The organism is Photobacterium chitinilyticum, assembly GCF_004104355.1.
In the GTDB taxonomy this organism is placed as follows: domain Bacteria; phylum Pseudomonadota; class Gammaproteobacteria; order Enterobacterales; family Vibrionaceae; genus Photobacterium; species Photobacterium chitinilyticum.
Window position 1 is genome coordinate 1 of sequence record NZ_RJLM01000017.1, and the last position, 57,166, is coordinate 57,166.

Below are 57,166 nucleotides of genomic sequence, written 5' to 3' on the forward strand. Positions count from 1 at the left end.
CTTTCACGAGTGCCCACACAGATTGCATGGTCAAATTGTTAAAGAACAAACTGACAAATCGTTGCTGGCTTAGCGCCGCGCTCCGTGTCAGTGAGGTCGCATTATAGAGAGTTCGATCACATTGGCAAGGGGCTTTTTGAAATAAATCTGTTATTTACGTTCAAGCGCGCAATTATCGAACAACCACGCATTTTTTGATGCAAATCACATCATAGCTTCGCTATTCTCATCTGTATGAATCATAAAAGGTCATTGTCATGTCATCTTCACTACGATCCTATAAGGGTATTTACCCTACACTCGCAAATGATGTGTACGTTGACAACTCAGCAGTATTAGTCGGCGATATTCAATTAGGGAATGATGCCAGCATCTGGCCTCTGGTTGCAGCGCGTGGTGATGTAAACCAAATTCACATAGGTGCCCGCACCAATGTGCAAGATGGATCGGTATTACACGTCACTCGAAAAACAGTCGACAACCCCAGTGGTTACCCGTTGGTTATAGGTGATGATGTGACGATTGGCCACAAGGCCATGTTGCATGGCTGCCAAGTCGGAAATCGTGTTTTGGTGGGTATGGGGGCTATCTTATTAGATAACGCTATTATAGAGGATGATGTCATCATTGGCGCAGGAAGTCTCGTTCCACCAGGTAAGCGCTTGAAGAGTGGTTATCTATATGTAGGCAGCCCTGTAAAGCAAGCCCGTCCGCTAACCGATAAGGAGCGGGCTTTCTTACCGGCTTCCGCAGATAATTATGTTCGGTTGAAAAACGAATACCTGGCTGATCAGTAATTAGTATTAGCCGATTTCAATATCACCGTCGCTATTGAATTCTTCTTCCTCGATCATCACTTCTGCTAACTCTTCCAAATCGAAACGGTTGGCAGCAAAGGTGGCAAGAATATCGGATTCTTCATTCAAGGGCTGCTCTATCGTCTTTTGGAGCCAAGACAAACTTACCCAGCATGTGATCAACGCACCGGCCTGTTGGGCTGGAAAGTTAACGGCTTGCTTCTGACTATCCCACAATTGAATATCAGCAAATAGAATATCTTGGTTCATGTTTATTCCTGCAATAGACGTCGTAATTCATTTTTAACCTGTTTTGCACCAGGACGGATACCTCGCCACAACATAAAGCTCTCAGCCGCCTGACCAACCAACATCCCTAATCCATCTAATGTCTTACCGGCACCCAAATCACGCGCCCACTGGTTGAAGGCTGTCAGTTCAGAGCCATAAACCATGTCATAGCAAGTGACTGCTGAGTTGATAAGCTTCTCTGAAATATTGGGGAGTTGGCCACTAAGTCCAGCAGATGTTGAGTTGATAATCACATCAAATTCAGGCTGTTCGAGTTCAGATAATCCCACCGCTTGAATATTGCCATAAGCAGAAAACAGATCAGCCAGCTTCTCGGCTTTCTCTAATGTCCGATTGGTAATAACCAGCTTGTCTGGTTGTTGTGCCAACAACGGTAAGATAACCCCTCGTGCTGCACCGCCTGCACCAATAAGCAAAATACGTCGACCAGACAACTCAACTTGGTTCTGCAACAAGTCCTGGACTAACCCTTCTCCATCGGTGTTATCACCCAGAATAATACCGTCATCAAGCTTCTTTAGCGTATTCACGGCACCGGCTAACTTTGCCCGCTCAGTCAGTTGCGAAGCATACTGATAGGCATCTTCTTTGAAAGGTGCTGTGATATTGCACCCGCGACCATTTGCTGCAAAAAAATTCTCTGCAGCCACCTTGAAGCCATCAACAGGAGCCAGTTCCGCTGTATAAGTCATGGCCTGAGCGGTTTGTCGGGCAAACAAAGTATGAATCAAAGGGGATTTACTCTGGGCAATCGGATTGCCGAAAACAACGTACTTGTCCATGTGGCTATGCGTTCCAAATAAAACAGGGGCGATCAATCGACCCTATCATTGCTATACGGCAAGCTCAAACGTTTCGTACCCGCGTTACCACTCACGCGGCTTGAGGTAGTTCTCACACAGTTCAGCTTCCGGCGTTCCCGACTCTGGTTCATAACAATACTCCCAGCGGGCCAACGGTGGCATCGACATCAAGATAGACTCTGTCCGGCCGCCACTTTGCAGGCCAAAGAGGGTACCGCGGTCATAAACCAAATTGAATTCAACATAGCGTCCGCGACGGTAGAGCTGGAATTCACGTTCACGCTCACCAAATGGAGTAGGGTGACGCTTCTCAACAATCGGCAGATAGGCCTCAATATAGCCATTGCCGACAGCTTTCATGTAGGCAAAGCTCTTCTCAAAGCCCCACTCGTTGAGATCATCAAAGAACAAACCGCCCACACCACGGGTTTCATTGCGGTGAGGCAAAAAGAAGTACTTATCGCACCACTCTTTGTGTTGCTGGTACACATCCTCACCATAGGGAGCACACAGCACCTTCGCGATATCGTGCCAATGCTGGCAATCTTCTTCGAACGGATAAAATGGAGTCAGGTCAAAGCCGCCACCAAACCACCAGGCCGGGGCTTCCCCTTCCTTTTCAGCAATAAAAAAACGAACATTGGCATGCGAGGTTGGTACATAAGGGTTGTTCGGGTGGATCACAAGTGAAACTCCCATCGCCTCAAAGCTACGTCCCGCCAGTTCGGGTCTTTGTACCGTGGCCGAAGCTGGCATTTTAGTACCGAAGACATGAGAGAAGTTGACCCCTGCTTGTTCAAAGACCCGCCCCTGACGCAGTACCCGGCTACGGCCACCGCCACCTTGCTCTCGCTCCCATTGATCCTGCTCGAATGTTGCCATACCGTCTTGCTGCTCTACAGCCTGACAAATACGGTCCTGGAGATCTAACAGAAACGCCTTTACCGCTTGCTTGCTGACATTTTGCATATTGTTATTATCCTTGGCGGAACACTTTCCCTGTTCGGGCGTCACGGATTTCAGAAGGGTTGTCGCGACCTCCTGTCTCTCCTTGTAAAATAGCAGGTAAATACTGACCTAACTGAGCTTTGACTTCTTCTGCGGTGCGCCCCGGCTCCTGGCCTGTCAGGTTGGCACTGGTTGAGGTCAGTGGTTTGCCGAACTGACGGCATAGCTGTTGCACTAACGGGTGATCAGTTACCCGTACCGCAATAGTTGTAAACTGGCCGGTTAAAAAGCTCGGTACCCCTGCCTTTATTGGCATCACCCAAGTCACAGGCCCCGGCCAGCTGGATTGAATACGCTTAATTTGTTCTACCGTCAGCTGGCTGTCATCAATATAAGGCGTCAGTTGCTCGTAATCGGCAGCAATCAGGATAAGTCCTTTTTCAACCGGGCGCTGTTTCAACGCCAAGAGTTTCTGCACCGCTTGTTTATTATCAGGGTCGCACCCTACGCCAAAAACGGCCTCGGTCGGGTAAGCGACAACTTCACCTTTCTGCAGTGCTGCAACGACTTGCGCTAAATTATCCACATAATCCTCATTTTTGATCCCAGCTGACGCCAGATTTAACCATCTGTTTACCTATATTACCGACTCCAACCTCGCAACTCCATGCTCGTAACAGAATGAGGCAAAATCACCGACGCAAACGTTTTCCTTCTCAAAAAATCACCGTATAATGCACGCAAAAGAATTCACGCCATCGTATTATGCAACCCAAAGGAGATCGGGATGAAAGTTGGGATTATCATGGGCTCAAAGTCAGATTGGCCAACCATGCAGCATGCAGCTGAGATGCTAGACCGCTTCAACGTGCCTTATGAAACCAAAGTAGTTTCTGCTCACCGTACTCCACACTTGCTTGCCGAATATGCTGAAAGTGCCCACGAACGTGGCATTAAAGTCATCATTGCCGGAGCTGGCGGTGCAGCACACCTTCCCGGCATGACAGCAGCCTTTACAAGTATTCCGGTATTAGGAGTACCTGTTCAGTCCCGCGCACTCAAAGGCATGGATTCACTGCTTTCTATTGTACAAATGCCTAAAGGGATTGCGGTGGGTACCCTGGCGATTGGTGACGCAGGCGCAGCCAATGCCGGCCTGCTGGCAGCTCAGATCATAGGCACCCAGGACACCACAGTTATGGCAGCCGTCGATGCATTTCGCAAGGAGCAGACCGACACAGTGCTGAATAACCCGAACCCAGCAGAGGATGCATAATGAAAGTATTGGTGCTTGGAGCCGGCCAGCTGGCACGAATGATGGCACTGGCCGGGGCTCCGTTAAATATTGAAGTATTCGCCTATGATGTTAGTAGCGGTCATGTGGTTCATCCACTAACTCAGCAACTGATGATGAAAGGACTGAATACAGCAATCACCTATGCCAATGTAATCACTGCTGAATTTGAGCACATCCCTCACGATATTCTCGATGCCTGTGCAGCCAGCGGAAAGTTTCGGCCAACCACGGAAGCAATTAAGGCGGGTGGCGATCGTCGGCTAGAAAAACGCCTGCTGGATAATGCTGATGTTGCCAATGCAAAGTACCAAATCATCAATACCCGTGATGATCTGGATCGTGCAATTGATGCCGTCGGCATCCCCATGGTATTAAAAAGTGCCCTGGGTGGCTACGACGGCAAAGGACAGTGGCGGCTGAAATCCCATGAAGATACTGATCAAATCTGGCAGGAAATAGACAGCTTCCTCGCGGCAACGCCTGATCAGGCGATTGTGGCCGAAGAATTCGTCTCCTTTGACCGCGAAGTTTCCCTCATCGGAGCCCGTGGCGAGGATGGCAGTATGGCTATCTATTCACTGACTGAAAACATCCATATCAATGGGGTGCTTAGTCTGTCGATGGCAGTAGAAGGAAACCGTGAACTGCAAAACCAGGCAGAAGCGATGTTCTTTGCACTGGCAGAATCGCTCGACTATATCGGTGTACTGGCCATCGAATTTTTTGATGTCGGTGGCAGGCTGCTAGTCAATGAAATTGCCCCACGTGTACACAACTCCGGCCACTGGACCCAACAAGGCGCAGAAACCTGCCAGTTTGAGAACCACCTGAGAGCAGTGTGCGGCATGCCGCTAGGCGATACTTCGCTGTTGCGCCCGACCGCGATGGTCAATATTCTCGGCGAAGATACCTTGCCAAATACCATAATGGCTCTTCCGCAATGCCACATTCACTGGTATGGCAAAGAAAAGCGCCCTGGGCGAAAAATGGGCCATATCAATGTGTGCGCGAATTCCACGGCCGATCTGAAAACCACCTTGGACGAGCTAGCCGATCATTTAGATCCGATCGCCTTTCCAGCCGTTCGCCAATGATTAGCGGTTAACAGAAGCCTTAAACCAAAAAAGCCAGCATCTGCTGGCTTTTTTATCATAACGGTAAGGAGCGGTTATTCCTGGTAGGCATTGCACTTTCGGTCAGCACACTGGCGTTTCAAACCGCCGGCTAATTTCTTTTCTATCAACAAACCAAATCCACACTGCTGGCACTGGCCGGCAATCGGCTTATTATTGACGGCAAAACGGCAGCCCGGATACTGATCGCAGGCATAAAATACTTTTCCGTAGCGCGACTTGCGCTCCATAAGATGACCCTTGCCACATGAAGGGCAAGTCAGCTGGGTATCTTCGGCTTTTTTCTCGGGAGATTCGATATGGTGGCATGCCGGATATCCAGCACACCCAATGAACATGCCGTATCGCCCCTGACGAAGCAGTAGTTCGTCACCGCAATCCGGACAGGGCTTGCCTAAGTGCTTCACGACATGCCCGTCGTTGTAATTCAACGACTTGATATAATCACACTCGGGATAACCAGCACACCCCAAAAAAGGCCCGCGCTTACTGTTGCGAATAACCAACTCCGCACCACACTGGGGACAGCATTGCTCCTTATCCAGGGCATGCTCGTGAGCCGAAAACAATTGCTCGTTAATTTTACCAGACATACAACTCTTCAATTCGCCAGCCAAGGGGGATTCAGTTAGTGAATATACCCATCTTCCGCACCGTACAGTAGTTCTTCCATCTGGCTATAGGCACTTTCGTTGCCAGGAGCATTGAACAGCACCATCAGAATAATCCATTTCAGATCATCGAGCACAAATTCTGATGTTTCCAGCTCCATCACCCGGTCAATGACCATTTCGCGGGTATCACCGCTAAGTACATGGACCTGCTCAAGATAGGTGAGAAAACCACGACATGTGGTATCAAGCCGAGTCATTTCTTGCGCGGTATATACACGAATAGAAGTGACAGCACTGTTATTCATGTAAGGGGTATTCTCGGTATCTTGCAATGCAGCCAGTTTTTCTAGCCATGTCAGAGCTTTATAGATATCGTCCTGATGAAAACCTGCGCGCAGCAGCTCATCTGAAAGTTCGTCCTGATCAACCAGCAACTCCACATCGCTGTGGATATAGGTTTCAAACAGGTACATAAGAATATCCATCATAACTAGCCCCTCCTCGTTCTGATATAGCCACCGGGCACTGTAGTGACAACACCTTGCAATTCTAATTCCAGCAATTGCATCATAACTTCATGTACGGGTTGTTTACAGCGTTCAGCAACTACATCTACGGGTGTTGCTTCATTGCCTACGTTAGCCAACACCGAAGAAAATGGCAATTCCTCATTCTCTGGTTGCGGTAACGACGAGTCTAACTGGTTATTTTTCACGCACTCAGTAAGCGCACCCACCTCTTCAAAGATATCGACCGGACTTTCTACCAATTTAGCACCGGATTTGATTAATGCATTACATCCTCGGCTTCCTGAGTAATGAATTGAGCCGGGAAGGGCAAAGACTTCCCGCCCTTGCTCTAATGCATAACGAGCGGTGATCAGGGAGCCACTTTTCTCTGCCGCCTCTATAACTAATACGCCAACAGACAGTCCGCTGATCACTCTGTTGCGCCGCGGAAAATTCTGCGGGCGCGGTTTTTCATCCGGCCAAAACTCCGAGACTAAGGCGCCTTGCTCGACAATTTTACTCGCCAATTCTCGATGACGGGCAGGGTAGACCTGATCCAGTCCCGAACCCAACACCGCAATAGTGGCACCGCCATTTTTCAACGCCCCGTAATGGGCCTGACCATCCACCCCCAGAGCCAGGCCACTGGTAACAACATAATTTGCCGCCACCAACGACGCGGCAAACTCATAGGCAGACTCTCGGCCATCAATACTGGCAGAGCGACTGCCTATCACTGCCACCTGTGGCTCGTGCAACCAATGCGCTTCTCCGCGAACAAACAGCAGGGGAGGGGCCGAGGCAATTTCTTTTAACAACGGCGGATAGCAGGGCGAGTCGAGCGTCAAAATTGTGTGTTGGTCACACTCAGCCCATTGCAGGCAACGCTCAATACGCTGATATTTAGGTTGCAGCAGGCACGATATTTGCCGAGGGTTCAGCCCTATAGCCTGAAGCTGCTCGACAGTCATCCGGCACAACTGCTGAGGGGTAGCATAGTGCAGTAGCTGACTGATACGATTGCCGCCCAAATAGGGGACTGCAGCCAACGTTAGCCAGCTTTCAAGTTCACTCATAATCGAGTAGATTCAGAAAAAGGCTGTCGCGGTGGCAGGGCCAATATATCTAAGCCCAGAGGTTCTGTCGCCCTAGTCACAACTGCCAGGCTGAAATGCTCATACGGGCGGATCACCATGATCTCGCCCAGCGCCATCTGGCTGAGTTGGTACTGTTTTTTGAGATAACCGCTATTTTGGTACTGGTACTCACCTTTATCGCCTTCTACCAAGGCTCCGGATCGATAAATATGAAAGATATTTCCTGCCGAAACATTATCCAGGTGACCACGATCAAGCACAACAATATCTGAAGTCGCAATATAGCTCCGAACATCCAAATGCCCTAAAATTTTAGCCTGAATATTCAGTGGTGGCTCTGACGGCACAAAGCGAAGCGACACTTTTTCACGAGGCAAAGGAGCGGGCAATAGCACATCATTTTGGCGGATCTCCTGGCGGAAAGAACTCAGGCTTACTTGACTGATATCCCCTTCTATTTCTGTCACTTTAACTTTGGCTATCTCTTCCAGCCCCCTCACCGAGATACCTTCACCGCCCTTGGGTAGCTGACGAGAGAATAGCTTCCCCGGCCGATAGACCCACCACCACTCACCAAGCTCCAATCCCGTATCGACCCATACCGTGTCGCCCGGTGATATATAGCCTTTTCCATTGCTATCCCCCAACACCCTCGGCAGGCGATCGAGTTCGGCAGAAGTCAACAATCGATGCTCTACGAGATACGGCAATAATAGCGACTCTTGCAATGTCGTAATGGGAGAGCGTTTAATCCGGATACTGGGCGATACCTTAACCCTTTTTTTTAACTGCAGTTGCGGCTGGCCGTTAAACCAGACCAGATGCAGCTGATCCCCGGGGTAGATTAAATGGGGGTTTTCAATATAAGAATTTGCCTCCCATAATCTAGGCCATAACCAAGGGTTCGATAAAAAGTGGGCAGAAATATCCCACAAGGTATCGCCCTTCCTCACGGTATATACCGACGAAATGCCCTCTTTAACCAAAGGTTTAGAAGGGCTGGCCCAAGCTATCGGAAAAAGCCAGAATAACGCCCAAAATAATACAAGCAACCTCATGTAATGCCCTCCCTGGCACACCCGTTCATCATAGTGATAGGGCTCGCCAAACGAGCCTTGATGAATGTAGGCAATTCTCTGTAGTCGCTCAAACGGACACCCAGAGAAACATTGGAACTTGCAAATTGGCACTGCTCTCGGCTTATGTCTATGCTCGTCAAAATCAACGACGCCATTTTTCGGCGCACTTCACTGTCAGTCGTCCTGCTTTGCACCAGAGATAACGCTATTGTGCTCCGACCAAGTCATTTGGTAGGGCGAAAATTGTACAGAGAGTGCAAACATTCATTGCCAATCAAACAGCGTCAGCATCATCTAATCCCGTCAGGTGCTATTATTTGCGGTTTAAAATGACTAGAATTAGAGCAAATAAGCTACGTTAGTTTTCAGCACTGTCTATTTTTACGAGTACCTATGTCTGTATTGCAAGTATTAACATTCCCTGATGAGCGCCTGCGCACCGTCGCCAAGCCGGTGGAAGCAGTAACACCTGAGATCCAAAAGATTGTCGATGACATGCTGGAAACCATGTATGACGAGGAGGGTATTGGCCTCGCCGCTACTCAGGTTGATATTCATCAGCGTATTGTCGTGATCGACCTTTCAGAAGAGCGCAATCAACCAATGGTACTGATCAATCCCGAAATCACCGAGAAACGCGGTGAAGACGGTATTGAAGAAGGCTGCCTGTCTGTTCCTGGTGCACGAGCACTGGTTCCACGCGCAGCAGAAGTATCCGTCACCGCCCTTGACCGCAACGGCAAAGAACTATCCTTCGATGCTGATGATTTACTCGCTATCTGCGTCCAGCACGAATTGGATCATCTGGCTGGCAAACTGTTTGTTGACTACCTGTCGCCGCTGAAGCGCCAGCGTATTAAGCAGAAGCTGGAAAAAATTAAGCGAATTAACGAAAAAAACTAATCATAGAGGCTACCTTGAGCAAACCATTACGTATTGTATTTGCTGGTACCCCAGACTTCGCCGCCCGTCACCTGGCGGCGTTGTTGTCTTCACAGCATGATGTCATTGCCGTATACACCAAACCGGATAGTCCGGCAGGTCGCGGAAAAAAATTAACCGCTAGCCCGGTAAAGAATATAGCCCTTGAGCACGATATTCCGGTTTACCAGCCTGCCTCGCTTCGCAACGAAGAGGCACAGCAGGAACTGGCAGCACTCAATGCCGATATCATGGTCGTAGTGGCGTATGGCCTAATACTTCCGACAGATATTTTGGAAACGCCGAAGCTCGGTTGTATCAATGTACATGGATCTATTTTGCCACGCTGGCGTGGGGCCGCTCCGATCCAACGCTCTATCTGGGCTGGCGACAAGGAAACAGGCGTCACCATCATGCAGATGGACGAAGGCCTGGATACCGGCGATATGCTGAAAATTGCCACTTTGCCAATCGAGGCAACCGACACCAGTGCCACCATGTATGAAAAACTGGCTGGACTGGGCCCAGACGCCCTCGTTGAGTGCCTCGCCGATATCGCGGCAGACACTGCGGAGCCTGAAAAACAAAACGACGAACTGGCCAACTATGCGAAGAAGCTTAGCAAAGAAGAGGCCAAAATCGACTGGACGATGGATGCCGCTTCGATTGAGCGTTGTATCCGAGCCTTTAACCCGTGGCCAATGAGCTACTTTGCCGTTGCCGAGCAAAACGTCAAAGTTTGGCAGGCAGGCGTCGTTGATGACAATCAGGGCAAAGCGCCAGGTACCATCTTATCTGCCGACAAACAAGGGATCTTGGTTGCTACAGGAGAAGGCGCTCTGCGTCTGATCGAACTGCAACCTCCGGGCAAGAAAGCCATGAAGGCACAAGATTTACTCAATTCGCGCCGCGACTGGTTCGAACCCGGCACCGAACTGTAATAACCGAGCCAGTGCTTGCACTGGCTTTTCTTTTCCGCTTGGCGGAAGAGAAACTATTCTGTCGCTAACGTACCTAGCAAACAGCTACGTCCAAACAGCTACGTTAACGGAAACAACTTCAGGAAATCCGAATGAATGTAAGAGCCGCTGCAGCCAAGGTGGTCTATCAGGTTGTTGATCAGGGCCAATCCCTTTCAAATGCCCTGCCTGCTGCCCAGCAAGATATCAGAGAACGTGACCACGCCCTGCTACAGGAAATCTGTTATGGCGTATTGCGTTGGCTGCCTCGTCTGGAATCTGTCACCAACCAATTGATGGATAAGCCACTCAAAGGCAAGCAACGGGTTTTCCATCACCTGATCCTTGTCGGCCTATATCAACTGGGATATATGCGTATTCCGGCTCATGCTGCCGTTGCAGAAACAGTGAATGCCACCAAAGACCTGAAAAAGCCTCAGCTACGCGGGCTGGTCAATGCAATTCTCCGTAACTATCAGCGCCAGCAGGAAAGCCTTGATGAACAGTCGCTCAGCCATGACGCCGGCCGATACGGTCACCCGGGCTGGCTGCTTAAGCTCTTAAAGCAGGGCTATCCTGAACAATTCGAGTCAGTGATTGAAGCCAACAACACCAAGGCACCAATGTGGCTGCGCGTTAACCGCCGTCATCATAGCCGCGACGAATACCGCGAGCTGCTGAATGCAGAAGGCATTTCGACGGATCTCCATCCAGAGGCTCAGGATGCACTTCGTCTGCATAGTCCTTGTGATGTCAGCAAGCTACCGGGCTTTGCCGACGGTTGGGTTTCGGTACAGGATGCTGCAGCCCAGCTATCGGTTGAGTATCTCGCCCCGCAAGCCGGCGAGCTGATCCTTGACTGCTGTGCGGCACCAGGTGGCAAAACGGCTCATATCATGGAACGCCAGCCAGAGGCGCAAGTTGTTGCTATCGACTGTGACGAACAGCGTCTGGCGCGGGTACACGATAATCTGCAACGTCTGAAACTGGATGCCAAGGTTCTATGTGCCGATGCCCGCTATCCGGACCAGTGGTGGCAGGGCGAGCAGTTCGACCGTATTTTACTGGATGCGCCATGTTCGGCGACCGGAGTGATCCGACGCCACCCAGACATCAAATGGCTACGCCGAGCCGACGATATTGAGGCCCTGGCCCAGCTGCAGGCCGAAATCGTTGACGCTATGTGGCAACAGCTCAAGCCTGGCGGCACCTTGGTTTACGCGACATGCTCAATCACCCCACAGGAAAACAGCGAGCAGGTGAAAGCCTTCCTTGGCCGTACCGATGATGCCGAACTGACAGGCAGCGACATAGAACAGCCTGGTCGCCAGATCCTACCCGGCGAACATGATATGGACGGTTTTTACTACGCCGTTATACGTAAAGCCCTATAAAAAACACTTCTAAATCAGAGGCTATAAATGTAGCCTCTGACCAGAAGCGTAGTAATCAAGGCCCTTAGGCAGAAAAGAACAATCAGGCATATGCTATGAAAATAATCATCCTTGGCGCAGGTCAGGTCGGTGGCACACTGGCTGAAAACCTGGTCGGCGAGAACAACGACATCACCATCGTCGACAAAGATCCCGAGCGTCTTCGCGAGCTGCAGGACAAATACGATCTGCGAGTGGTACAAGGTTTTGCCAGCCATCCCCGTACATTGCGGGAGGCCGGTGCGCAGGATGCAGATATGCTGGTTTCGGTTACCAACTCTGACGAAACCAACATGATTGCCTGTCAAATTGCCTTCACCCTGTTCAACACCCCGAACCGGGTCGCGCGTATCCGCTCACCAGAATACCTGAAAGAAAAAGAACAGCTCTTCCAGTCCGATGCCGTTCCCGTCGATCACCTGATCGCACCGGAAGAACTGGTAACCGGCTATATCGAACGCCTGATCGAATATCCGGGTGCCTTGCAGGTCGTCGGGTTTGCCGAAGACAAAGTCGGTCTAGTGGCGGTAAAAGCCTACTATGGCGGCCCGCTGGTCGGTAATGCCCTATCTGCCCTGCGCGAGCATATGCCACATGTCGATACCCGGGTGGCAGCGATTTTCCGCCAAGGGCGGCCAATCCGCCCGCGTGGTACCACCATTATCGAAGCCGATGACGAGGTCTTTTTTGTTGCGGCCAGCAATCATATCCGCTCGGTAATGAGTGAGCTCCAGCGACTGGAAAAACCCTACAAACGATTGATGATTGTCGGCGGGGGGAACATCGGGGCCGGTCTGGCGCGCCGCCTTGAACAGAACTACAGCGTGAAGCTAATAGAACGCAATCCTGAGCGGGCAGAAAACCTATCGGAAATGCTGGAAAATACCATCGTCTTCTGTGGGGATGCTTCTGATCAGGAGCTGCTTAGCGAAGAGCATATCGAGCAAATCGACGTATTCATTGCCGTCACCAATGACGATGAAGCCAATATTATGTCGGCGATGCTGGCCAAGCGGATGGGTGCCAAGAAGGTCATGGTACTTATCCAGCGCGGCGCCTATGTCGATTTGGTACAAAGCGGAACCATCGATATTGCGATTTCTCCGCAGCAGGCCACCATCTCAGCACTCCTGACCCATGTGCGCAAAGCTGATATCGTCAACGTATCCTCACTGCGCCGCGGAGCCGCAGAGGCCATCGAGGCAATTGCCCACGGTGACTCAGGCACCTCGAAAGTGGTCGGCAAGGCAATTGGTGATATCAAGCTGCCGCCGGGTACGACCATTGGCGCAGTGGTACGTGGCGATGAAGTACTAATAGCCCACGACCGAACCGTAATCGAACAAGATGATCACGTGGTGATGTTCCTGGTCGACAAGAAATACATCCCAGACGTAGAACGCCTGTTCCAACCTAGCCCGTTCTTCCTGTAAAAAATTATGGTCAATTACCGTCCCATTTTATTTGTTATAGGGCTGGTCTTATCCAAGATCGCCCTATTCATGTACGTTCCCACTCTAGTGGCTTTCTTCACCGGAACCGGGGGCTTCATTGATTTTGCCACCGCCGTGCTGATCACCCACTCGGTGGCCTTCCTATGCCTGACATTTGGTCGAACGACCGAGTTCAAGCTGGGGGTCCGGGAAATGTTCCTGATCACAACCTTTGTATGGACAATCGCCAGTGCCTTTGCCGCACTGCCGTTTGTGTTTATCAACCACATCAGCTTTACAGACGCCTACTTCGAAACCATGTCGGGGATCACCACCACCGGCTCCACCGTTCTCAGCGGACTGGATACTATGGCACCGAGTATTCTGCTGTGGCGTTCCACCCTACAATGGCTCGGCGGGATCGGGTTTATCGTGATGGGAGTAGCAATCTTGCCAATGCTGAATGTCGGTGGTATGCGGCTGTTCCAGACCGAATCTTCCGACTGGTCAGAAAAAAGTTCACCGCGAACCAAAAGCGTGGCCAAGAACATTGTCAATGTCTATCTGACCCTGACCGGACTGTGTGTGATCGGCTATCAGCTAACCGGCATGAATACCTTTGATGCCATCAATCACGCTTTTACGACCCTGTCGACCGGCGGCTATTCCACTTCTGACGGCTCAATGAACCACTTTTCCAATAGTGCCCACTGGGTAGCCATTGTATTCATGTTTGCCGGCGGCCTGCCGTTTTTGCTGTTCGTCCAGGCGTTGCGAAAAAAAGAACCGACCGCATTGTTTAATGATGCCCAGGTTCGAGGATTCACCCTGCTGGTGTTCTCTGCCGGGCTGGCCGTGGCCCTGTGGTTAACCTTGCAGCTGGACTACCGCTTCATTGATGCCTTCAGAGTCTCGCTGTTCAATATTATCTCGGTGGTAACTACCACCGGTTTCGGGCTGGAAGACTTTACGGCCTGGGGACCGTTTCCGACCATCATTTTTGCCTTCATCATGCTGGTCGGCGGCTGCTCCGGTTCAACGGCCGGCGGGGTAAAGATCTTTCGTTTCCAGGTCGCATTTGCCTTGCTTCGCAAACAGATGATGCAGCTGATCCACCCGTCAGGTGTCTTTATCCAGCGCTATAACGGCCGCCCGGTAACCGATGGTATTGTTCGCTCGGTCGTTGCCTTCGCCCTGACTTTCATCATCACTATTGTGATTGTTGCCGCGATCCTCGGAATGATGGGGCTAGATGCCGTTACCAGTATTACCGGTGCGGTGACAGCTGTCGCCAATGTCGGTCCGGGCATGGGAGAGGTGATCGGTCCAACCGGCAATTTTGCCACCTTGCCTGATTTGGCCAAGTGGACGCTGAGCTTTGGGATGCTAATGGGAAGGCTGGAGATCCTCACCGTACTGGTTGTCTTTTTCCCCGCATTCTGGCGTAACTAATCACAGCTACAAAAAAGAGAGCCGTTGGCTCTCTTTTTTCTATTTTGTATCGAGCCTCTAGGTCTAGCCCTAAACCGGGATGACATAATAATAGATTGCCAAAAAGTGGCAAACCGTTCCGCCCAATACAAATAAGTGCCAAATCGCATGGTTATAGGGCAACCGCTTGTTGACGTAAAAGACGACCCCAAGCGAATAGACAATCCCGCCGACAGCCAACAATACCAACCCGCCCGTCGACAGCGACAGAGCTAGCTGATAAACCGCAATCAATGATAACCAACCCATGATCAGGTAGGTCGCCAGCGACAGGCGCTTGAATCGATATACGAAGACGATCTTCAGTACGATGCCTACAAGGGCAATCCCCCAGATCACCGCCATCAGGCTGATAGCCAACGGTGTCCGAAGCGTAATCAGCAGGAAAGGGGTATAGGTACCGGCAATCAGCAAGTAGATTGCACAATGATCGAAAGTTTTGAGCGCCCGCTTAGCCCGCTCAAAAGGAATCGCGTGATACAGGGTCGACGCAAGATATAACAAAATCATGCTGCCGCCATAGATACTCAAGCTGGTGATACTCAAGATATCCGCATTGGCAGCAATGGCCTGGTTCAGCAGCAACACCAAGCCCACGATACCAAAAATCATTCCCAATCCATGGCTAACACTGTTTGCCACTTCTTCTGCTACAGAATATTCAGACTCTGATTCCATACTCTTAGCCATGTTTCGCCATCCCAAAATAGAGTTTATGCTCAATAAAAAAGCAGTATGGCACACTTTAGCTTACAAGTGTAAGCTGAAATTCAATTCTAAAGGTAACATGTAATCAAAGGAAGCCTCTGCAAAATCTATCAGGTCATCCGATCCAGATAGTCTAGTACCTCGTCACCCGCCTGCTGCGGACAGGTCGACGCCAATATATGACAATGCCGCTTGAGCTCACCCCGCCCGAGGAAACCAGATAGCATTCCGGATAGACCGTTAAGGCGCCGATCGACCTCAAACCATAGTTTCAGACCGTCACTATCACGGTAGGCTACAACTTCTAGCTCCCGCCAGCGTCCATGATAAGGGCCTGATACCGGGACAAACTCAAATTCCTGAACAAAGGGCAGGGCAAAACCATCGGCCGCTTCACATTCTACCTGACGGATCCTCAGGCCGGCATGCTCCAGTGCAGTAAACACCCCATCCATCAACGGATCCGGGCGAACTGTCAGCATATCTTTATCCTTGGGATCAAATGCCAACGGAATATCAAGATGAGTTTCCAGCCATACCTTGGCATCACCGATAGTGATAGGGGTATTCAAAGGCAGTGCCAGCTCGGCATCAAAGTAACGCTCTTCATCAGCCTCAATAGTGAAAGCCTCAGGGAGTGACCACGTTGCCAGCGTACAGATCTGGCTGACTTTTTCTGTGCGATGCTGGCTTTCCCCCCGGCTCGATGCGACTTCGTCCTCATAGCGACAGCACAGGAACAGATGAATATTACTGACGGCCTGTGCCGTTTTCCCTCCTTGGACATGGATAGAAACAGGCAGAGCCTCCCCGGGGATCAAGACATCACGCTGCAAAATAGTATCGACTTTCGCCGCCCCGATCCCAAGGCTAGCAAGACTTTTCCGAAACAAAGACATAACGACTCCTTTAATCCATGAACCAAGCTATGAAACTGGTTTATAGTGCAGCGAATGGCATTTTGCTGCAAGAGATAGCGGCGAGAAAGACAGAGACAAAAAACGGAGCCTCGGCTCCGTTCCAAAAAATCACACAGTTTATTTCAGTAACTCGATAGTTGCTTGCCGAGCAGCTTCGGGATCCCGCGCCAAAATACCATCGACAATCCGCTGATGGATATCAAGCTTGAGCACGCGATCACGGGTAATAATTCTAAAGTAGCTTTCAAATACCGCCTTAAACAGATTGCCAAATGGGCTAATAAAATGATTGCCAGAGGCAAAATAAATCAACTGATGATAGCGGGTGTCGATCTCAATCCACTTATCCTGATCGAACGCTTCACCCAGCTTATACATTTCTTCCATCAACGATTGCAGTTCATCGCGATCTTCGTCACTGGCATGAATTGCTGTCAGAGCTGCCGCTTCGGGCTCCAGAGTCATCCGTACCTGCTGAAACTCATTCACCAATTCCGTATGCTGATCGAAATTCAGCCAGGCTAACAGGTCCTGATCGAGATAGTTCCAGTTTCGCTTCGGCAAAACCCGAGTACCAATACGAGGACGAGGGAGTACCATCCCTTTTGCCGCCAACATTTTAATCGCTTCACGTACAGCTGTTCGGCTCACGCCGTACATCTCTCCTAATTCAACTTCTCCAGGAAGAATATCCCCAGGTATTGTTTCACCACGTAAGATCCGCTGGCCAATCGACTCTGCCAGTTTATAAGATAAATTGCGGTTGGTTACTAACCGCTGCTGTTCCCGTTCCATTCATTCCCTCCCAGGCTATTTTTATAATAGTTGCCAGCTACGCGCATTAGACCATAAAGCGATTGCCGAGAAACAGCTTATCTTCACAGTTGCCGGTTCGACTAACATTTTATTGTTTTCAACCCGCCTAATGCGGTCTGAAGCGCATTATTCTCTGGTTATTTTTTACTCGACTTCACAATAGCTTACTGCTATTCTCGCGGCGAAAATATTCAGACAGTCCAATATTTCCGCACAGGATCGGTTCTGCCAGCAAAAAATAACGGCGGAAATATTCCATTTAAACTTTGGCCACGGATGCGCCTGACAATAGGTGAACCATGCGCTCAGCATCTCCCGTCAGGTATGTAAGTACCCCTCGTAGTCCATCTCGTTTACGTGCAACCTCCCATGCGCCGACTTTCAAAGCCAAGAAAGCGCCACAGAAAGTTGCCGAGATCCATACGATAGCAACGCCAGAGCCAGCTATCGCTGTTCGCTCTGACAACGAGCAAGCAGCATAAACTTGCTCTGAACCGACACCAAAGGCGGCCTTCCCGGCTGTCTTTTCTTTCCGGCCAATGCTTTCCCCCTACGTTTGTATCATTGCCTAGTTTGAGTTAATTTACCCACAACAAAATAATGATTATAGAATCGGCAACGATTCACTCAGCCTAACTTGTGGAGAAAATAATGAAGACCCATCGCGTCAATGAACTGATTGAACTACTGCATCCTGAATGGCAAAAAGATCCAGACCTCAGCCTAGTCGAGTTTCTGCTGAAGCTAGCTGAAGAAGCCAAATACCAAGGCAAGCTGGAAGAGCTGACCGATGACGTTCTTATCTATCATCTGAAAATGCGCAATAGTGACGAACAGGCCATGATCCCGGGAATCGCCAAAGACTGCGAGGACGACTTCAAAACGGCCATTTTACGTGCGCGCGGTATCATCAAGTAGCATCCGTACCGACCCGATGGCTGAGCCCCATGCTCAGGACGCTCGGCCATGACACTCCCTTCTGTTATACCCAGCCAGTGCCCCATCTGTATCTGTTACTCAAACTATGACCTTGTTAGAGTTATAACAAAATCGTCTGTAATATAATCAGCTGATAACATTTGTTCGTTAATTACAACATTATCGGTCAGGCTATGTACCTGCCACCCCCCTAACTATATTTATAAATGGGGGAATCCAAGGAAAGTAATGTCATGAGTCATGAAAAAATCAAAATAAAGGATGTCACACCACAACAGTTCAACCCCAAAACCCACAAGGGCACTTCCGATCGCTTCAACCCGGGTAATCGAATCTATGTCCGTGCCGTGAAAGGTATCTACCAAAAACTACGGCAGAAAATGGGCTGGTTGCTGATGATCCTGTTTATGGGGATCCCCTGGATCCCCTATGGTGATCGCCAGGCAATCTTGCTCGATATTGGCCAACAGCAATTTAATTTCTTCGGTACCACACTGTGGCCACAGGATCTCACCCTGCTGGCAACCCTGTTTATGATCGCGGCCTTTGCTCTGTTTTTTATTACCACCTTTCTGGGCCGGGTCTGGTGTGGCTACTTCTGCCCACAAACCGTATGGACCTTTATCTACATTTGGTTTGAAGAAAAGCTCGAAGGATCGGCCAACAAAAGGCGCAAGCAAGACAGCATGAAGCCAACCGGCAAGCTGTTGGGCAAAAAAGTCCTCAAGCATATCGCCTGGCTGGCGGTTGCCCTTGCCACCGGTCTGACGTTCGTTGGTTATTTCTTCCCGGTAAAGACACTAGTCATTGACTTTTTTACCTTCAATGCCAGCTTTTGGGCGGTTTTCTGGGTACTGTTTTTCACCGTTTGTACCTATGCCAATGCCGGCTGGATGCGCTCGATTGTCTGTATTCATATGTGCCCGTATGCCCGCTTTCAGTCTGCGATGTTTGATAAAGACACCTACATTGTCGGCTATGATGTGGAACGCGGCGAAGCCCGTGGACCACGCTCGCGCAAGAAGGATCCCAAAGAGCTCGGCCTGGGCGACTGCATCGACTGCAATTTATGTGTCCAGGTCTGTCCTACCGGCATTGATATCCGCGACGGGCTGCAATACGAGTGCATTAACTGCGGTGCCTGCGTTGACGCCTGTGATGAAACCATGGTTCGCATGGGATATGAAAAGCGCCTGATCAGCTATACCACCGAACACAAGCTCGAGGGCCACAGTACCCATATCATGAGGCCGAAGCTCATCGGCTACGGTGCCGTGATGATCGCCATGGTAGGATTGTTTTTCTTCTTGCTTGCCTCGGTGCAACCGATGGGACTGGATGTGATCCGCGACCGTAACCAGCTATTTAGGGTCAACACCGAAGGGCTAATCGAGAATACCTATACTCTGAAAATCCTTAATAAGACCCAGCAACAAGCGATCTACCGTCTAACCGTCGAGGGGATAGAGGAAATTGAATGGTACGGCCGACAACAAGTGACTGTCGCTGCAGGTGAAGTCTATACCCTGCCGGTCAGTCTGGGCGTCGACCCATATCTACTGCAGTCTCCAATTGCCGATATCATCTTCATCATGGAAAGGGGTGAAGGAGACGACAAAATAGAGCTTCAGACAGAAAGCCGCTTTATCGGCGAACTACGCTAATCGATAGTTAAGCAAAGTAATGTAAAGAAGGGCCGTTAACGGCCCTTTTTTATTATGATGCTATACCCAGCGGCCTCAAGGTGCAGAATTTGAGCATCTTGAAGTAGCTTGGGTATATACTGACAGGCTCTCATTACTGGCTGCGGAATGTTTCACATGACACAACAAGATGGTTTTAGTTTTTCTAATTTGACTCCCGATCTGCTGCTCGATGCCCTCGACAGTGTCGGAGTACGCGCCGAGTCAGGACTGCTTGCCCTTAACAGCTATGAAAACCGGGTCTACCAGTTCAGCGCCGAAGACGGTGCCCGCTACGTAGCCAAGTTCTATCGCCCCCAGCGCTGGAGCAATGAACAGATCCAGGAAGAGCATGATTTCACTCATGAACTGCTTAAACAGGATATTCCGGTCGCGGCACCAATCGCCTTTGAGGGCCGCACCTTGCAACACTTCGGTGAGCATCGTCTGGCTCTGTTTCCCAGCCTTGGCGGACGCCAGTTCGAAGTTGATAATTTTGACCAGCTGGAATGGGTCGGCCGCTATCTCGGACGTATTCATCAAGTTGGCCAGCGACAGCCTTTCCAGCACCGGCCGACCATCAGCCTGGATGAGTACCTTCATCAACCACGGCAGATCCTGGAGCAGGCCGACTTTATCCCCGATCACTTAAAAACCGTCTTCTTTGCCGACCTCGACCTGCTTATCCGCGAGCTAGGGCAGCACTGGCATAATGATTGGCAATCGCTGCGTCTACACGGCGACTGTCATCCCGGTAACATCCTCTGGCGTGACGGTCCGTTATTTGTCGATCTGGACGATGCCCGCAACGGCCCGGCGGTACAGGATTTATGGATGCTGCTCAACGGCGAACGCCACGATCAACTCGCCCAGCTCGATACTGTACTGGAAGCATACAGTGAATTTGCAGATTTCAACCAGAAAGAGTTGCAACTAATTGAGCCTTTGCGCGGTCTTAGGATGGTGCATTACATGGCTTGGCTAGCCAAGCGCTGGCAGGATCCGGCCTTCCCTCGCGCTTTCCCCTGGTTTGCTGATAACAAATACTGGGAAGGGCAGGTACTGGCGTTCAAAGAACAGCTGGCCGCTTTAAATGAACCACCCCTGCAGCTGATGCCGCAGTGGTAAAAATACAAAAACACTAATGGAACAATAACCTTGGTTATTTCAGTCCTTTTATCAGGGAGTACCTCGTACCATGTTTAAGAAACTACTCGCGCTGGCAAGCGTTGCTTTACTGTCTTTCTCTGTCCAGGCAGCTAAATTCACGGAAGGTGATTACTACAAAGTGCTGGATCTACCGAAATCCAGCAACTCGGTAGTCTCTGAGTATTTCTCATTTTTCTGCCCACACTGCAAAGGCTTTGAACCAACCATCCAGGCGTTGAAGAAAACCCTGCCAGACAGTGCAAAACTACAGAAAAATCATGTCTCTTTCATGGGGGGAGCTATGGGGCCTTCAATGAGTAAAGCCTATGCGACTTCTGTTGTCCTCAATGTCGAAGACAAAATGGTGCCAGTACTGTTTAATCGTATCCACACTATGCAGAAAGCGCCTCGTAACGACGAAGAGCTACGCCAGATCTTCATCGACGAAGGGATCAGTGCCGAGGACTTTGATGGAGCCTTTAACAGCTTCGCGGTTAACTCCATGGTAAACCGCTCCAACAAAGCCTTCCAGGACAGCGGCCTGACAGGTGTACCTGCCGTTATCGTCAATAACAAGTACCTGGTACAAACCGGCAAACTCAAGACGATCGACGAGTACTTCGAGCTGGTTAACTTCCTGCTAAAAAAATAAGTTATTAAATTTAAAGAGAAGGGCTTATGGCCCTTCTTTTTTATTGGCTTCAGGGAAGACAGCATGGAAAAAATCCTGATCAGTGCCTGCCTCTACGGTCATGCCGTACGGTATGACGGAAATGACAACCTCGTCACCCATCCGTTTCTCGATAAATGGAAAAAGCAGGGGCGGTTTGTCGTCCTCTGCCCCGAGGTCAGCGGCGGGCTGCCCACACCTCGTCCACCAGCCGAAATCCAGGCCGACGGCAACGTCACCACCATCACAGGTAATGATGTGACGGCGGCTTTTCAGGCCGGTACCCAGACAGCTGTTAAGCTTTGCCGGCAGCACGGCATCAAGCTGGCTCTGATGAAAGAAAACAGCCCTTCCTGCGGTAGCCGCTTTATCTACAACGGCCAGTTTGACGGTACCAAGATCACCGGACAGGGACTGACAGCGGCGGCGCTGACAGACAACGGCATCAGGGTGTTTAGCGAATATCAACTTGACGAGCTGGCATACGCCCTCGAAAGCCTCGACGCCTAAGTGCAATCCCCCGCGCTCCACATACATGGCGAGCCCCATATCGACAATGACTAGACGACCTGCGCCGTCAGCTGCTTCAACAGCCGATCCATTGCCCGGTAGCCCAGCGCCTCGGCCAGATGTCCCCGTTCAATTTGTTTCTGTCCGGCCAAGTCGGCAATCGTCCGGGCTACCTTGATGATCCGATGGTAGGCACGGATTGATAACCCCAACTGATGCAGCGCCGTCTCGAGAAACTCGGCGTCCGCCTTGGCAAGCGCGCAGTACCTATCCAGCTCTCGGGTTGATAACAGGGCATTGACCTTGCCTGAGCGTACCAGCATCTCTTCTCTGGCCTGCCACACTCGTTCTTTGATATCTGCCGTCGGCTCTCCCCGATCACCGCCTTCCGCCAAGGTTCCGCGCGGCAAGGCCGGAATTTCTATCGACATATCAAACCGGTCAAGCAGTGGCCCTGACAGGCGTCCGAGGTAGCGCAAAATTGCCTGCGGATTGGTTCGGGTCTGGTTCCCCTCGTAATACCCTGTCGGGCTCGGGTTCAACGCGCCAATCAGCTGAAAACGGGCCGGAAAGCAAGTTTTGCTGGTGGCGCGTGAAATAACGATCTCTCCCGACTCGAGCGGCTCGCGTAATGAGTCCAGAACCTTGCGTTCAAACTCCGGCATTTCATCCAGAAACAAAATGCCGTTATGGGCCAGAGATATTTCTCCCGGCCGCGGGACCGAGCCACCACCCACCAGCGCCGCCATCGAACTTGAGTGATGCGGGGTTCGGAATGGTCTTTTCAGCCAGTTACCCTCATGCAATATCTGCTGGGTCAGCGACGCCACCGCTGCAGTCTCTAGTGCCTCATCAACTGTCATCTCCGGCAGCAGGTCACGCAGCCGAGAAGCCAGCATTGTCTTGCCGGTACCGGGAGGACCAAGAAACAGTAGGTTATGTCCACCAGCGGCTGCAATCTCGAGTGCCCGCTTACCCTGTTGCTGGCCAATGATATCTTGCATGTCACGGCCAGCAGAATGTGGTTCCACGACTCTTTGCTCTTCGCTCCGAACATGCAGTTCAAGCTGGCGCTGACCACACAGCTGGCCACAAACAGCCAGTAAGTCCGGCGCCGATTTATGGATCTCTTTTCCCACCAGGGCGACTTGTTCGCCATTGCGATCAGGCACAATCAAGCAACGGCCAGCCCGCTTCGCAGCCAGAGCTGCAGGTAACGTTCCCTTGACGGGGCGTAGCCCGCCAGAGAGTGCTAACTCCCCTAAAAATTCATAATTATGCAGGTTATCTGCCGGGATCTGCTCTGAAGCGGCCAAAATACCAAGCGCAATAGGCAAGTCAAAACGACCGCCTTCCTTGGGTAAATCCGCCGGCGCAAGATTGACGGTAATACGCCGGGAAGGAAATTCGAAGTTGGCGTTCACAATCGCACTGCGCACCCGGTCTCGGGCCTCCTTGACGGTTGTTTCCGGCAATCCGACCAATGTCAGTGCTGGCATTCCGTTACTGATATGCACCTCAACAGTTACCGGCGGCGCATCGACGCCGACACAGGCCCGGCTATGGACAATCGCAAGAGTCATGATTTCTTTCCCCAGGTGAAAGATCACCCGCTAACGTTAATAAAAATAAGCAATTCCGTTTCACAAATAGCCTATTTATGCACAAAGGTTGCTAATTAATTTTCACTTTTTACTTGTCATGCGACAGATGTCTGTGTTACCACTTAAGAAGAGCAACAAATAAACAATAAAACTGGACAGACAGTAGATGCCATTTAACGCCAAAGCTATCGCACTCATTATTAACGTCATCGTGGTGATTATTTCACCGCGAGAGGGGCTGGCAGGCGTAAAGTAGCAATAAACACAACAAACGCAGAAAGCCCCCGCACCGAACAGGTCCGGGGGCTTTTTTTTAAACACTGGACGTAATCATGCTGGAAAAACCACCACAACAGATTTCAGCAACATGCAAGCAAGGAAAAGGGAACCAGCGATGACAGGAGCAGAGTTAGTAGTTAAAGCGCTGCAGCAACAGGGGATATCCACCGTGTTTGGTTATCCGGGCGGCGCTATCATGCCAATCTATGACGCACTCTATGATGGCGGTGTCGAGCATATTCTTTGCCGTCACGAACAGGGGGCCGCAATGGCGGCGATCGGTATGGCCAGAGCCACCCAGGATGTTGCCGTCTGCATGGCGACCTCCGGTCCGGGGGCGACCAACCTTGTCACAGGCCTCGCTGATGCGTTTCTTGACTCGGTCCCGCTGGTGGCTATCACCGGACAGGTTGCCAGCTCGCACATCGGTACTGATGCTTTCCAGGAAATGGATGTCATTGGCATGTCATTGTCCTGTACCAAGCACAGCTACCTCGTCACTGATATCCATGATCTTGCCCCGACGCTGGCAGAGGCATTCGAAGTCGCCAAGAGCGGCCGCCCCGGTCCGGTTATTGTAGATATTGCCAAAGATGTCCAGCTCGCCCAGTCTCCGGTCGATACGCTGCCGTTCATTGAACTACCGGCCATACCGGTGGCAGCGGCTGATTCAGTCGTAGTTGCCCAGCGCATTTTGTCTGAAAGCCAGCGCCCTGTTCTCTATGTTGGCGGGGGCGTTCAGCTGGCCAAGGCAACCCAGACCGTTCGTACCTTTTTGCAAATAAACCCGATGCCTTCGGTGAGCACCCTAAAGGGGCTCGGCACGATAGAACGCCATGACCCGCATTACCTGGGGATGCTCGGCATGCACGGTACCAAAGCCGCCAACCTGGTGGTGCAGGAATCGGATTTGCTGATCGTTGTCGGTGCCCGCTTTGATGATAGGGTGACAGGTAAACTTGATACCTTTGCCCCGCACGCCAAAGTGATTCATCTGGATATCGATGCCGCCGAATTCGGTAAACTGCGCCATGCTCACGCACCGCTGCGCGGTGATATTAATGTGATCCTGCCGCAGTTAGAGCTATCTCAGGACATCTCTCCCTGGGTCCAGCGCAGTGAAAGCCTGCGGTCTGATTTCAAATGGCGCTACAACCACCCGGGCGATCTCATCTACGCGCCACTGCTGCTAAAACAACTTTCAGACATGATGCCCGACAGTGCAATAACCTCAACCGATGTCGGCCAGCACCAAATGTGGGCAGCACAGCATATCCAGCCTCGCGAGCCGCAAAACTATATTACCTCGGCCGGTTTGGGGACGATGGGCTTTGGTCTGCCTGCGGCGATGGGTGCCAAAGTCGCACGGCCTGATGACGAATCAATTCTGATCTCGGGCGATGGCTCTTTCATGATGAACGTCCAGGAGCTTGGTACCCTAAAACGCAAACAAATCCCGGTAAAAATGGTACTGATCAATAACCAGCGCCTGGGTATGGTAAGACAGTGGCAGTCGCTGTTCTTTGATGGTCGCCATAGTGAAACCATCCTGGATGACAATCCTGATTTTGTCACCTTGGCCAGTGCTTTTGGCATTCCGGGGAAAACCATAACCACCAAGGCAGAGGTGGAGCCCGCTTTAAAAGAAATGCTAGAGAGTAAAACGGCTTACCTACTCCATGTTCTGATCTCTGAAGAAGAAAATGTATGGCCTTTAGTTCCGCCCGGTGCCGCCAACCAAGATATGCTGGAGAATACGTAATGGATAGATATTTACTCGACATCAAAGCGGATGATAAGCCAGTATTATTAGAGCGCGTCCTACGCGTCATTCGTCACCGGGGCTTTATCATTAAACAAGTCACGGCGACTCAGAACCATGAAAGCAAGATTGCCAGCGTTGAAATCATTGTCGACAGCGATCGACCAATCAGCACCCTGATCAATCAAATTGAAAAACTTTGGGATATTCGTACGGTTACAACAACTATCTTAGAAAACCAAGATTAGTGCATAAGGAAGGAGTGCAAAATGGCAAATACAGCAGATTACATTTGGTTTAATGGCAACATGGTTCCTTGGGGCGAGGCTAATGTCCACGTACTGACTCACGCAATGCACTATGGTACCTCGGTTTTTGAAGGTATTCGTTGCTACAACACCCCTAAAGGCCCGATCGTGTTCCGCCATAAAGAACACATGGATCGCCTGAAAAACTCCGCCAAGATTTACCGTTTCCCGATCCCGTACAGCTCTGAAGAGCTGATGGAAATCTGTCGCGAAACCATCCGTGTTAATAAGCTCGAGTCGGCTTACGTTCGCCCACTCGGTTATGTCGGCAATGTCGGTTTGGGAGTCTGTCCACCCGTTGATACCAAGATGGATCTTATTGTCGCGGCTTTCCCTTGGGGCTCGTACCTCGGTGAAGAGGCACTTGAGAACGGGGTCGATGCGATGATTTCCAGCTGGAACCGCGCGGCCCCCAACACCATACCAACGGCGGCAAAGGCAGGAGGCAACTACCTGTCATCATTATTAGTCGGCAGCGAAGCGCGTCGCCACGGTTACGCCGAGGGCATCGCACTCAGTGTCGATGGCTACCTGTCCGAAGGTGCCGGCGAGAATATTTTTGTCGTTCAAGGTGGCATATTACGCACCCCACCAGCAACCAGCGCAATCCTGCCGGGTATCACCCGTGACTCGATCATGGTGCTGGCAAAAGAAATGGGCTATGAAGTAAGAGAAGAGAATATTGCCCGTGAAGCATTGTACCTCGCTGATGAAATATTCATGACCGGTACAGCAGCAGAAATTGTTCCCGTACGCAGCGTCGACCAAATCACTGTGGGTGAAGGCAAGCGTGGCCCTATCACCAAAGATATTCAAGCCGCTTACTTTGGCCTGTTCAACGGCACCACTGAAGACAAGTGGGGCTGGTTGGATCCGGTTTACCCAGAATCAGCAGATCAGTAAGTTAAATCATATAGCTGCCCAGCCCTTCCTCAGGGCAGCTAGAAAAAGGAATTTGTAGTTATGCCTAAATACCGTTCAGCCACCACGACCCACGGCCGCAATATGGCCGGAGCCCGCGCATTATGGCGCGCTACCGGTGTCAAAGATGAAGATTTCGGTAAACCAATCATCGCAGTGGTGAACTCATTTACCCAATTTGTTCCCGGCCATGTTCACTTAAAAGATATGGGGCAGCTGGTCGCCGGCGAGATTGAAAAGGCCGGGGGTATCGCCAAAGAATTTAATACTATCGCCGTTGATGACGGTATCGCGATGGGCCACGGCGGAATGCTGTATTCCCTGCCGTCACGCGAGCTGATTGCCGATTCAGTCGAATACATGGTCAATGCCCACTGCGCGGATGCCATGGTATGTATTTCCAACTGTGACAAAATCACCCCGGGCATGCTAATGGCCGCCCTGCGGATCAACATTCCGGTGATCTTTGTATCGGGCGGCCCGATGGAAGCCGGCAAAACCAAGCTGTCGGATCAGATCCTCAAGCTTGATCTGGTAGATGCAATGATCCAGGGTGCGGATCCGACAGTCTCCGACGAGCAAAGCGAGCAAATCGAACGATCGGCTTGCCCGACCTGTGGCTCATGTTCCGGTATGTTCACCGCCAACTCGATGAACTGCCTAACCGAAGCCCTCGGTTTGAGCCAGCCGGGCAATGGTTCGATGCTGGCCACTCACGCCGACCGTGAGCAACTGTTCGTCAATGCCGGCAAGCGTATCGTCGATCTGACCAAGCGCTACTACCAGAACGATGACGAAACCGCACTGCCGCGTAATATCGCCAGCAAAAAAGCCTTCGAAAATGCGATGGCCCTTGATATTGCGATGGGCGGTTCAACCAATACCGTTTTGCACCTGCTTGCATCAGCGCAAGAGGGCGAAATTGATTTCACCATGGAAGACATCGATCGCATGTCTCGCCGCGTTCCGCACCTGTGCAAGGTCGCACCGTCTACCCAGCAATACCATATGGAAGATGTACACCGCGCAGGTGGCGTCTACGGCATTTTGGGCGAGCTCGATCGTGCAGGCCTGTTCCATAGCGATTGTCATAATGTCTTGGGGCAAACATTTGCTGAATCTTTGCCGCAGTTTGATATTGCCGTAACAGATTCACAAGAAATCAAAGATTTCTACCGTGCAGGCCCTGCCGGTATCCGTACCACCAAGGCTTTCTCGCAAGATTGTCGCTGGGACAGCGTCGATGACGACCGTGAAAATGGCTGTATCCGCAGCAAAGAACACGCCTTCAGCCAAGACGGCGGCCTGGCGGTACTCTCCGGTAACATGGCTCTGGATGGATGCATCGTTAAAACCGCCGGTGTTGACGAGAGCTGTTTAACCTTCCGTGGCCCGGCAGTGGTGTTCGAAAGCCAGGATACTGCGGTTGAAGGGATCCTTAATGGAAAAGTGAAAGCAGGCGATGTGGTGGTTATTCGCTATGAAGGCCCTAAAGGCGGTCCGGGTATGCAGGAGATGCTGTATCCGACGACTTACCTTAAGTCGATGGGACTGGGCAAAGAATGTGCACTGATCACCGACGGTCGCTTTTCTGGCGGTACCAGTGGCCTGTCTATCGGCCACGTTTCCCCTGAAGCGGCCAGTGGCGGGACCATAGGTTTGATTAAAGATGGCGATATCATCGATATCGACATTCCAAACCGCAGCATTGAGCTCGATGTTGACGAGCAGGAGCTGGCACAGCGCCGTAATGTGAATAACCAGCAAGGCTGGCTGCCAACCGATCGCCACCGTGAGGTGTCTTACGCATTACGTGCCTATGCACTGCTTGCCACCAGTGCCGATAAAGGGGCTGTCCGTGATAAAACCAAGCTGGAAGGATAATACAATGAGCGAAGTGAAACAGGCCGAGGATGTAGCGCTACCAAGCGGAGCCGACTACCTTCGCAATATTCTCCGGGCACCGGTCTACGAAGTGGCGCAAGTCACTCCGTTACAGACAATGAACCGCCTTGCAGCAAGGCTTGGCAACAGCGTCCAGCTGAAACGGGAAGACCGCCAGCCGGTCCACTCGTTCAAACTGCGCGGTGCCTATACCATGATGGCCCAGCTGACCAACACGCAGCGCCAGGCCGGCGTCATTGCCGCATCGGCCGGCAATCATGCCCAGGGTCTGGCTCTGTCAGGCAAGCACCTCGGGGTCAGTACCACTATTGTGATGCCGCGTACCACACCGGATATCAAGGTTGATGCGGTAAAAAGCTTTGGCGGCAACGTGGTACTGCACGGCGGTAACTTTGACGAAGCCAAAGTCCATGCCGAGAAACTTGCGGATCAGCATGGCTATACCTTTATTCCTCCGTTCGATCACCCGGCAGTCATTGCCGGGCAGGGTACCATCGGAATTGAGCTGGTCCAGCAAAATGGCCATCTCAACTATGTATTTGTACCTGTCGGAGGGGGCGGCCTGGCGGCTGGCGTCTCCGTGCTACTGAAACAGCTCTTGCCGGAGATCAAGGTCATCGGTGTCGAGGCGGAAGACTCGGCCTGCCTCAAGGCGGCACTTGATGCCGGTGAGCCAGTCACGCTGGATCAGGTGGGTATGTTCGCCGATGGGGTAGCAGTAAAGCGGATCGGAGAAGAAACGTTCCGTCTATGCCAGCAATATATCGATGATGTGATCACTGTCAGCAGTGATGAAATCTGCTCTGCAGTCAAAGACATCTTTGAAGATACACGTGCCATTGCCGAACCCTCCGGGGCCCTTTCCCTGGCCGGGCTGAAAAAATATGCCGAAGATCACCAGCTGCAGGACCAACAACTAGCGGCTATCCTTTCGGGTGCCAACCTGAACTTTCATGGATTGCGCTATGTCTCGGAGCGCTGCGAACTCGGTGAAAAGCGGGAAGGGCTACTGGCAGTCACTATCCCTGAGAGACCGGGAGCATTTCTGGATTTCTGCCATATCATCGGCGGACGGGCCGTTACGGAGTTTAACTACCGCTACAACGACGACACACTGGCAAATGTTTTTGTCGGTGTACGCCTCATGCAGGGGCAGGAAGAGCTGGAAGGAATTATCCAAGACCTTCGTAAGGGCGGTTATCCGGTGGTTGATCTGTCTGACGATGAGATGGCCAAGGTCCATGTCCGTTATATGATTGGTGGCCGGCCATCAAAACCTCTCAAAGAAAGGCTGTATAGCTTTGAATTTCCCGAGTACCCCGGGGCCTTGCTGAACTTTTTGAGCACACTCGGCACGCACTGGAATATCAGTTTGTTTAACTACCGCAACCATGGGGCAGACTACGGCCGTGTGCTGTGCGGGTTTGAACTGGAAGAGCAAGACTTGCTGTCATTCACCAGCCACTTGCGTGAACTGGGTTATCAATGGAAGGATGAAACGGATAACCCCGCCTATAAATTCTTCCTGGCCCAGTAACAGCACAGTGCGATTACAGTACTACCGACAACGTACTAACAACTCAAATAGCAGCCTTTTGGCTGCTTTTTTTTACCTTTTAATTGTAATTATTTTACTGAATACAAATGTTCGATATAACAGCTTACCAAGCCAATATGATGGGCGATAAGTTTACTCCTCAAAGGCTCCGGTACCTTGGAGAACAGCTCAACCAAGTGCTGACTCTGATCGTGTTGCTCGACAGAGTGCGGGATCTTCTCCTCGTCTATAAACCAGGTCAATGGTCGCCCGGTGATCTCCGCAATCTTCATAAGGGTTGTCACCCTCGGCTCGGTTTTCCCTGACTCCAGGTCAAGGTAGGTTTGCCTTGCGATATCAAGGCGCTTAGCCATTGCAACCTGCGAAATCTCTTTCCACTCTCTGGCATCTCGAACTCGCGCCGCAATGTGTGGTTTTGAGCTTTGCATTTAGCCACCATCTGTTAATTATAACCCCAGCCAACCTTTCTCTCAGACAACGACAAAAAGTTGTAATTGCAGGAAAAAAACGTCAAAGAGCGAGAAATTATCTAACAGAATTGCATAAGTTCACTACAGACCTCGTTAAAGTGTGACCCTACACCGTCAATGTCGAGCAAAGCAGGCAACTAAAAACACCAATGTAGAACATTGCATACACACGTTAGGTACAGTAATCAAATGCGTATTGAGCTGGTGCTTACTTGTCTTTCTGAGTAAGAGCTCTGGTGTACTCCGCCATAAAGCCGGCTAAGTTGATACTTTGCTGAAGAATAACATTCCTGGCCGAATGGGGAAGACGGCTAAAATACTGTAACAAACGATCTATTTCCTCTTTGTACTCACTTTCTAAGATTTCTATCCCTTCGTCACCATAAACAAACCAGGTTAAAGGACGTTCAGTGATTTCCGAAATCTCGGACAACAACCTGACTTTGGGCTCAGTCTTGCCGGTTTCCAAATCCAGATATGTCTGGCGAGCGACGTGCAACTGCTGCGCCATATGGACCTGAGTAAGTCCTTTCCACTCTCGCGCTTCCTTAATTCGCGCAGCAATTTTCTCTTTGGGATCTGTCATGTCTAACCTCCAATACAAAATTCAATGAAGACTGCCTAGCTTTCAATCCTAGGGATGCATAACATAAGCCAACTCTACAAATGGAAAAATAAACAATAAAAATCAATAAATTAAAAAAACAACCATTAATATTATTCTTATTTTGAGTCGCAGTTCGTTACCACTCTGAACATTTTTCCTATTTCGCAATAAAACTCGTCATTCATGTCTAGAGAGTAGCTTCTCCACTGCTCAAAAACGAGAAAAGGCGCCGGAGTCGGCGCCTTTTCTCATAATTGAGAATCTCTGGAGCTTAACTACTCAACCGTAACAGCCTTCGCCAGGTTACGAGGCTGATCGACATCGGTACCCTTGATTAATGCAACATGGTAAGACAGCAGCTGCATCGGAACGGTATAGAAAATAGGAGCAATAATGTCATCGACGCGCGGCATTGTGATGATCTTCATTCCTTCACAAGCTTCAAAGCCCGCTTCGCTATCAGCAAACACGTAAAGCAAACCACCACGGGCACGAACTTCCTCAATATTTGACTTCAGCTTCTCAAGCAAATCATTGGTTGGTGCCACGACGATAACCGGCATATCGGCATCAATCAGTGCCAACGGGCCGTGTTTCAGCTCGCCAGCGGCATAGGCTTCAGCGTGAATGTAAGAGATTTCTTTCAGCTTCAGGGACGCTTCCACCGCAATCGGGTAAAACTCACCGCGGCCAAGGAACAAAGCATGCTGCTTATCGGCAAAATCTTCAGCCAACTGCTCAATCGGCTTGTCGAATGCCAATGCTTTTTCCACTTGTGTCGGTAATTGATGCAGAGAATCAACAATTTCCTTCTCTTTCGCTGCATCAATCAGACCTTTTTCCTTGCCCAGCGCGGTCACGAACATCAGCAAGGTAACCAGCTGGGTGGTAAAGGCTTTAGTCGATGCGACACCGATCTCGGTACCGGCACGGGTCATAAACGCCAGATCTGATTCGCGAACCAGCGATGAACCGGCAACATTACAGATGGTCATTGCCGACATATAGCCTTTTTCTTTAGCCAGACGAAGAGCGGCTAGGGTGTCTGCCGTCTCACCCGACTGAGACAGGGTGATCAGCAGGCTATTAGGACGCGTCACAAACTTGCGGTAGCGGAATTCAGAGGCGATCTCGACATCACAGCTTACACCTGCCATCGCTTCGAACCAGTAACGTGCGACCATGCCGGCATTGTAGGAGGTACCGCAGGCAACAATCTGTACATGCTCGACATTTTCCAAAATATCGGTTGCACCATTGCCGATACTTTCAACAATCACAGAGTCACTGCCAATACGGCCTTCCATGGTGTTGATTAGCGCACTAGGCTGCTCATAGATTTCTTTCTGCATGTAGTGGCGGTACTGCCCTTTGTCCGCGGCATCCTGCTGCAGGTTTGACTCGTGGATTTCACGCGCGACCGGCTGACCATCGATATCAAAGATGTTCACTTCACGACGGGTAATTTCAGCAACATCACCTTCTTCAAGGAACATAAAACGGCGGGTTACATTCAGCAAAGCTAGCTGATCGGAAGCCAGGAAGTTCTCGCCGACACCCAGGCCAATTACCAGCGGGCTACCAGAGCGCGCAACCACAACACGTTCAGGATCGCGGCGATCCATCACGACCGTACCGTAAGCGCCTTCCAGCTGAGCGGCTGTTTTCTGTACCGCTTCCAGCAGTGTTGCCGCCGTACGTAGCTCCCACTCCACCAAGTGAGCAATCACTTCGGTATCGGTCTGCGAGACAAAAGCGTAGCCACGTCCAGTCAGCAGCTCTCGTAGCTCTTCGTGGTTTTCAATAATACCATTGTGTACCAATGCAATATTGTCACCAGACATATGCGGGTGGGCATTAACTTCAGACGGCTCACCATGAGTCGCCCAACGCGTATGCGCAATACCGGTACCACCGGTAATAGATGAACTCTCTACAGCGTCGGCCAGTTCCTGTACTTTTCCCAAGCGACGTACGCGCGTTAGGTTACTGTCGCCATCAATGACCGCCACACCCGCAGAGTCATAACCACGGTATTCAAGGCGACGCAGGCCTTCGACTAAAATTTCGGCAACATCACGCTGTGCTACTGCACCAACAATCCCACACATAGCTCTATCTCTCTTAAAGTTTTATTCTGATACCGTACAGATCACCTGTACGCCATGCTGTTCAATCTGTTGTTTCGCCTCGTCACTCAGGCCGTCGTCGGTGATCAAGGTACTGATATTCTTCCAAGGCAACTCGAGGTTGGGGATCTTGCGCCCAACCTTGCTGGATTCGACCATCACAACGACCTCCCTGGATACCTCTGCCATTACCCGGCTCAGCCCGATCAGTTCGTTAAACGTCGTGGTACCACGTGCAATATCAATGCCGTCGGCCCCGATAAACAACTGGTCAAAGTCATAGGAACGCAGCACCGATTCCGCAACTTGGCCCTGAAACGCTTCTGAATGCGGATCCCAGGTTCCGCCCGTCATCAGCAATGTCGGCTCATCTTCCAATTCATTCAGGGCGTTGGCGACACTCAGCGAGTTGGTCATCACAATTAGCCCTTGCTTACCGCCCAGCAGACCAATCAGGCTGGCTGTGGTGCTACCGCTATCAATGATGATCCGGTTATGGTCACGGATCCGGGCAGCCGCCGCTTTGGCAATCGCTAACTTACGAACCGAAACATTCTCTTCTACCTCGCTGACCATTTCAGACGGCATCGCAATCGCCCCGCCGTAACGGCGTAGCAATAAGCCATTTTTTTCCAAGGCTGCGAGATCTTTACGGATGGTTACTTCGGAGGTGGCAAAAAACTTAGCCAGTTGATCAACGCTGACTTCACCCTTTTCATTGACCATAGAGACAATGGCATGACGGCGTTGCTGAGTATTTCGCTTCGACATAAATTACGAACTGACACTTTAAAGTTTCGATTTGAAAGAAATGGTAGCAGATCAAAACTTTCTTGATCAAGACTGTGCAATTAATTTTTTATAAAAAAGAAGCGAGAGGCGGGAAGAATAAGGTGGAGATAAAAAAGGCAAGGGGAGCCCCTGCCTTTGCCTATCAAAAAGTAACAGGCGTTACTTTTGTTTTACCGGTCGTTTCCAGCCTTTAATTGTACGGGCTGGAGCGCGAGTGATCACCAACTCACCTTCACCGATGTCACGGTTGATAGTCGCGCCGGCACCAATCGTCGCCCCTTTGGCAACCTTAACAGGCGCTATCAGCTGGGTATCAGAACCAATGAAGACATCGTCTTCAATTTCGGTCTTGAACTTGTTGGCACCATCGTAGTTGCAGGTAATCGTACCCGCACCAATATTGACACGATCGCCAATGTCAGCATCACCCAGGTACGTCAGGTGGTTGGCCTTGGAGCCTTTACCCAGACGTGCCTTCTTCATTTCAACAAAGTTACCCACGTGAGAATCACCCACCAGCTCGGCACCAGGGCGCAGGCGAGTAAACGGACCGACAGTACACTCTTCACCGACAGTCGCGCCTTCAATAACGCTGTACGGGCGGATAATGGTATTGTCATCAATCTCGCAGTCTTTTAGCACGCAGCCTGCACCAATCACGACGTTATCGCCCAACGATACAGAGCCTTCCATGATCACGTTAACGTCAATCTCAACGTCTGTACCACACTGCAGTTCACCGCGCAGATCAAAGCGCGCCGGATCCCGCAGCATCACGCCCTGCTCAAGCAGACGTTCGGCCTGCATAGCCTGATAGGCCCGTTCCAGTCTCGCCAGCTGAATGCGGTTGTTCACCCCTTCAACTTCAATGGCCTTCACCGGGTGTACTGCTTCAACGGCACGGCCTTCATTATGGGCAATCTCAATAATATCCGTCAGGTAGTATTCACCTTGGGCGTTGTCATTTTTTAGCGCAGCCAGCCAGCGCTTCAGATCACCGCCGTTGGCAACCATAACCCCGGTATTGATCTCCTTGATTAGCTTCTGCTCTTCAGTCGCATCTTTCTGTTCGACAATCGCGACCACTGGGCCATTACGGCGAACGATACGGCCATAGCCAGTCGGCTCGTCCAGTACGACTGTAAGCAGCGCAATACCGCCATCCGGCTGCGCATCAAGAAGGTTAGTCAGGGTATCAGCACTGATCAGCGGCACATCGCCGTACAGGATCAGTACCTTCTCGTTATCGGCAAGGTCCGGGCAGGCCTGGTTCACCGCATGGCCGGTACCCAGCTGCTCCGCCTGCAATACCCAGTTGACCGGCTCTTCGGCCAGCACTGCTTTCATCTGGTCGCCACCGTGGCCATAGACCAGGTGAATATTCTCCGCGCCCAGCCCACCGCAGGTATCAATCACATGCTTGGCCATTGGCTTGCCTGCCAGAGTATGCAGCACCTTAGGTAAATTGGAGTACATGCGGGTTCCTTTGCCCGCAGCCAGGATCACAGCACTAAAGCTCATGATAGATTATCCCTCTTGATGGATATATAAAAAATCAACTGCCTGCATTGTATCGGTTCGGCTCTGAAGGTTTAAGGGAAATAGAGTATTTTTTGCGAGTAATAACGCCATTCCACCACGGCAGGCCCATGCCCAACCGCATAACTTTCCCCCGCAGATAGCCCCGCAAGCCATTCACGCAACCAATCAATTACAGCAAGATATAAAAAAAGCGACCCGAGGGTCGCCTTTTTGCGTCATGCGCCTGATTAACGCGCTTTTCGCGTCAGCTCGATAACTCGTAGCTGAGCGATTGCTTTAGCCAGGTCACTGGCCGCTTGAGCAAAGTCGATATCGCCATGCTGATTTTGGATATGCTCCTCAGCCTGACGTTTCGCCTCTTCCGCCTTTGCAGCATCCAAATCTTCACCACGGATTGCAGTGTCGGCCAGTACAGTCACTGCACTTGGCTGAACTTCCAGCATACCACCAGAAAGATAAATAACTTCTTCCTCGCCATGCTGTTTAGTGATTCGAACCATACCCGGCGTAATAGCGGTCAGCAGCGGTGCGTGTCCTGCGTGAATACCCAGTTCACCTTCGCTACCGGTCACCTGAATGTTTTCAGCTCGGCCAGAGAACATTTTTTTCTCTGCGCTTACTACATCCAGATGGAAGGTTATCGCTGCCATGTCGCCTCCTACTCAGCTTAAAGCTTCTTCGCGTTTTCCAACACGTCTTCAATCGCACCACAGTACATAAATGCCTGCTCTGGGATATCGTCGTATTCGCCCGCTAGAATGCCTTTGAAACTACGTAACGTCTCTTTAAGAGATACGTAGATACCAGGGTCGCCAGTAAAGACTTCAGCAACGTGGTAAGGCTGAGTTAGGAAACGCTCAATCTTACGTGCACGAGATACGGCTTGCTTATCTTCTTCAGATAGCTCGTCCATACCAAGAATTGCAATGATGTCTTTCAGCTCTTTATAACGTTGCAGAAGACTCTGAACGCCACGAGCGATATCGTAGTGCTCCTGACCAACAACCAACGGATCTAGCATACGAGATGTAGAATCCAGTGGGTCGATCGCTGGGTATAGACCCAGAGAAGCGATCTGACGAGAAAGTACAACTGTCGCATCCAAGTGGGCAAACGTTGTTGCCGGCGATGGATCCGTCAAGTCATCCGCAGGTACGTATACCGCCTGAACAGACGTAATCGAACCTGACTTCGTTGACGTGATACGCTCCTGAAGTACACCCATCTCTTCTGCAAGAGTTGGCTGGTAACCTACCGCAGATGGCATACGACCCAGTAGAGCCGATACCTCTGTTCCCGCAAGGGTATAACGGTAGATATTATCGATGAACAGCAGTACGTCACGGCCTTCGTCACGGAAACGCTCGGCCATCGTCAGACCAGTCAAAGCAACACGCAGACGGTTACCCGGTGGCTCGTTCATCTGACCGTAAACCATTGCTACTTTCGATTCTTCAGGGTTCTCGACGTTAACAACGCCAGCTTCCTGCATCTCGTAGTAGAAATCGTTACCTTCACGAGTACGCTCACCAACACCAGCAAATACCGACAGACCTGAGTGCTGTAGGGCGATATTGTTAATAAGCTCCATCATGTTGACGGTTTTACCAACACCCGCACCACCGAACAGACCGATCTTACCACCCTTGGCGAATGGACAAATCAAGTCGATAACTTTAACGCCGGTTTCTAGCAGCTCAGTTACATTGGACTGCTCTTCATAGCTTGGTGCTTCACGGTGAATCGCATAACGCTCTTCTTCGCCGATATCACCACACTCATCAATTGGCTGACCCAGAACGTTCATGATACGTCCTAGTGTTGCAGTACCAACTGGAACTTCAATTGGGCGGCCTGTATTTACAACAGACAAACCACGACGTAAGCCATCAGAAGTACCCATTGCGATACCACGAACAACACCACCACCTAGCTGCTGCTGAACTTCAAGAACTAGCGTACCGTTCTCTTTCGCATCAACGTGTAGGGCATCGTATACTTTTGGCACAGAGTCCTGCGGAAACTCTACGTCGACTACCGCACCGATGATCTGTACGATCTTACCTGTAGCCATCGTTAATCCTCTAAACTTATTAATTCTTTGCCTTAAACAGCAGACGCACCAGAAACGATTTCTGACAGTTCTTGTGTAATCGCAGCCTGACGGGCTTTGTTATACACCAACTGTAGATCGTTGATTAATTCTCCGGCGTTATCTGTTGCAGCTTTCATCGCAACCATTCGAGCCGCTTGCTCACTGGCAAGGTTCTCGACCACACCCTGGTAAACTTGTGATTCGGCATAGCGAATCAGCAAAGTATCCAGCAGGGCTTTAGGCTCAGGCTCATAAATATAATCCCAAGAGTGGTTACGCTGCATTTCTTCGTCTTCTGATTTAGGCAAAGGTAGCAATTGATCAATCACGGGTTCCTGAACCATGGTGTTTACAAATTGGTTGTAAACCAGGTACAGGCGATCCAATTGGCCTTCATCATATTTCTTCAGCATTACGCCAACGGTACCGATTAGCTCGTCAATGGTTGGGCTATCACCCAAACCAGAAACCTGAGCAACCACGTTACCGCCGTAGCTGTTAAAGAATGCTGTCGCTTTAGCGCCAATTAACGCCATATCAACTTCAGCACCTTGCTCTGACCAACCTTGAATGTCTGTCATAGCTTGCTTGAACAAGTTAATGTTCAAACCGCCACACAAACCACGGTCAGAAGAAACAATGATGTAACCTACACGCTTGGCTTCACGCTCCTCGAGATAAGGGTGCTTATACTCAAGGTTACCAAGGGCGATATGACCGATCACTTTACGCATAGTTTGTGCATACGGACGGGATGATTCCATCGCATCTTGCGTTTTACGCATTTTCGATGCGGCAACCATTTCCATCGCTTTTGTGATCTTTTGTGTGTTTTGCACACTACCGATCTTGTTACGAATCTCTTTTGCGCTGGCCATCGTTACTCTCCGTTAGTAGGTGATCGCAAGCGATCACCAACCAATTACCAAGTCTGGGTAGCTTTGAAATCGTCAACCAGTTTTACAAACTGAGCTTCAATTTCACCATTCCACGCACCCGTCTCATCAACTTGAGATACTAGCTCTGCAAATTGACCTTTGGCATATGAAAGCAACGCAGCTTCGAAATCAGCAAGCTTAGATAGCTCAACATCAGTCAAATAGCCTCTTTCAGCAGCAAAAATAACCACCGCCTGCTCAAAAACAGACATTGGTGCATACTGCTTCTGCTTCATCAGTTCAGTTACTTTCTGACCGTGATCAAGCTGCTTCTTAGTTGCTTCATCAAGATCAGACGAGAACTGGGCAAACGCCGCTAGTTCACGGTACTGTGCAAGTGCGGTACGAATACCACCAGACAGTTTCTTGATGATCTTGGTCTGAGCAGAACCACCTACACGCGATACAGAGATACCTGGATCAACCGCTGGACGAATACCGGCGTTGAACAACTCTGTCTGTAGGAAGATCTGGCCATCAGTGATGGAGATAACGTTAGTCGGTACGAATGCTGATACGTCACCTGCCTGCGTTTCGATAATCGGAAGCGCAGTTAGGGAGCCAGTACGACCTTTTACTTCACCGTTAGTGAATTTTTCTACGTAATGCTCGCTAACACGAGATGCACGCTCTAGAAGACGAGAGTGTAAGTAGAAAACATCACCAGGGAATGCTTCACGACCCGGTGGGCGCTTAAGCAATAGTGAAATCTGACGGTAAGCAACAGCCTGCTTAGACAGGTCATCATATACGATCAGTGCATCTTCGCCGCGATCACGGAAGTACTCACCCATTGCACAACCTGCGTATGGCGCAAGGTACTGCAGTGCCGCTGCTTCAGAAGCAGATGCAACAACAACAACGGTGTTTTCCAGTGCGCCATGCTCTTCAAGCTTACGAACCACGTTCGCAATCGTTGACGCTTTCTGGCCGATAGCAACATAAACAGAGTAAATACCAGAGTTCTTCTGGTTAATGATCGCATCGATCGCCATCGCTGTTTTACCAGTCTGACGGTCACCGATGATCAGCTCACGCTGACCACGGCCGATAGGGATCATCGAGTCAACCGCTTTATAACCAGTTTGTACTGGCTGATCGACTGATTTACGATCGATAACACCCGGTGCAATTACTTCAACAGGAGAGAATGTCTCTGTTTCAATTGGACCTTTGCCATCGATAGGCTCACCTAGCGTGTTCACAACACGGCCAAGCAGCGCAGGACCTACTGGTACTTCAAGAATACGACCAGTACCCGTTACTTTCATGCCTTCCTGAAGGTTAGCATAAGAGCCCATTACAACCGCACCAACCGAGTCACGCTCAAGGTTAAGTGCTAGTGCAAAACGGCCACCAGGTAATTCAATCATTTCACCTTGCATTACGTCAGCAAGGCCATGGATACGAATAATACCGTCGCTTACAGAAACGATAGTACCTTCGTTACGCGCTTCACTTACAACGTTGAATTTTTCAATACGTTGCTTGATCAGTGCGCTAATTTCCGTGGAATTAAGTTGCATGCTCCAATTCCCCAAATCAAGACTGCAAGGTATCGCTCAGGCGGTTTAGTTTTCCGCGTACTGAGTTATCGATGACCAAGTCTCCAGCTCTAATCACAACCCCGGCAATCAGGGTCTCGTCTACACTGCAATTCAGCTTAACTTTACGCTCAAGACGCTGCTCAAGCTTCTCGCTGATAGCGGCAAGTTGACTATCGTCTAGGGTAACCGCAGAGGTTACTTCCGCATCGATAGTTTTTTCATGTTCATTTTTCAAGAACAAGAACTCGTCACAGACATCAGGGAGCGCTTCAAGGCGTCCATTTTCGGCCATTACTTTCAAAAAGTTCAGGCCGAATTCGTTGAGTTGCTCGCCGCACACTGAAACAAAAATTTCAGTGAGCTTGTCAGCTGCAAAACCACTGTGCAAGATATCTTGCATAGCTTCATTTTTTGCAACTTCACTTGCAAAGGTCAGCATTTCCGCCCATTGGGCCAGCTCACCATTCTCAACCGCAAAATCAAAGGCTGCTTTAGCGTAGGGGCGTGCGATGGTAGTCATATCCGACATGTGCTTGCCCCTTTAATTACAGTTCTGCAGTGACTTTGTTAAGAAGATCTGCATGAGCGTCTTTATCAATAGAACGCTCAAGGATTTTCTCAGCACCAATCACAGCTAGAGTTGCAACTTGTTGTCTTAACTCATCACGAGCACGGTTGCGCTCGGATTCGATTTCAGCAAGGCCTTGCGCAAGAATTTTCTCACGCTCTGCTTGAGCTTCCGCTTTTGCTTCATCGACGATCTGAGCTTTACGCTTGTTCGCTTGCTCAATGAGCTCGCTCGCAGCGTGTTTTGCTTCTTTCAACTGATCAGAAGCATTAGCTTGCGCTAGGTTCAGGTCTTTAGCAGCGCGATCCGCAGCTGCCAAACCGTCGGCAATTTTCGCCTGACGTTCTTCAATCGCTTCCATCAGTGGTGGCCATACATATTTCATGCAGAACACCACAAATAGGAAAAATGCGATAGCCTGACCCAGCAAAGTTGCATTCATATTCACAACGCATCTCCTTAAAAAGGGTTGCTATGGGTCCATTTGCTATTGATTTTTAAGCAGCTAGGGGGAATTAACCAGCTAGTTGGCCAACAAATGGGTTTGCAAATGTGAATAGTAGAGCGATTACGATACCGATCATTGGAACCGCATCAAGCAGACCTGCAATGATGAACATCTTAACTTGCAGCATTGGTGCCATTTCAGGTTGGCGTGCAGCAGATTCAAGGAATTTACCACCAAGAAGTGCGAAGCCGATCGCTGTACCAAGGGAAGCAAGACCTACAATGATGCCCACGGCAATTGCAGAAAAGCTTAGTAAAGTTTCCATCACTATCTCCAGTTTATAGTTGTCGGCTAAAGTGCCAGTAAAAAATTAAAAATTTACGAATAATCGTTAATGATTGTCTTCATGTGCCTGAGACAGGTACACAATAGTCAACATCATAAACACAAATGCTTGGATCGTAATGATCAGTATGTGGAAAATTGCCCACGGTACTGAACCTAGCCATTGTGCCCACCACGGCATTAGTGCCGCAATTAGAATAAACACCACCTCACCGGCAAACATGTTACCGAACAAACGCATACCCAGTGAAATCGGCTTCGCCAGTAGCGACACCACTTCAAGAAGCAGGTTGAACGGAATCATAATTGGATGATTGAACGGGTGCAGAGCCAGTTCTTTAGCAAAACCACCCAGGCCTTTTACTTTGATGCTGTAGTAGATCATCAACGCAAATACACCCAGAGCCATTGCCATAGTGATGTTTACATCAGCTGTCGGTACCACCTTAAGATAAGGAATACCCAACCAGTGTTGTGCCGGATACGGAAGAAAATCAATTGGAATTAAATCCATGATGTTCATCAGCATAATCCAACAGAAAATGGTTAATGCCAAAGGAGCTATCAGTTTATTGCGACCATGAAAAGTCTCTTTTACGCTGTTATCAACGAATTCGACCATTATCTCCACAAAACACTGTAGTTTCCCTGGAACTCCTGATGTCGCTGTTTTCGCAGCCTTGCGGAATAGCCATAAGAAGACTAACCCCGTAAAGGCTGAGAAGAACAGGCTGTCTATATGAACCGTCCAGAAGCTACCATCACCCACTGTCAAATTTGTCAGGTGGTGAGTAATGTAGCTTGACGGTGTTAGCGCTTCACCTGGCGCACTCATAACTCATCCTATTTGTTGTTGTTAATGAATAAAACCGGCCCAAAGATATTAATTCCAAGTGCCAGCAAATAGGTCAGTTTGAGGGGAACAAGTTCCACCTCTATATACAGGTAAACAATGGCAAAAAGAATGACTGTTATGAGTATTTTAAGCACTTCGCCGCCATAAATTGACGCCATGATCAGTCGGGCCTTGCGGGCACCACTAAACAGAAAGGCACAGGCAGCAAAGACAGCATTGGCAATCACAAAGATGCCGCCACCGATTAATGCAGAGATTCCCCAGTCAACACTGACAGCAAAGACTGCCAGTAATGCCGTTGTCAAAACGACGCCAGATTGTAGCAAGAGTAACCGTTTCGCCAATTGGCGTCCCGGTCGAACTAGCGCCGATACCATGTATTCGTTCCTCGAGTCCATTCCACTACACAAACGTCGTGCTGGGAAAACTGCGAAAATTATACGACTCATTAGATTGAATGCAATCTAATCGCAGTCAAAAAAAGTGTTAGATTTTACAACACAATAACCTGATCACATCATCGTAATCTTTGCAACACAATACAAACATCACAGGTCACATTTTATGACCAAACATTGCAATAAATTGCTTTAGCTTGTGAGCTTCATCAAAACTAAAAACAATTTTGCCCTTACCATTCTTCTGCTGATTAATTGCCACCTGGGTGCCAAAGTGTTCACTTAAATGGTTTTCGGCCGCTTCAAGCTCTGTGTTAACCGGCTTCACTGTCGACTCAGCAGCCGGCTGCAATAATTTCTTCACCAGCTTTTCGGCGTCTCGCACCGTTAACAGTTTGGCAACAACAATTTGTGCCGCCTCTAATTGTAATTCTGATTCGAGCGCAAGCAGGGCACGGGCATGACCCATTTCGAGCTGTCGCTGCTCGACCATCCGCTTGACTGGCTCTGCCAGCTGGTTTAATCGCAACAGGTTTGATACAGCAGCTCGCGACTTGCCAACCGCTTCGGCCACCTGCTGGTGGGTCAGCGCAAACTCATTCTGCAACCGTTCCAGCGCCTGCGCCTCTTCTATTGCGTTGAGATCTTCACGCTGGATGTTCTCGATAAGCGCGATAGCCACCGTCGCCCGATCATTAACATCCTTAATAATACAAGGGACTTTCTGAAGCCCAGCTTGACGGGCAGCTCGCCAGCGTCGCTCTCCGGCAATGATTTCAAACTGCTGCGGTGCCACTTCGCGCACCACAATTGGCTGAATCACTCCTTGAGCACGAATAGAATCTGACAGTTCGGCCAATGCCTCATCTGACATATCTTTGCGGGGCTGAAATTTACCGGGCTGTAGTATCTGTACTGACAGATCTTTCAGTGTACCGTCAGCTGATAGCGACTGTGCCTGCTCGGCACCCTTTTGTTTCGCCTGTGCTACCGAACTGGTTGCCAGCAGCGCATCAAGGCCTTTTCCAAGGCCTCGCTTATTCATGTTCATTGCTTACCCTTATGCATCCACAGTACCGGCACTGCGCTCGACTTCGTCGCGACGAATAATTTCACCGGCTAGGGCCAGATAAGCCTTGGCGCCGCTGGAATACTTATCGTAGTACATTGCCGGACGCCCGTGGCTCGGTGCTTCTGCCAGACGGACATTACGTGGGATCACGGTACGGTAGACTTTCTCACCAAAGTGCTTTTTCAGCTGTTGGGAGACTTCATTTGCCAACCGGTTACGCGGGTCATACATGGTGCGAAGCAACCCTTCAATCTTCAGGTCGGCATTCACCACGGCGGTCAATTTGCTGATGGTATCCATCAAAGCGGTCAGGCCTTCCAGCGCAAAATATTCACACTGCATAGGGACAAGCACAGAATCAGCTGCTGTCATTGCGTTGATTGTAAGAAGGTTTAAGGCCGGAGGACAATCGATAAAGATGAAATCATAGTTATCACGAACTACCTCCAAAGCATTACGCAGGCGAACTTCGCGGGCAAATACTTCCATCAGCTTGATTTCAGCGGCTGTCACATCACCATTGGCCGCTATCAGATGATAACCGCCGGTCGTTTCGGTGATCGCCACCTCACTAAACGGGGTTTCTTCGACCAGAAGATCATACGCTGTTGCATCAACCTGGTACTTATCGACACCGCTGGCCATGGTGGCATTTCCCTGCGGGTCCAGATCAATGACTAGAACTTTACGCTGTGTCGCAGCCAATGAAGCCGCTAGATTGACGCAAGTGGTGGTTTTACCCACGCCTCCTTTCTGATTGGCAACCGCTATGATTCTTCCCACGAAAAAACCTCATCAATTAATCCTTTGCAGCCAAGATTACTAGATGGCGCTCGCCATCTAGCTCAGGGACTTGCAAAGATTTGACCTCTGTCACAGAACACCACTCCGGCAGCTCTGTTACCTCTTGTTGATTAAACTGTCCTTTCAGCGCCATAAAACACCCGGTCTCTTTCGGCAGGTGATGGCACCAGGACACCATATCATTCATTGACGCAAACGCACGACTCAGTACCGCATCAAAGCCAACTTCCGGCTGAAATTCCTCAACCCGGCTCTGAACAGGCGTAACATTGTTAATCCCCAGCTCGTGGATCACCTGGCGAATAAAGCGAATTCGCTTACCCAGGCTATCAAGCAGGGTAAAGTTTTTATCCGGATTCATGATAGCCAGCGGGATCCCAGGCAACCCCGGTCCCGTACCGACATCGATAAAGCGTTCACCTTGAAGGTGAGTACTTACAACAATACTATCCATGATATGTTTCACCAACATCTCATGCGGATCGCGAACAGAGGTCAGATTATATGCTTTGTTCCACTTGTGTAGCAGGGCAACATAACCAACCAGTTGCTCTGCCTGTTGTTCTGTGACCTCAAGGTCAGTTTGCGCGATAAGTTGCGCCAAACGTTGTTTCACTGATGACTCCTATTCGCCTTTCTTAAGCATGCCTTGTTTTTTTAGGTAGACCAACAGCAGAGAAATTGCCGCCGGCGTAATGCCCGAGATCCGTGATGCCATGCCAATGGATTCCGGCTTGGCATCATTTAGTTTTGCGATAACCTCGTTAGACAGGCCTTTTACTACGCTGTAATCCAATTCAAACGGCAGCTTGGTGTTTTCATGACGCAACGATTTCTCAACTTCGTCTTTCTGGCGATCGATATAGCCCTGGTATTTCACCTGGATTTCAACTTGTTCGCTCGCCTGGACATCATCATGGGCTGGAGCATAGGCCTCAATAGCCGTTAATTGCTCGTAGGTCACCTCGGGGCGACGCAGCAGATCCTCACCACTGGCCTCACGGGCGATAGGTGTTTTGAGGATCTTATTCAGCACATCGACATGATCCGATGTCGGGTTAATCCAAATATCTTTAAGACGCTGGCGTTCTTGCGCAATATTTTCGATTTTCTGGTTAAAACGCGCCCAACGCTCGTCATCAACTAAACCATACTGGCGACCAATTTCGGTCAAACGTAAATCTGCATTGTCTTCACGCAGTAGTAGACGGTATTCGGCACGGGAGGTAAACATCCGGTACGGTTCTTTGGTCCCCATGGTCGAGAGGTCATCAATCAAAACCCCCATATACGCCTGGTCGCGACGTGGACTCCACCCTTCTTTGTCCTGTGCCAGCAATGCGGCATTCATGCCAGCCAGCAAGCCCTGTGCGGCCGCTTCTTCATAGCCTGTTGTGCCGTTGATTTGACCGGCAAAGAACAGGCCCTGGATAAATTTGGTTTCGAAGGTCTGCTTTAAATCACGAGGATCGAAGAAATCGTATTCAATGGCATAGCCCGGGCGGACAATAGCCGCATTTTTAAAGCCCTGCATTGAACGGACAATTTGTATCTGAACATCAAACGGCAAACTGGTCGAAATACCATTCGGGTATAGCTCGTGAGTCGTCAGGCCTTCAGGCTCGATAAAGATTTGATGGCTGTTCTTGTCGGCAAAACGCATCACCTTGTCTTCAATTGATGGACAATAACGCGGACCAATACCTTCGATCACGCCGGAATACATCGGGCTACGATCTAAATTATTACGGATCACCTCATGGGTTTGCTCGTTGGTATGGGTGATAAAACACGGGATCTGACGCGGATGATCCGAAGTCTTGCCCATAAACGAAAACAGCGGCGTTGGATTGTCACCGTGCTGTGCCTCCAGTAGGCTGAAATCAACCGTACGGGCATCAATACGCGGCGGAGTACCTGTTTTCAGACGATCCACACGGAATGGCAATTCACGTAGACGTGAAGCCAGAGCGATCGACGGAGGATCCCCTGCACGGCCACCGCTGTAATTTTCCAAACCGATATGGATTTTGCCACCGAGGAAAGTACCGACGGTAAGAACAACTGCTTTACCGCGGAATTTAAGTCCCATTTCGGTGACCACACCAACAACACGATCATTTTCCACGATCAGATCATCAACCGATTGCTGGAACAGCATTAAGTTGGGCTGATTTTCCAGCTTTTCACGCACAGCAGCCTTGTACAGTGCACGGTCAGCCTGGGCACGGGTTGCACGAACAGCCGGGCCTTTCGATGAATTCAGCGTTCTGAACTGGATCCCGCCTTTGTCAATCGCCTGAGCCATCAGACCACCCAGGGCATCAACTTCTTTAACCAGGTGTCCTTTCCCGATCCCGCCAATGGCCGGGTTGCATGACATCTGTCCCAACGTATCGATGTTATGCGTCAAAAGTAAGGTTTTTTGTCCCATTCGGGCAGCAGCCAAAGCGGCTTCAGTGCCGGCATGGCCACCACCTACCACGATGACATCAAAATTTTCCTGGTAAAACATGAAACTACCTCAGGTGTACGAAATTGCCAGTGCGTATCTGCGAGCAAGGGTGGATCATTCTATCCTTTTTCTGAGAAAGAGAAAAACTTTAGTGAAGATCATTTGATCAAGGAAAAAGGCTCTATTAAATATATATAAGATCTTTTAAAGAGATCTTCTGTTAGATCTATTATATAGATCGCCCGATCGTGTGGATAACCGATAAATGATCCTAATGATCATTAGGTTATAGAGGATCATTAGCTGTGGAGCAGCTTGGATCTTCATAAGGATTAGCTGGGATCAAAACGGCCACTTATCAACAGGGGGGAAGGGGCTATAAACTTATTCAATGGATAACTATGGGTTGATCACCGTTTAGATCTATAGTTATCCACAGAAAAAAGATTAAAAAAGACCAATAAATGGAGTGTTTTTGACCAGAATTTTATCCACAGAAGGTGTTTTTCCAGGTTTCTAGCCATAGTTCTGCGGGATCTTCAGGTACGGGATCTTGGGATACATCGATATCAAGACGTTCTCCGAGACGCGTTGCCCCGAGTGAATGAAGTTGTAGATCGAGTTTTTTGGCTGCGGCACAGAAGGTGTCATAGCTGCTGTCACCGAGGCCGATGATCGCATATTTTAGCGACGATAAATCCGGTTTCTGCTCGCTGAGTTGCTGGATAAACGGCTGGATATTGTCTGGAAACTCACCGGCTCCATGAGTAGAACAAACCACCAACCAGATAGAGCTCTGGTTTAGTTCGGTGAAATCGGCGTTGTTGACGGTATCGGTTTGGTGACCTTCCTGCTCAAGCAGTTCGGCCAGATGGTCAGCAACGTATTCGGCACCGCCCAGGGTGCTGCCGGTGATAAGGGTGATATGACTCATAGTATCCTCAGGGTAAACAGAGTGTTTGCTCCTGATTGTACTGGCTGCTCGGCAAGATTAAAGAGATAAGCGGTAGGTTTATTCACAGGCTGGCAAATGACAAGGCCGGGCAGAGGGGGATCCCTTTGTCCGGCTTTTTATTATGATCGACGGTGGATCCGGTTACTTGCCAATGCAGAAAGAGGTAAAGATCCGGCCGAGAAGATCATCGGAGGTGAACTCGCCGGTGATCTCACTCAGGTGCTGCTGTGCCAGGCGTAGCTCTTCAGCCAGTATTTCTCCGGCCATAAAGCCTTCTAGCTGGTCTTTGCCTGTCTCAAGGTGCTCTGCGGCGCGCTCCAGTGCCTCTAGGTGGCGACGGCGGGCCATGAAGCCCCCCTCCGTGGTGCCGGAAAAGCCCATGCACTCCTTCAGGTGCTCACGAAGGCTCTCTACCCCTTCTCCTGTTCGGGCCGACAGGCGGATCAGTGTCGGGTTGTTGACGTGACAGATCCCGGCTTCTTCGCCAGTCAGCTCGACTTTGTTGCGGATCACTGTCAGCCCCATGCTGTCGGGCAGGCGTTCAATGAAGTCCGGCCAGATTTCTTTGGGATTGGTGGCATCGGTGGTGGTGCCGTCAACCATGAACAGTACGCGGTCGGCCTGCTGAATTTCATCCCATGCGCGCTCGATGCCGATACGTTCGACTTCGTCAGTAGCTTCTCGAAGGCCGGCGGTATCGATGATATGCAGCGGCATACCATCGATATGGATATGCTCGCGAAGCACATCACGGGTAGTCCCGGCAATATCCGTGACAATGGCGGAGTCTTTGCCTGACAGGGCATTGAGCAGGCTGGATTTACCGGCATTGGGGCGGCCGGCTATGACCACTTTCATCCCCTCGCGCATGATCGCGCCCTGGTTGGCTTCGCGGCGAACGGCATCCAGACGCTCGATGATGCCATAGAGATCGCCGCTGACCTTGCCGTCGGAAAGAAAGTCGATTTCTTCTTCCGGAAAATCAATGGCTGCCTCTACGTAAATTCGCAGGTGGATCACTGCCTCTACCAGTTCGTTGACTCGGGTTGAAAATGCGCCCTGTAGCGACTGGAAGGCGCTTTTGGCTGCTTCTTCGGAGCTGGCATCAATGAGATCGGCGATTGCCTCTGCCTGTGCGAGGTCGAGCTTGTCGTTCATGAACGCGCGCTCAGAGAACTCTCCCGGGCGAGCGGGGCGGATACCATCGATTTTCAGGATACGCCTGATCATCATATCCATCAGGACAGGACCTCCGTGCCCCTGCAGCTCTAGGACATCCTCTCCGGTAAAGGAGTTCGGCCCTTTAAAGAATAAAGCGATGCCCTGATCCAGTGCGATCCCGTCTTCATTTTTAAACGGCAGGTATTCAGCATAGCGGGTTTTGAGTTCACGGCCGGCAACCGCGAGTGCGACCTCGTTGGCCATTGGGCCCGAGACGCGAATAATGCCGACGCCGCCACGGCCCGGAGGAGTAGCTTGCGCAACAATGGTATCAGTATGTTCGATCATAATTTTGGCTTTGCTGTGTAAATTCGCTGCAATTGTAAACAGACTAGTTGGGAAAGCCTAGTCATCGCAAGCAGAAACAAAAAAGGCGACCTTAAGGTCGCCTTTTGGTTTGGGTGTCACATTACTTTGAATGCAGACCTTTCTTCTCTAGCGAACGGTAGATGAGCGTTTGCTGGATCAGTGTCACCACGTTAGAAACTAGCCAGTAAAGTACTAGGCCTGACGGGAAGAACAGGAAGAAGAAGGTGAACATCACAGGCATGAAGGTCATGATCTTCTGCTGCATCGGATCGGTAACCGTGCTCGGGCTCATTTTCTGGATCATGAACATCGACGCACCCATCAGGATCGGCAGGATATAGTACGGGTCTTGTGCTGACAGGTCATGGATCCAGCCGAAGAATGGCGAGTGACGCAGTTCAACCGACTCCATCAGTGACCAGTACAGGGCAATGAAGATTGGCATCTGTAGCAAGATAGGCAGACAGCCACCCAGTGGGTTGACTTTCTCTTTCTTGTACAGCTCCATCATTTCCTGGCTCATTCGCTGGCGGTCATCGCCCAGACGCTCACGCATAGCTGCCAGTTTAGGCTGCAGCATACGCATTTTTGCCATCGAGGTGTACTGAGCTTTCGTTAGCGGGTACATCGCACCACGAACGATAAACGTCAGCATCATAATCGCAATACCCCAGTTTGACACTAGGCCCTGGATGAAAGACAGCAGCTTGTGCAGCGGGCTTGCGATAAACCACAACCAACCGTAATCGACGGTCAGATTCAAATTGGCAGCAGTTGCTTCCATCTGATCTTGTAGTTTAGGACCAACCCATAGCGTTGCGGTTAGTGTCTGCTCACTGCCTGGTGCAACTGTTGCGACCGGCATACGGACACCGATATAGCCCTGATCGTTGCTGGTACGGGTATACAGCTTGGCTGTCTCGCTACGCGGGATCCATGCTGATACAAAGTAATGCTGTAGCATGGCTGCCCAGCCTTCATTGGAGATAGTCAGGTTCAGGTTTTTGTCCTGCATATCTTCAAATTTGTATTTTTTGTACTTGGTGTCGTCTGCCGAGTAAGCACCACCACGGTAGGTAGGCATCGTCAGGCTGCCGCCATCGTCCATCAGGTTTTGCTTAAGCTGGGCATACATCTGTACGCTTGCTGGCGCTGCTGACTGGTTGTTAACGGTGTATTCCACATCGACCGCGTAGCTGCCGCGCTTAAGAACAAACGTCTTGATGTACTGGATGCCGTCTTTTTCAAACGTCATCGGTACACGTAGTTCGTCTTGGCCGTCAGCCAGTACAAAGCTTGAAGCATCTACAGACAGCTGGGCACGGCCGGCTGTGGTATCGATACCGTTGGCACCGATCAGGCCAGATTGAGCTGTATAGCTGTGGCCTGCTTCGTTACGCAGCAAAATAAACGGGTCTTCGGAGTTTAATTCGTTGTCGTAAGCTAGGAGTTGGGCTTCGATCACATCTCCACCAAGCGTATCGACAGTTAGCGCCAGTACATCTGTATTGATGGTGATTAGGTTATCGGATGTGCTTTGCTCAGTGATCGGCTGACCGTCATCTGAATGTGAAGGAACATCACCACTAGTATTGATTTGTTGCTCTACACCCTGTCCTTGTGGTTCAGGGGCGTTGTCCATGTTCCACTGCTGGTACAGCAGGTATGAGACAAACAGTAGTGCAATTAACAGAATATTGCGTTGGGAATCCATCGTTACTTATCTCTGTCGTTATGCTTGGTTGGCGGAACGGGGTCAAAACCACCGTCGTTTAAAGGATGACATCTTAATAGACGTTTCGCTGCGAACCAACAACCTTTTATTGCTCCATGCGCTTTTATTGCTTCAATTGCGTACTGGGAACATGTAGGGGTATAGCGACAGCGTGGTCCAATAAGTGGACTTATTGCCAGTTGGTAAAAGCGGACTAGTCCTACGACTAGCCACGCGAAGGGCGAGACAGGCGATGCCATAATTTATCCAGCAACTTAAAGAGCTCTTCGTTGCTCAACTCACTGGCACTTTTCTTGGCGATGACGACAAAATCTTTGGCTGGCAGATCGGCTTGCTTCAGGCGAAAGCTTTCACGCACGATGCGCTTGAACTTATTTCTGCCGACAGCAGTTTTGATCTGTTTTTTGGGGACAGCCAAACCGAGACGAGGATGATTGAGGTCGTTAGAGCGGGCAAGAATAGTTAAGTGGGGAGAGCCAGCACGGTGAGCTTGCTGGAAGACGTTTTTGTAATGTTCGGGAGTTAACAAACGTAACTCCCGATCGAAAGCGAACTTATTCAAAATAATCAAAGATTACTTAGAAAGACGCTTACGGCCTTTAGCGCGACGTGCGTTGATTGTTGCGCGACCGTTCTTAGTTGCCATGCGAGCACGGAAGCCGTGGCTACGCTTGCGCTTTAGAACTGAAGGTTGAAAAGTGCGTTTCATGGTATTACCTTAAATTAACTGATCAGTTTTTAAGTTTGTTTCTGGTTTTCCGACTGCGAACAACCGGTACCTCTAAACAAAGAGGCGGAATTGTAATCACTGACCTTTAAATAGTCAATAATTATACCCGCTGTGAACAACGGGCGCTGAATTATACTTCTTGTGGCGCGGAGTGCAAGGATCCTTTGCGGATCCCCACCTTGTTCAGGAACTTCTGTAACCGAGGATCCTGTGGATTGGTGAAGATCTGCTCGGGCGGACCTTGTTCGACGAACTCGCCATCGGCCATAAAGATCACCCTATCAGCCACTTCGCGCGCAAATTGCATTTCATGTGTTACCACCAGCATCGTCTGGTGACGGGTGGCCAACCTCTGCATTAAGGTTAGCACTTCGCCGACCCATTCCGGATCCAGAGCCGATGTCGGCTCATCAAACAGCAATAGATCGGCTTCCAGTGCCATGGCACGGCCGATACCGACGCGCTGCTGCTGGCCGCCGGACAAGGCGGCAGGGTAGTGTTCCCCCTTGTCGCCCAGGCCGATATCGTCAAGGATTTGCTGTGAGCGCTGGTAGGCCTCTTCTTTTTTCCAGCCTTTTACCGTGATCAGGCCCTCGGCAATGTTTTGTTTCGCTGTCATGTGAGCAAACAGTGCATAGTTCTGAAAGACAAAACCCGTCTTGCGGCGTAGCGCAAGAATATCGTTTTTCTTGGCTTTCTGGCTGTCAATCGTGACGTCACCTATCGTAATGTGTCCTTGGTTGGCTGTCTCAAGGAAGTTTATGCAGCGCAACAAGGTGGATTTCCCCGTTCCCGACGGGCCGATGACCACCACGATTTCACCTTTGTCGATGGTCAGGTTAATACCGGAGAAGATAGTGGCATCGCCAAAGCGCTTGGATAGATTGTTAATGTTGATCATCGTGTATATGCCTTGTTGAGTTTTGCTTCAGCCCAGTTTTGGATGCGGGTAAGTACCAGCACCATCGCCCAATAAACCAGTGCAACGGCCAGAAATGCTTCAAAGAACTTGAAACTGGATGAAGCCTCCATTTGGGCTTTGGCCATAATTTCTGCCACACCTAGAGTGAAGGCCAGTGACGTTGACTTGATCATATCGATGAAATAGTTCATCAGCGAGGGGAGGGCAACCCTTGTCGCCTGCGGCAGGATGATCCGTCTCATTGCCTGCATGTCTGTCATTCCAATTGACAGGCTGGCTTCCATTTGGCTGCGGTCGATACCGATAATCGCGGCACGAATACTTTCTGCCTTATAGGCCGCAAAATGCAAACTCAGGCCAATGACAGCTGCGCTGAAGGCGTCAAGACCGACAAATACGGGAAAGACCTGCGGCAGGCCATAGTAGAGCAAAAATAGCTGTACCAGCAGCGGAGTACCGCGAAAGAAGCTGATATAGAGTTGGCTCAGTTGATCCAGCACCGGTACTTTGTACACTCTTATCAGAGCCAGTGTCACGGCGATGACCAAGGCAAACAGCAAGCCCCAGACGGCCATATTCAGGGTTGTTCCCAGATACTTCAGCAGAATGGGTAACAGCGATAACATGTAGTCAAAATCAAAACCCATGTGGATAAGTGTTCCGTTATTGAAGGATAAATAAGCGACAAAGACCCACCTTGCGGTGAGCCTTTAAGTATATGGATATTTTGAGAGAAATGCCGTCAGCGATATTACTGGGTGATATCGGCCTCAAACCATTTCACTGAAATTTCTGTCAAGGTGCCGTCTTTTCGCATTGCCTTGAGGGCTTTATTCACCTCGTCGCGTAGCTTTTCGCCTTTCTCGCCTTTAATAAAAGGCCAGGCATTTTCAATGCGCTCAAACGGTTCGCCAGCGAGTTGCAGCGGAAGATTGGCTTTTTTGATCAGCTCGACGGATGACAGGCGATCCATGACAAATGCATCGGTGCGGCCCAGTGCGACGTCATGCTCGATGCCGGTATCGTAGGTCTTGATATTGATCTTGCCGTCTTTGTCGAGCTCCCGCAGCAGTTGTTCGTAGTTTGAGCCCAGATTGACCCCGACCGTCTTGCCATTGAGATCGCTGGTGCTCTTTATACTGTCATTGCCCTTGCGTACGACTAGTTGAGCGCCGTCGATGACATACGGTTCGGCAAAGAGGTACTTGGCCTTGCGTTGGTCGGTCATGGTGATTTGATTCGAGATGGTATCGATACGGCCCGTTTCCAACAGACCGAACAGGCCTGAAAAGCTGGCGGTGACAAATTCAACGTTGTAATCATTGCGTTTGCCGATTTCGTTCCACAGGTCGACTTCAAAGCCCTGGAGCTGATCTTGTTTTACAAAAGTAAACGGGAAGTAGCGTCCTGACATACCGACTTTCACGTCTGTTGCGGCCATGGCTGCCTGGCTCGCCGTTAAAGTCAGTGCGACAGCGGTGAATGTTGTTTTTATCCAGCGTTTCATCCTGTTTACTCCTCAGGTGGCTGTGATGATGCTCTGTTTTTCACATCCTATATGCTTCTATCTCCTTTTTTTAAATAACTTGGAGTTATTTAAAATAACTATTTGTTTGCTTGCAGGGGTTGCAACCTGTTAATAGTTTTGTGGGTAAGGGCTGATAAAATTGTGCTGATCTCGGGAATGATTGTGCGATCTATGTGAATAAGTCTGATCTTATTCACCGGATCTGCGATCTCTTTGCTGGCGATCCTGAGCCAGCAGGTATAAAATTGCATCCCTTTTCGTCTTTTGTTATTCAGTGTGGAGTCGAGCTTGTCATCTTCGCTTTGGTTGCAGTGCCTTCAACGCCTTCAGGAAGAACTCCCTGCGACAGAATTCAGCATGTGGGTTCGACCGCTTCAGGCCGAGTTAAGCGATAATACGCTGACCCTGTTTGCACCTAATCGTTTCGTGCTTGACTGGGTACGAGATAAGTACCTTAACAATATTAACCGGCTGCTGAATGAATTTTGCGGCAACGACCTGCCGATCCTGCGGTTCGAGGTAGGAAGCCTTCCGGTATCAGCTCCGCCACCGTCACCACCTGCGGCTGCACCTGTCCTTCAGCACGTTGCACCGGAGCGTAATGACTTGCCCTCGCGAAACTGGGAGCCGGCACCGTCACCGGTGCAGCCTGAGTCACAGTCTGGTTATCGGTCAAATGTAAATCCTAAGCATAACTTCAATAACTTTGTTGAGGGTAAGTCTAATCAGCTGGGGCTGGCTGCCTGTCGTCAGGTTGCCGATAACCCGGGTGCCGCTTACAACCCACTGTTTCTGTATGGTGGTACCGGCCTGGGTAAAACCCACCTTTTGCATGCGGTCGGTAATGCGATTGCGGATCGCAAGCCGAATGCCCGTGTGGTCTATATGCATTCTGAGCGTTTTGTTCAGGATATGGTGAAAGCCCTGCAGAACAATGCTATCGAAGAGTTCAAGCGGTATTACCGTAGCGTCGATGCGTTGCTGATCGATGATATTCAGTTCTTTGCCAACAAAGAGCGTTCGCAGGAGGAGTTTTTTCATACCTTTAATGCGCTGCTTGAAGGCAATCAGCAAATTATCTTGACCTCGGACCGTTATCCTCGTGAGATTAATGGCGTAGAAGATCGTCTGAAATCCCGTTTTGGCTGGGGCCTGACAGTGGCGATTGAACCGCCTGAGCTTGAGACTCGTGTCGCGATCTTGATGAAGAAAGCCGAAAATCACCATATTCGTCTGGCCGATGAAGTTGCTTTCTTTATTGCCAAGCGTCTGCGCTCCAATGTCCGAGAATTGGAAGGGGCGTTGAACCGCGTGATTGCCAATGCCAACTTTACCGGCCGTGCTATCACCATTGACTTTGTACGTGAAGCTTTGCGTGATTTGCTGGCATTGCAGGAAAAGCTGGTCACTATCGATAATATTCAGAAGACCGTGGCCGAATACTATAAAATAAAGATGGCCGATATGCTGTCCAAGCGTCGTTCTCGCTCTGTTGCCAGGCCGCGTCAGATGGCCATGGCCCTGTCGAAGGAACTGACCAACCACAGTCTGCCGGAAATTGGCGATGCATTTGGTGGACGCGACCATACTACGGTGCTGCATGCCTGTCGTAAAATTGAGCAGTTGCGTGAAGAAAGCCACGATATAAAAGAAGATTACTCAAACCTAATTAGAACGCTGTCAACTTGATATGAAATTTACCGTCGAACGCGAACATTTATTAAAACCGCTGCAGCAGGTCTCTGGTGCACTAGGCGGTCGGCCTTCCTTGCCGATCCTGGGCAATATTCTGCTGCAGGTCGAAGATGGCTGCCTGTCGATGACAGGTACAGATTTAGAAGTCGAGCTGGTTGCCAAGTTGGCACTGGAGGCTGATTTTGAGCCGGGGGCAGTCACTGTCCCGTCGCGTAAGTTTCTCGATATTTGCCGAGGGCTGCCTGATAGCGCCAATATAGTCGTTGCCCTCGAAGGCGACAGGGTGCTTATACGCTCTGGGCGTAGCCGCTACTCACTATCGACGCTGCCGGCTGCCGACTTTCCGAATATCGATGACTGGCAGAGCGAGGTTGAGCTAACGTTGCCACAGGGCCGTATGCGCCAGCTGATTGACAGCACTCAGTTTTCGATGGCTCACCAGGATGTA

Annotated in this window: 60 protein-coding genes (1 of these 60 cut by a window edge); 21 read left to right on the top strand and 39 right to left on the bottom strand. The window is 50.2% G+C overall.

What is annotated here, in order from left to right:
- The first annotated feature begins 257 nt into the window (after positions 1-257).
- Positions 258-797 (top strand): gamma carbonic anhydrase family protein, encoded by a 540-nt coding sequence (locus EDI28_RS22815; RefSeq protein WP_128786187.1) that lies wholly within the window; start codon positions 258-260, stop codon positions 795-797.
- 6 nt (positions 798-803) lie between these two features.
- On the opposite strand, the gene EDI28_RS22820 is transcribed toward EDI28_RS22815, so the two are convergent.
- From EDI28_RS22820 to tsaC, 4 genes are all read right to left on the bottom strand, one after another.
- On the bottom strand, positions 804-1,067 hold the full coding sequence (locus EDI28_RS22820; protein WP_128786188.1) for a DUF1488 family protein: 264 nt from the start codon (positions 1,065-1,067) through the stop codon (positions 804-806).
- 2 nt (positions 1,068-1,069) lie between these two features.
- The gene (gene aroE / locus EDI28_RS22825) at positions 1,070-1,891 is read right to left on the bottom strand and encodes a shikimate dehydrogenase (RefSeq protein ID WP_128786189.1); all 822 of its coding nucleotides are present in this window, start codon (positions 1,889-1,891) and stop codon (positions 1,070-1,072) included.
- An 84-nt stretch (positions 1,892-1,975) separates the two neighbouring features.
- Positions 1,976-2,881, bottom strand: a complete 906-nt coding sequence (gene hemF, locus EDI28_RS22830) for an oxygen-dependent coproporphyrinogen oxidase (RefSeq protein ID WP_128786190.1) — start codon at positions 2,879-2,881, stop codon at positions 1,976-1,978.
- Between the two features lie 7 nt (positions 2,882-2,888).
- Positions 2,889-3,446, bottom strand: coding sequence for an L-threonylcarbamoyladenylate synthase type 1 TsaC (tsaC, locus tag EDI28_RS22835; protein ID WP_128786191.1), 558 nt, complete (start codon positions 3,444-3,446; stop codon positions 2,889-2,891).
- Between the two features lie 201 nt (positions 3,447-3,647).
- Here tsaC and purE point away from each other — a divergent pair, with 201 nt between their 5' ends.
- Both purE and EDI28_RS22845 read left to right on the top strand, forming a co-directional pair.
- A complete protein-coding gene (purE, locus tag EDI28_RS22840; RefSeq protein WP_128786192.1) occupies positions 3,648-4,136 on the top strand; it encodes a 5-(carboxyamino)imidazole ribonucleotide mutase in 489 nt (162 codons plus the stop codon).
- Positions 4,136-5,251, top strand: coding sequence for a 5-(carboxyamino)imidazole ribonucleotide synthase (locus EDI28_RS22845; RefSeq protein WP_128786193.1), 1,116 nt, complete (start codon positions 4,136-4,138; stop codon positions 5,249-5,251). The genes purE and EDI28_RS22845 overlap by 1 nt, the downstream gene beginning before the upstream one ends.
- A gap of 74 nt (positions 5,252-5,325) precedes the next feature.
- On the opposite strand, the gene EDI28_RS22850 is transcribed toward EDI28_RS22845, so the two are convergent.
- From EDI28_RS22850 to EDI28_RS22865, 4 genes are read right to left on the bottom strand one after another with little or no spacing between them, the layout of a single operon-like run.
- The gene (locus EDI28_RS22850) at positions 5,326-5,883 is read right to left on the bottom strand and encodes a DNA topoisomerase family protein (RefSeq protein ID WP_128786194.1); all 558 of its coding nucleotides are present in this window, start codon (positions 5,881-5,883) and stop codon (positions 5,326-5,328) included.
- 35 nt (positions 5,884-5,918) lie between these two features.
- Positions 5,919-6,392 (bottom strand): DUF494 family protein, encoded by a 474-nt coding sequence (locus EDI28_RS22855; protein WP_128786195.1) that lies wholly within the window; start codon positions 6,390-6,392, stop codon positions 5,919-5,921.
- 2 nt (positions 6,393-6,394) lie between these two features.
- The gene (gene dprA / locus EDI28_RS22860; RefSeq protein WP_128786196.1) at positions 6,395-7,489 is read right to left on the bottom strand and encodes a DNA-processing protein DprA; all 1,095 of its coding nucleotides are present in this window, start codon (positions 7,487-7,489) and stop codon (positions 6,395-6,397) included.
- Positions 7,486-8,568 carry a LysM peptidoglycan-binding domain-containing protein gene (locus tag EDI28_RS22865; RefSeq protein ID WP_128786197.1) on the bottom strand — a complete coding sequence of 361 codons (1,083 nt, stop codon included), beginning with the start codon at positions 8,566-8,568 and terminating at the stop codon, positions 7,486-7,488. Before EDI28_RS22865 ends, dprA begins: the two co-directional genes overlap by 4 nt.
- A 414-nt stretch (positions 8,569-8,982) precedes the next feature.
- On the opposite strand from EDI28_RS22865, the gene def reads away from it, so the two are divergent.
- From def to EDI28_RS22890, 5 genes are all read left to right on the top strand, one after another.
- Complete coding sequence (gene def, locus EDI28_RS22870) at positions 8,983-9,492, top strand: peptide deformylase (RefSeq protein WP_128786198.1); 510 nt, start codon at positions 8,983-8,985, stop codon at positions 9,490-9,492.
- 14 nt (positions 9,493-9,506) lie between these two features.
- A complete protein-coding gene (fmt, locus tag EDI28_RS22875) occupies positions 9,507-10,451 on the top strand; it encodes a methionyl-tRNA formyltransferase (RefSeq protein ID WP_128786199.1) in 945 nt (314 codons plus the stop codon).
- A gap of 125 nt (positions 10,452-10,576) precedes the next feature.
- Positions 10,577-11,863: a 16S rRNA (cytosine(967)-C(5))-methyltransferase RsmB gene (gene rsmB / locus EDI28_RS22880; RefSeq protein WP_325062650.1), complete on the top strand. Its 1,287-nt coding sequence runs from the start codon at positions 10,577-10,579 to the stop codon at positions 11,861-11,863.
- A 95-nt stretch (positions 11,864-11,958) separates the two neighbouring features.
- Complete coding sequence (gene trkA / locus EDI28_RS22885) at positions 11,959-13,335, top strand: Trk system potassium transporter TrkA (RefSeq protein WP_128786201.1); 1,377 nt, start codon at positions 11,959-11,961, stop codon at positions 13,333-13,335.
- A 6-nt stretch (positions 13,336-13,341) separates the two neighbouring features.
- The gene (locus tag EDI28_RS22890) at positions 13,342-14,787 is read left to right on the top strand and encodes a TrkH family potassium uptake protein (RefSeq protein ID WP_128786202.1); all 1,446 of its coding nucleotides are present in this window, start codon (positions 13,342-13,344) and stop codon (positions 14,785-14,787) included.
- Between the two features lie 69 nt (positions 14,788-14,856).
- Here EDI28_RS22890 and trhA read toward each other — a convergent pair whose 3' ends face one another.
- From trhA to EDI28_RS22905, 3 genes are all read right to left on the bottom strand, one after another.
- A complete protein-coding gene (gene trhA, locus EDI28_RS22895; RefSeq protein ID WP_128786203.1) occupies positions 14,857-15,516 on the bottom strand; it encodes a PAQR family membrane homeostasis protein TrhA in 660 nt (219 codons plus the stop codon).
- A 128-nt stretch (positions 15,517-15,644) separates the two neighbouring features.
- Positions 15,645-16,433: a sporulation protein gene (locus tag EDI28_RS22900; RefSeq protein WP_128786204.1), complete on the bottom strand. Its 789-nt coding sequence runs from the start codon at positions 16,431-16,433 to the stop codon at positions 15,645-15,647.
- A 138-nt stretch (positions 16,434-16,571) separates the two neighbouring features.
- Positions 16,572-17,249: a FadR/GntR family transcriptional regulator gene (locus EDI28_RS22905; RefSeq protein WP_128786205.1), complete on the bottom strand. Its 678-nt coding sequence runs from the start codon at positions 17,247-17,249 to the stop codon at positions 16,572-16,574.
- 320 nt (positions 17,250-17,569) lie between these two features.
- On the opposite strand from EDI28_RS22905, the gene EDI28_RS22910 reads away from it, so the two are divergent.
- From EDI28_RS22910 to EDI28_RS22935, 6 genes are all read left to right on the top strand, one after another.
- Positions 17,570-17,752 carry a hypothetical protein gene (locus tag EDI28_RS22910; protein ID WP_128786206.1) on the top strand — a complete coding sequence of 61 codons (183 nt, stop codon included), beginning with the start codon at positions 17,570-17,572 and terminating at the stop codon, positions 17,750-17,752.
- A 169-nt stretch (positions 17,753-17,921) separates the two neighbouring features.
- Positions 17,922-18,188 (top strand): YihD family protein, encoded by a 267-nt coding sequence (locus EDI28_RS22915; RefSeq protein ID WP_128786207.1) that lies wholly within the window; start codon positions 17,922-17,924, stop codon positions 18,186-18,188.
- A gap of 254 nt (positions 18,189-18,442) precedes the next feature.
- Complete coding sequence (gene ccoG / locus EDI28_RS22920) at positions 18,443-19,873, top strand: cytochrome c oxidase accessory protein CcoG (RefSeq protein WP_128786208.1); 1,431 nt, start codon at positions 18,443-18,445, stop codon at positions 19,871-19,873.
- Positions 19,874-20,029: 156 nt separating this feature from the next.
- Positions 20,030-21,019, top strand: a complete 990-nt coding sequence (locus EDI28_RS22925; RefSeq protein WP_128786261.1) for a serine/threonine protein kinase — start codon at positions 20,030-20,032, stop codon at positions 21,017-21,019.
- Between the two features lie 70 nt (positions 21,020-21,089).
- The gene (locus EDI28_RS22930) at positions 21,090-21,692 is read left to right on the top strand and encodes a DsbA family protein (protein ID WP_128786209.1); all 603 of its coding nucleotides are present in this window, start codon (positions 21,090-21,092) and stop codon (positions 21,690-21,692) included.
- A gap of 63 nt (positions 21,693-21,755) precedes the next feature.
- Positions 21,756-22,220, top strand: coding sequence for a 2-thiouracil desulfurase family protein (locus EDI28_RS22935; protein WP_128786210.1), 465 nt, complete (start codon positions 21,756-21,758; stop codon positions 22,218-22,220).
- A gap of 50 nt (positions 22,221-22,270) precedes the next feature.
- Here EDI28_RS22935 and EDI28_RS22940 read toward each other — a convergent pair whose 3' ends face one another.
- The gene (locus tag EDI28_RS22940) at positions 22,271-23,803 is read right to left on the bottom strand and encodes a YifB family Mg chelatase-like AAA ATPase (protein WP_128786211.1); all 1,533 of its coding nucleotides are present in this window, start codon (positions 23,801-23,803) and stop codon (positions 22,271-22,273) included.
- A gap of 415 nt (positions 23,804-24,218) precedes the next feature.
- On the opposite strand from EDI28_RS22940, the gene ilvG reads away from it, so the two are divergent.
- Genes ilvG through ilvA form a run of 5 tightly spaced genes read left to right on the top strand, consistent with a single transcriptional unit; the run spans position 24,219 to position 30,536 of the window.
- Positions 24,219-25,865, top strand: coding sequence for an acetolactate synthase 2 catalytic subunit (gene ilvG / locus EDI28_RS22945; RefSeq protein ID WP_128786212.1), 1,647 nt, complete (start codon positions 24,219-24,221; stop codon positions 25,863-25,865).
- Positions 25,865-26,113 (top strand): acetolactate synthase 2 small subunit, encoded by a 249-nt coding sequence (gene ilvM, locus EDI28_RS22950; RefSeq protein WP_128786213.1) that lies wholly within the window; start codon positions 25,865-25,867, stop codon positions 26,111-26,113. Before ilvG ends, ilvM begins: the two co-directional genes overlap by 1 nt.
- A gap of 21 nt (positions 26,114-26,134) precedes the next feature.
- The gene (gene ilvE / locus EDI28_RS22955; RefSeq protein ID WP_128786214.1) at positions 26,135-27,076 is read left to right on the top strand and encodes a branched-chain-amino-acid transaminase; all 942 of its coding nucleotides are present in this window, start codon (positions 26,135-26,137) and stop codon (positions 27,074-27,076) included.
- 60 nt (positions 27,077-27,136) lie between these two features.
- Positions 27,137-28,978, top strand: coding sequence for a dihydroxy-acid dehydratase (gene ilvD, locus EDI28_RS22960; RefSeq protein ID WP_128786215.1), 1,842 nt, complete (start codon positions 27,137-27,139; stop codon positions 28,976-28,978).
- 4 nt (positions 28,979-28,982) lie between these two features.
- Positions 28,983-30,536, top strand: coding sequence for a threonine ammonia-lyase, biosynthetic (gene ilvA, locus EDI28_RS22965; protein ID WP_128786216.1), 1,554 nt, complete (start codon positions 28,983-28,985; stop codon positions 30,534-30,536).
- Between the two features lie 89 nt (positions 30,537-30,625).
- On the opposite strand, the gene EDI28_RS22970 is transcribed toward ilvA, so the two are convergent.
- The 27 genes from EDI28_RS22970 to EDI28_RS23100 all read right to left on the bottom strand — a co-directional run bounded on the left by EDI28_RS22970 (position 30,626) and on the right by EDI28_RS23100 (position 55,002).
- Complete coding sequence (locus EDI28_RS22970) at positions 30,626-30,985, bottom strand: helix-turn-helix transcriptional regulator (RefSeq protein ID WP_128786217.1); 360 nt, start codon at positions 30,983-30,985, stop codon at positions 30,626-30,628.
- Positions 30,986-31,235: 250 nt separating this feature from the next.
- On the bottom strand, positions 31,236-31,613 hold the full coding sequence (locus tag EDI28_RS22975) for a helix-turn-helix transcriptional regulator (RefSeq protein ID WP_128786218.1): 378 nt from the start codon (positions 31,611-31,613) through the stop codon (positions 31,236-31,238).
- Between the two features lie 296 nt (positions 31,614-31,909).
- The gene (gene glmS / locus EDI28_RS22980) at positions 31,910-33,745 is read right to left on the bottom strand and encodes a glutamine--fructose-6-phosphate transaminase (isomerizing) (RefSeq protein WP_128786219.1); all 1,836 of its coding nucleotides are present in this window, start codon (positions 33,743-33,745) and stop codon (positions 31,910-31,912) included.
- Positions 33,746-33,766: 21 nt separating this feature from the next.
- Entirely contained in the window at positions 33,767-34,534 is a 768-nt protein-coding gene (locus EDI28_RS22985) for a DeoR/GlpR family DNA-binding transcription regulator (RefSeq protein ID WP_128786220.1), read from the bottom strand.
- Positions 34,535-34,714: 180 nt separating this feature from the next.
- The gene (glmU, locus tag EDI28_RS22990) at positions 34,715-36,076 is read right to left on the bottom strand and encodes a bifunctional UDP-N-acetylglucosamine diphosphorylase/glucosamine-1-phosphate N-acetyltransferase GlmU (RefSeq protein ID WP_128786221.1); all 1,362 of its coding nucleotides are present in this window, start codon (positions 36,074-36,076) and stop codon (positions 34,715-34,717) included.
- 248 nt (positions 36,077-36,324) lie between these two features.
- Positions 36,325-36,747 carry a F0F1 ATP synthase subunit epsilon gene (locus EDI28_RS22995; RefSeq protein WP_128786222.1) on the bottom strand — a complete coding sequence of 141 codons (423 nt, stop codon included), beginning with the start codon at positions 36,745-36,747 and terminating at the stop codon, positions 36,325-36,327.
- Positions 36,748-36,764: 17 nt separating this feature from the next.
- A complete protein-coding gene (gene atpD / locus EDI28_RS23000) occupies positions 36,765-38,171 on the bottom strand; it encodes a F0F1 ATP synthase subunit beta (protein ID WP_128786223.1) in 1,407 nt (468 codons plus the stop codon).
- A 32-nt stretch (positions 38,172-38,203) separates the two neighbouring features.
- Entirely contained in the window at positions 38,204-39,070 is an 867-nt protein-coding gene (gene atpG, locus EDI28_RS23005; RefSeq protein ID WP_128786224.1) for a F0F1 ATP synthase subunit gamma, read from the bottom strand.
- A gap of 44 nt (positions 39,071-39,114) precedes the next feature.
- Positions 39,115-40,656: a F0F1 ATP synthase subunit alpha gene (atpA, locus tag EDI28_RS23010; RefSeq protein WP_128786225.1), complete on the bottom strand. Its 1,542-nt coding sequence runs from the start codon at positions 40,654-40,656 to the stop codon at positions 39,115-39,117.
- 16 nt (positions 40,657-40,672) lie between these two features.
- A complete protein-coding gene (atpH, locus tag EDI28_RS23015) occupies positions 40,673-41,206 on the bottom strand; it encodes a F0F1 ATP synthase subunit delta (RefSeq protein ID WP_128786226.1) in 534 nt (177 codons plus the stop codon).
- Between the two features lie 16 nt (positions 41,207-41,222).
- Positions 41,223-41,693, bottom strand: coding sequence for a F0F1 ATP synthase subunit B (atpF, locus tag EDI28_RS23020; protein WP_128786227.1), 471 nt, complete (start codon positions 41,691-41,693; stop codon positions 41,223-41,225).
- 67 nt (positions 41,694-41,760) lie between these two features.
- A complete protein-coding gene (gene atpE, locus EDI28_RS23025) occupies positions 41,761-42,018 on the bottom strand; it encodes a F0F1 ATP synthase subunit C (protein ID WP_107285083.1) in 258 nt (85 codons plus the stop codon).
- Positions 42,019-42,084: 66 nt separating this feature from the next.
- Positions 42,085-42,873 (bottom strand): F0F1 ATP synthase subunit A, encoded by a 789-nt coding sequence (gene atpB, locus EDI28_RS23030; RefSeq protein WP_128786228.1) that lies wholly within the window; start codon positions 42,871-42,873, stop codon positions 42,085-42,087.
- An 8-nt stretch (positions 42,874-42,881) separates the two neighbouring features.
- The gene (locus tag EDI28_RS23035; RefSeq protein ID WP_128786229.1) at positions 42,882-43,271 is read right to left on the bottom strand and encodes a F0F1 ATP synthase subunit I; all 390 of its coding nucleotides are present in this window, start codon (positions 43,269-43,271) and stop codon (positions 42,882-42,884) included.
- Positions 43,272-43,449: 178 nt separating this feature from the next.
- Positions 43,450-44,337, bottom strand: coding sequence for a ParB/RepB/Spo0J family partition protein (locus tag EDI28_RS23040; RefSeq protein ID WP_164918613.1), 888 nt, complete (start codon positions 44,335-44,337; stop codon positions 43,450-43,452).
- Positions 44,338-44,352: 15 nt separating this feature from the next.
- Positions 44,353-45,147, bottom strand: coding sequence for a ParA family protein (locus tag EDI28_RS23045; RefSeq protein ID WP_128786231.1), 795 nt, complete (start codon positions 45,145-45,147; stop codon positions 44,353-44,355).
- Positions 45,148-45,163: 16 nt separating this feature from the next.
- Positions 45,164-45,784 (bottom strand): 16S rRNA (guanine(527)-N(7))-methyltransferase RsmG, encoded by a 621-nt coding sequence (gene rsmG / locus EDI28_RS23050; RefSeq protein ID WP_128786232.1) that lies wholly within the window; start codon positions 45,782-45,784, stop codon positions 45,164-45,166.
- A gap of 9 nt (positions 45,785-45,793) precedes the next feature.
- Complete coding sequence (gene mnmG, locus EDI28_RS23055) at positions 45,794-47,683, bottom strand: tRNA uridine-5-carboxymethylaminomethyl(34) synthesis enzyme MnmG (protein WP_128786233.1); 1,890 nt, start codon at positions 47,681-47,683, stop codon at positions 45,794-45,796.
- A 427-nt stretch (positions 47,684-48,110) separates the two neighbouring features.
- Positions 48,111-48,557, bottom strand: coding sequence for an FMN-binding protein MioC (mioC, locus tag EDI28_RS23060; RefSeq protein WP_128786234.1), 447 nt, complete (start codon positions 48,555-48,557; stop codon positions 48,111-48,113).
- Between the two features lie 162 nt (positions 48,558-48,719).
- Positions 48,720-50,087: a tRNA uridine-5-carboxymethylaminomethyl(34) synthesis GTPase MnmE gene (mnmE, locus tag EDI28_RS23065; protein ID WP_128786235.1), complete on the bottom strand. Its 1,368-nt coding sequence runs from the start codon at positions 50,085-50,087 to the stop codon at positions 48,720-48,722.
- A gap of 121 nt (positions 50,088-50,208) precedes the next feature.
- Positions 50,209-51,822, bottom strand: a complete 1,614-nt coding sequence (yidC, locus tag EDI28_RS23070) for a membrane protein insertase YidC (protein WP_128786236.1) — start codon at positions 51,820-51,822, stop codon at positions 50,209-50,211.
- A 2-nt stretch (positions 51,823-51,824) separates the two neighbouring features.
- Positions 51,825-52,082: a membrane protein insertion efficiency factor YidD gene (gene yidD, locus EDI28_RS23075; protein ID WP_128786237.1), complete on the bottom strand. Its 258-nt coding sequence runs from the start codon at positions 52,080-52,082 to the stop codon at positions 51,825-51,827.
- Complete coding sequence (rnpA, locus tag EDI28_RS23080) at positions 52,049-52,405, bottom strand: ribonuclease P protein component (protein ID WP_128786238.1); 357 nt, start codon at positions 52,403-52,405, stop codon at positions 52,049-52,051. Before rnpA ends, yidD begins: the two co-directional genes overlap by 34 nt.
- Positions 52,406-52,417: 12 nt before the next feature.
- Positions 52,418-52,552 carry a 50S ribosomal protein L34 gene (rpmH, locus tag EDI28_RS23085; protein ID WP_006233350.1) on the bottom strand — a complete coding sequence of 45 codons (135 nt, stop codon included), beginning with the start codon at positions 52,550-52,552 and terminating at the stop codon, positions 52,418-52,420.
- A 151-nt stretch (positions 52,553-52,703) separates the two neighbouring features.
- A complete protein-coding gene (locus tag EDI28_RS23090; RefSeq protein ID WP_128786239.1) occupies positions 52,704-53,474 on the bottom strand; it encodes an amino acid ABC transporter ATP-binding protein in 771 nt (256 codons plus the stop codon).
- Positions 53,471-54,142 carry an amino acid ABC transporter permease gene (locus EDI28_RS23095; RefSeq protein ID WP_128786240.1) on the bottom strand — a complete coding sequence of 224 codons (672 nt, stop codon included), beginning with the start codon at positions 54,140-54,142 and terminating at the stop codon, positions 53,471-53,473. Before EDI28_RS23095 ends, EDI28_RS23090 begins: the two co-directional genes overlap by 4 nt.
- 104 nt (positions 54,143-54,246) lie before the next feature.
- Positions 54,247-55,002 (bottom strand): amino acid ABC transporter substrate-binding protein, encoded by a 756-nt coding sequence (locus EDI28_RS23100; protein ID WP_128786241.1) that lies wholly within the window; start codon positions 55,000-55,002, stop codon positions 54,247-54,249.
- 309 nt (positions 55,003-55,311) lie between these two features.
- Between EDI28_RS23100 and dnaA the strand changes: the two genes are divergently transcribed.
- Together dnaA and dnaN are read left to right on the top strand one after the other, a co-directional pair.
- Positions 55,312-56,712, top strand: a complete 1,401-nt coding sequence (dnaA, locus tag EDI28_RS23105) for a chromosomal replication initiator protein DnaA (RefSeq protein ID WP_128786242.1) — start codon at positions 55,312-55,314, stop codon at positions 56,710-56,712.
- Between the two features lies 1 nt (position 56,713).
- Positions 56,714-57,166, top strand: the 5' portion of a protein-coding gene (gene dnaN / locus EDI28_RS23110; protein WP_128786243.1) for a DNA polymerase III subunit beta. It continues 648 nt past the right edge of the window; the window shows 453 of its 1,101 coding nt (coding positions 1-453); its start codon is at positions 56,714-56,716; the stop codon falls past the right edge of the window.

Excerpts from the sequence above, each read along its gene's own strand:
- EDI28_RS22815 (WP_128786187.1), top strand. The coding sequence starts at position 258 with ATGTCATCTTCACTACGATCCTATAAGGGTATTTACCCTACACTCGCA.
- EDI28_RS22820 (WP_128786188.1), bottom strand. The coding sequence starts at position 1,067 with ATGAACCAAGATATTCTATTTGCTGATATTCAATTGTGGGATAGTCAG.
- aroE (WP_128786189.1), bottom strand. The coding sequence starts at position 1,891 with ATGGACAAGTACGTTGTTTTCGGCAATCCGATTGCCCAGAGTAAATCC.
- hemF (WP_128786190.1), bottom strand. The coding sequence starts at position 2,881 with ATGCAAAATGTCAGCAAGCAAGCGGTAAAGGCGTTTCTGTTAGATCTC.
- purE (WP_128786192.1), top strand. The coding sequence starts at position 3,648 with ATGAAAGTTGGGATTATCATGGGCTCAAAGTCAGATTGGCCAACCATG.
- EDI28_RS22845 (WP_128786193.1), top strand. The coding sequence starts at position 4,136 with ATGAAAGTATTGGTGCTTGGAGCCGGCCAGCTGGCACGAATGATGGCA.
- EDI28_RS22850 (WP_128786194.1), bottom strand. The coding sequence starts at position 5,883 with ATGTCTGGTAAAATTAACGAGCAATTGTTTTCGGCTCACGAGCATGCC.
- EDI28_RS22855 (WP_128786195.1), bottom strand. The coding sequence starts at position 6,392 with ATGATGGATATTCTTATGTACCTGTTTGAAACCTATATCCACAGCGAT.
- dprA (WP_128786196.1), bottom strand. The coding sequence starts at position 7,489 with ATGAGTGAACTTGAAAGCTGGCTAACGTTGGCTGCAGTCCCCTATTTG.
- EDI28_RS22865 (WP_128786197.1), bottom strand. The coding sequence starts at position 8,568 with ATGAGGTTGCTTGTATTATTTTGGGCGTTATTCTGGCTTTTTCCGATA.
- def (WP_128786198.1), top strand. The coding sequence starts at position 8,983 with ATGTCTGTATTGCAAGTATTAACATTCCCTGATGAGCGCCTGCGCACC.
- trkA (WP_128786201.1), top strand. The coding sequence starts at position 11,959 with ATGAAAATAATCATCCTTGGCGCAGGTCAGGTCGGTGGCACACTGGCT.
- EDI28_RS22890 (WP_128786202.1), top strand. The coding sequence starts at position 13,342 with ATGGTCAATTACCGTCCCATTTTATTTGTTATAGGGCTGGTCTTATCC.
- trhA (WP_128786203.1), bottom strand. The coding sequence starts at position 15,516 with ATGGCTAAGAGTATGGAATCAGAGTCTGAATATTCTGTAGCAGAAGAA.
- EDI28_RS22900 (WP_128786204.1), bottom strand. The coding sequence starts at position 16,433 with ATGTCTTTGTTTCGGAAAAGTCTTGCTAGCCTTGGGATCGGGGCGGCG.
- EDI28_RS22905 (WP_128786205.1), bottom strand. The coding sequence starts at position 17,249 with ATGGAACGGGAACAGCAGCGGTTAGTAACCAACCGCAATTTATCTTAT.
- EDI28_RS22910 (WP_128786206.1), top strand. The coding sequence starts at position 17,570 with ATGCGCTCAGCATCTCCCGTCAGGTATGTAAGTACCCCTCGTAGTCCA.
- EDI28_RS22915 (WP_128786207.1), top strand. The coding sequence starts at position 17,922 with ATGAAGACCCATCGCGTCAATGAACTGATTGAACTACTGCATCCTGAA.
- ccoG (WP_128786208.1), top strand. The coding sequence starts at position 18,443 with ATGAGTCATGAAAAAATCAAAATAAAGGATGTCACACCACAACAGTTC.
- EDI28_RS22925 (WP_128786261.1), top strand. The coding sequence starts at position 20,030 with ATGACACAACAAGATGGTTTTAGTTTTTCTAATTTGACTCCCGATCTG.
- EDI28_RS22930 (WP_128786209.1), top strand. The coding sequence starts at position 21,090 with ATGTTTAAGAAACTACTCGCGCTGGCAAGCGTTGCTTTACTGTCTTTC.
- EDI28_RS22935 (WP_128786210.1), top strand. The coding sequence starts at position 21,756 with ATGGAAAAAATCCTGATCAGTGCCTGCCTCTACGGTCATGCCGTACGG.
- EDI28_RS22940 (WP_128786211.1), bottom strand. The coding sequence starts at position 23,803 with ATGACTCTTGCGATTGTCCATAGCCGGGCCTGTGTCGGCGTCGATGCG.
- ilvG (WP_128786212.1), top strand. The coding sequence starts at position 24,219 with ATGACAGGAGCAGAGTTAGTAGTTAAAGCGCTGCAGCAACAGGGGATA.
- ilvM (WP_128786213.1), top strand. The coding sequence starts at position 25,865 with ATGGATAGATATTTACTCGACATCAAAGCGGATGATAAGCCAGTATTA.
- ilvE (WP_128786214.1), top strand. The coding sequence starts at position 26,135 with ATGGCAAATACAGCAGATTACATTTGGTTTAATGGCAACATGGTTCCT.
- ilvD (WP_128786215.1), top strand. The coding sequence starts at position 27,137 with ATGCCTAAATACCGTTCAGCCACCACGACCCACGGCCGCAATATGGCC.
- ilvA (WP_128786216.1), top strand. The coding sequence starts at position 28,983 with ATGAGCGAAGTGAAACAGGCCGAGGATGTAGCGCTACCAAGCGGAGCC.
- EDI28_RS22970 (WP_128786217.1), bottom strand. The coding sequence starts at position 30,985 with ATGCAAAGCTCAAAACCACACATTGCGGCGCGAGTTCGAGATGCCAGA.
- EDI28_RS22975 (WP_128786218.1), bottom strand. The coding sequence starts at position 31,613 with ATGACAGATCCCAAAGAGAAAATTGCTGCGCGAATTAAGGAAGCGCGA.
- glmS (WP_128786219.1), bottom strand. The coding sequence starts at position 33,745 with ATGTGTGGGATTGTTGGTGCAGTAGCACAGCGTGATGTTGCCGAAATT.
- EDI28_RS22985 (WP_128786220.1), bottom strand. The coding sequence starts at position 34,534 with ATGTCGAAGCGAAATACTCAGCAACGCCGTCATGCCATTGTCTCTATG.
- glmU (WP_128786221.1), bottom strand. The coding sequence starts at position 36,076 with ATGAGCTTTAGTGCTGTGATCCTGGCTGCGGGCAAAGGAACCCGCATG.
- EDI28_RS22995 (WP_128786222.1), bottom strand. The coding sequence starts at position 36,747 with ATGGCAGCGATAACCTTCCATCTGGATGTAGTAAGCGCAGAGAAAAAA.
- atpD (WP_128786223.1), bottom strand. The coding sequence starts at position 38,171 with ATGGCTACAGGTAAGATCGTACAGATCATCGGTGCGGTAGTCGACGTA.
- atpG (WP_128786224.1), bottom strand. The coding sequence starts at position 39,070 with ATGGCCAGCGCAAAAGAGATTCGTAACAAGATCGGTAGTGTGCAAAAC.
- atpA (WP_128786225.1), bottom strand. The coding sequence starts at position 40,656 with ATGCAACTTAATTCCACGGAAATTAGCGCACTGATCAAGCAACGTATT.
- atpH (WP_128786226.1), bottom strand. The coding sequence starts at position 41,206 with ATGTCGGATATGACTACCATCGCACGCCCCTACGCTAAAGCAGCCTTT.
- atpE (WP_107285083.1), bottom strand. The coding sequence starts at position 42,018 with ATGGAAACTTTACTAAGCTTTTCTGCAATTGCCGTGGGCATCATTGTA.
- atpB (WP_128786228.1), bottom strand. The coding sequence starts at position 42,873 with ATGAGTGCGCCAGGTGAAGCGCTAACACCGTCAAGCTACATTACTCAC.
- EDI28_RS23035 (WP_128786229.1), bottom strand. The coding sequence starts at position 43,271 with ATGGTATCGGCGCTAGTTCGACCGGGACGCCAATTGGCGAAACGGTTA.
- EDI28_RS23040 (WP_164918613.1), bottom strand. The coding sequence starts at position 44,337 with ATGAATAAGCGAGGCCTTGGAAAAGGCCTTGATGCGCTGCTGGCAACC.
- mnmG (WP_128786233.1), bottom strand. The coding sequence starts at position 47,683 with ATGTTTTACCAGGAAAATTTTGATGTCATCGTGGTAGGTGGTGGCCAT.
- mioC (WP_128786234.1), bottom strand. The coding sequence starts at position 48,557 with ATGAGTCATATCACCCTTATCACCGGCAGCACCCTGGGCGGTGCCGAA.
- mnmE (WP_128786235.1), bottom strand. The coding sequence starts at position 50,087 with ATGATCGAACATACTGATACCATTGTTGCGCAAGCTACTCCTCCGGGC.
- yidC (WP_128786236.1), bottom strand. The coding sequence starts at position 51,822 with ATGGATTCCCAACGCAATATTCTGTTAATTGCACTACTGTTTGTCTCA.
- yidD (WP_128786237.1), bottom strand. The coding sequence starts at position 52,082 with ATGGCATCGCCTGTCTCGCCCTTCGCGTGGCTAGTCGTAGGACTAGTC.
- rpmH (WP_006233350.1), bottom strand. The coding sequence starts at position 52,552 with ATGAAACGCACTTTTCAACCTTCAGTTCTAAAGCGCAAGCGTAGCCAC.
- EDI28_RS23090 (WP_128786239.1), bottom strand. The coding sequence starts at position 53,474 with ATGATCAACATTAACAATCTATCCAAGCGCTTTGGCGATGCCACTATC.
- EDI28_RS23095 (WP_128786240.1), bottom strand. The coding sequence starts at position 54,142 with ATGGGTTTTGATTTTGACTACATGTTATCGCTGTTACCCATTCTGCTG.
- EDI28_RS23100 (WP_128786241.1), bottom strand. The coding sequence starts at position 55,002 with ATGAAACGCTGGATAAAAACAACATTCACCGCTGTCGCACTGACTTTA.